General features: G+C 62.4%; 53 protein-coding genes (1 of these 53 cut by a window edge). 18 read left to right on the forward strand and 35 right to left on the reverse strand.

What is annotated here, in order from left to right:
* The 15 genes from QZ190_RS17305 to rfbB form a co-directional block, all read right to left on the reverse strand.
* Positions 1 to 213 (reverse strand): hypothetical protein (locus QZ190_RS17305; RefSeq protein WP_291918932.1); only part of this gene is annotated, 213 nt, incomplete at its 3' end.
* Positions 210 to 764 (reverse strand): type II secretion system protein GspM, encoded by a 555-nt coding sequence (gspM, locus tag QZ190_RS17310; RefSeq protein ID WP_291918934.1) that lies wholly within the window; start codon positions 762 to 764, stop codon positions 210 to 212. The genes QZ190_RS17305 and gspM, both read right to left, overlap by 4 nt.
* Positions 761 to 2,053, reverse strand: coding sequence for a PilN domain-containing protein (locus QZ190_RS17315; protein ID WP_291918936.1), 1,293 nt, complete (start codon positions 2,051 to 2,053; stop codon positions 761 to 763). Before QZ190_RS17315 ends, gspM begins: the two co-directional genes overlap by 4 nt.
* A 5-nt stretch (positions 2,054 to 2,058) precedes the next feature.
* The gene (locus QZ190_RS17320; protein WP_291918938.1) at positions 2,059 to 2,922 is read right to left on the reverse strand and encodes a general secretion pathway protein GspK; all 864 of its coding nucleotides are present in this window, start codon (positions 2,920 to 2,922) and stop codon (positions 2,059 to 2,061) included.
* Positions 2,919 to 3,620, reverse strand: coding sequence for a prepilin-type N-terminal cleavage/methylation domain-containing protein (locus QZ190_RS17325; protein ID WP_291918940.1), 702 nt, complete (start codon positions 3,618 to 3,620; stop codon positions 2,919 to 2,921). Before QZ190_RS17325 ends, QZ190_RS17320 begins: the two co-directional genes overlap by 4 nt.
* Positions 3,617 to 4,054: a type II secretion system protein gene (locus QZ190_RS17330; protein WP_291918941.1), complete on the reverse strand. Its 438-nt coding sequence runs from the start codon at positions 4,052 to 4,054 to the stop codon at positions 3,617 to 3,619. The genes QZ190_RS17325 and QZ190_RS17330 overlap by 4 nt, the downstream gene beginning before the upstream one ends.
* Entirely contained in the window at positions 4,051 to 4,515 is a 465-nt protein-coding gene (locus QZ190_RS17335) for a GspH/FimT family pseudopilin (protein WP_291918943.1), read from the reverse strand. Before QZ190_RS17335 ends, QZ190_RS17330 begins: the two co-directional genes overlap by 4 nt.
* A gap of 19 nt (positions 4,516 to 4,534) precedes the next feature.
* A complete protein-coding gene (gspG, locus tag QZ190_RS17340; RefSeq protein WP_291918945.1) occupies positions 4,535 to 4,975 on the reverse strand; it encodes a type II secretion system major pseudopilin GspG in 441 nt (146 codons plus the stop codon).
* Positions 4,976 to 5,003: 28 nt separating this feature from the next.
* Complete coding sequence (locus tag QZ190_RS17345) at positions 5,004 to 6,263, reverse strand: type II secretion system F family protein (protein ID WP_291918947.1); 1,260 nt, start codon at positions 6,261 to 6,263, stop codon at positions 5,004 to 5,006.
* Positions 6,256 to 7,974, reverse strand: coding sequence for a type II secretion system ATPase GspE (gspE, locus tag QZ190_RS17350; RefSeq protein ID WP_291918949.1), 1,719 nt, complete (start codon positions 7,972 to 7,974; stop codon positions 6,256 to 6,258). The genes QZ190_RS17345 and gspE overlap by 8 nt, the downstream gene beginning before the upstream one ends.
* A 226-nt stretch (positions 7,975 to 8,200) precedes the next feature.
* The gene (locus QZ190_RS17355) at positions 8,201 to 10,000 is read right to left on the reverse strand and encodes a serine hydrolase (protein WP_291918951.1); all 1,800 of its coding nucleotides are present in this window, start codon (positions 9,998 to 10,000) and stop codon (positions 8,201 to 8,203) included.
* A gap of 95 nt (positions 10,001 to 10,095) precedes the next feature.
* The gene (gene slmA, locus QZ190_RS17360) at positions 10,096 to 10,728 is read right to left on the reverse strand and encodes a nucleoid occlusion factor SlmA (protein ID WP_291918952.1); all 633 of its coding nucleotides are present in this window, start codon (positions 10,726 to 10,728) and stop codon (positions 10,096 to 10,098) included.
* 44 nt (positions 10,729 to 10,772) lie between these two features.
* Positions 10,773 to 11,672: an acetylglutamate kinase gene (argB, locus tag QZ190_RS17365; protein WP_291918954.1), complete on the reverse strand. Its 900-nt coding sequence runs from the start codon at positions 11,670 to 11,672 to the stop codon at positions 10,773 to 10,775.
* A gap of 91 nt (positions 11,673 to 11,763) precedes the next feature.
* On the reverse strand, positions 11,764 to 12,654 hold the full coding sequence (gene rfbD, locus QZ190_RS17370) for a dTDP-4-dehydrorhamnose reductase (protein WP_291918956.1): 891 nt from the start codon (positions 12,652 to 12,654) through the stop codon (positions 11,764 to 11,766).
* Positions 12,651 to 13,721 carry a dTDP-glucose 4,6-dehydratase gene (rfbB, locus tag QZ190_RS17375; protein WP_291918958.1) on the reverse strand — a complete coding sequence of 357 codons (1,071 nt, stop codon included), beginning with the start codon at positions 13,719 to 13,721 and terminating at the stop codon, positions 12,651 to 12,653. Before rfbB ends, rfbD begins: the two co-directional genes overlap by 4 nt.
* Before the next feature lie 148 nt (positions 13,722 to 13,869).
* Between rfbB and QZ190_RS17380 the strand changes: the two genes are divergently transcribed.
* Together QZ190_RS17380 and QZ190_RS17385 are read left to right on the forward strand one after the other, a co-directional pair.
* Positions 13,870 to 14,430, forward strand: coding sequence for a phasin family protein (locus tag QZ190_RS17380; protein WP_291918959.1), 561 nt, complete (start codon positions 13,870 to 13,872; stop codon positions 14,428 to 14,430).
* A gap of 21 nt (positions 14,431 to 14,451) precedes the next feature.
* A complete protein-coding gene (locus tag QZ190_RS17385; protein WP_291918961.1) occupies positions 14,452 to 15,120 on the forward strand; it encodes a TetR/AcrR family transcriptional regulator in 669 nt (222 codons plus the stop codon).
* Positions 15,121 to 15,135: 15 nt separating this feature from the next.
* On the opposite strand, the gene QZ190_RS17390 is transcribed toward QZ190_RS17385, so the two are convergent.
* The 9 genes from QZ190_RS17390 to QZ190_RS17430 form a co-directional block, all read right to left on the reverse strand.
* Positions 15,136 to 15,900 (reverse strand): type III pantothenate kinase, encoded by a 765-nt coding sequence (locus QZ190_RS17390; RefSeq protein WP_291918963.1) that lies wholly within the window; start codon positions 15,898 to 15,900, stop codon positions 15,136 to 15,138.
* Between the two features lie 53 nt (positions 15,901 to 15,953).
* Positions 15,954 to 16,409, reverse strand: coding sequence for a polymer-forming cytoskeletal protein (locus QZ190_RS17395; RefSeq protein ID WP_291918964.1), 456 nt, complete (start codon positions 16,407 to 16,409; stop codon positions 15,954 to 15,956).
* A 30-nt stretch (positions 16,410 to 16,439) separates the two neighbouring features.
* A complete protein-coding gene (locus tag QZ190_RS17400) occupies positions 16,440 to 17,381 on the reverse strand; it encodes a M23 family metallopeptidase (protein ID WP_291918966.1) in 942 nt (313 codons plus the stop codon).
* Between the two features lie 288 nt (positions 17,382 to 17,669).
* Positions 17,670 to 19,088: an amidase gene (locus tag QZ190_RS17405; protein ID WP_291918968.1), complete on the reverse strand. Its 1,419-nt coding sequence runs from the start codon at positions 19,086 to 19,088 to the stop codon at positions 17,670 to 17,672.
* Positions 19,089 to 19,135: 47 nt separating this feature from the next.
* Positions 19,136 to 20,635: a M81 family metallopeptidase gene (locus tag QZ190_RS17410; RefSeq protein WP_291918970.1), complete on the reverse strand. Its 1,500-nt coding sequence runs from the start codon at positions 20,633 to 20,635 to the stop codon at positions 19,136 to 19,138.
* A 60-nt stretch (positions 20,636 to 20,695) separates the two neighbouring features.
* On the reverse strand, positions 20,696 to 22,324 hold the full coding sequence (locus tag QZ190_RS17415; protein ID WP_291918971.1) for an ABC transporter ATP-binding protein: 1,629 nt from the start codon (positions 22,322 to 22,324) through the stop codon (positions 20,696 to 20,698).
* Entirely contained in the window at positions 22,324 to 23,199 is an 876-nt protein-coding gene (locus QZ190_RS17420) for an ABC transporter permease (RefSeq protein WP_291918973.1), read from the reverse strand. The genes QZ190_RS17415 and QZ190_RS17420 overlap by 1 nt, the downstream gene beginning before the upstream one ends.
* Positions 23,199 to 24,152 (reverse strand): ABC transporter permease, encoded by a 954-nt coding sequence (locus tag QZ190_RS17425; protein WP_291918975.1) that lies wholly within the window; start codon positions 24,150 to 24,152, stop codon positions 23,199 to 23,201. The genes QZ190_RS17420 and QZ190_RS17425 overlap by 1 nt, the downstream gene beginning before the upstream one ends.
* Before the next feature lie 14 nt (positions 24,153 to 24,166).
* Positions 24,167 to 25,756, reverse strand: a complete 1,590-nt coding sequence (locus QZ190_RS17430) for an ABC transporter substrate-binding protein (RefSeq protein ID WP_291918977.1) — start codon at positions 25,754 to 25,756, stop codon at positions 24,167 to 24,169.
* A gap of 159 nt (positions 25,757 to 25,915) precedes the next feature.
* Here QZ190_RS17430 and QZ190_RS17435 point away from each other — a divergent pair, with 159 nt between their 5' ends.
* Positions 25,916 to 27,346, forward strand: coding sequence for an amidase (locus QZ190_RS17435; protein WP_291918979.1), 1,431 nt, complete (start codon positions 25,916 to 25,918; stop codon positions 27,344 to 27,346).
* Positions 27,347 to 27,371: 25 nt separating this feature from the next.
* On the opposite strand, the gene QZ190_RS17440 is transcribed toward QZ190_RS17435, so the two are convergent.
* Positions 27,372 to 27,806, reverse strand: a complete 435-nt coding sequence (locus tag QZ190_RS17440) for a rhodanese-like domain-containing protein (protein ID WP_291918982.1) — start codon at positions 27,804 to 27,806, stop codon at positions 27,372 to 27,374.
* Positions 27,807 to 28,014: 208 nt separating this feature from the next.
* On the opposite strand from QZ190_RS17440, the gene icmF reads away from it, so the two are divergent.
* Entirely contained in the window at positions 28,015 to 31,305 is a 3,291-nt protein-coding gene (gene icmF / locus QZ190_RS17445) for a fused isobutyryl-CoA mutase/GTPase IcmF (RefSeq protein ID WP_291918983.1), read from the forward strand.
* A 3-nt stretch (positions 31,306 to 31,308) separates the two neighbouring features.
* Here the strand turns inward: icmF and QZ190_RS17450 are convergent, their stop codons facing one another.
* Entirely contained in the window at positions 31,309 to 32,241 is a 933-nt protein-coding gene (locus QZ190_RS17450; protein ID WP_291918985.1) for a 3-keto-5-aminohexanoate cleavage protein, read from the reverse strand.
* Between the two features lie 214 nt (positions 32,242 to 32,455).
* Between QZ190_RS17450 and QZ190_RS17455 the strand changes: the two genes are divergently transcribed.
* From QZ190_RS17455 to gshB, 3 genes are all read left to right on the forward strand, one after another.
* Positions 32,456 to 33,952, forward strand: coding sequence for an AMP nucleosidase (locus QZ190_RS17455; RefSeq protein ID WP_291918987.1), 1,497 nt, complete (start codon positions 32,456 to 32,458; stop codon positions 33,950 to 33,952).
* Between the two features lie 91 nt (positions 33,953 to 34,043).
* Complete coding sequence (locus QZ190_RS17460) at positions 34,044 to 36,332, forward strand: alkaline phosphatase PhoX (protein WP_291918989.1); 2,289 nt, start codon at positions 34,044 to 34,046, stop codon at positions 36,330 to 36,332.
* A 174-nt stretch (positions 36,333 to 36,506) separates the two neighbouring features.
* Positions 36,507 to 37,448, forward strand: a complete 942-nt coding sequence (gene gshB, locus QZ190_RS17465) for a glutathione synthase (RefSeq protein ID WP_291918990.1) — start codon at positions 36,507 to 36,509, stop codon at positions 37,446 to 37,448.
* Positions 37,449 to 37,475: 27 nt separating this feature from the next.
* Here gshB and QZ190_RS17470 read toward each other — a convergent pair whose 3' ends face one another.
* From QZ190_RS17470 to QZ190_RS17495, 6 genes are all read right to left on the reverse strand, one after another.
* Positions 37,476 to 38,237 carry a hypothetical protein gene (locus QZ190_RS17470; RefSeq protein ID WP_291918992.1) on the reverse strand — a complete coding sequence of 254 codons (762 nt, stop codon included), beginning with the start codon at positions 38,235 to 38,237 and terminating at the stop codon, positions 37,476 to 37,478.
* A gap of 18 nt (positions 38,238 to 38,255) precedes the next feature.
* The gene (locus tag QZ190_RS17475; RefSeq protein ID WP_291918994.1) at positions 38,256 to 39,020 is read right to left on the reverse strand and encodes a class II glutamine amidotransferase; all 765 of its coding nucleotides are present in this window, start codon (positions 39,018 to 39,020) and stop codon (positions 38,256 to 38,258) included.
* Positions 39,021 to 39,023: 3 nt separating this feature from the next.
* Positions 39,024 to 40,550 (reverse strand): MFS transporter, encoded by a 1,527-nt coding sequence (locus QZ190_RS17480; RefSeq protein ID WP_291918995.1) that lies wholly within the window; start codon positions 40,548 to 40,550, stop codon positions 39,024 to 39,026.
* Complete coding sequence (locus QZ190_RS17485) at positions 40,547 to 40,804, reverse strand: cysteine-rich CWC family protein (RefSeq protein ID WP_291918997.1); 258 nt, start codon at positions 40,802 to 40,804, stop codon at positions 40,547 to 40,549. Before QZ190_RS17485 ends, QZ190_RS17480 begins: the two co-directional genes overlap by 4 nt.
* A 12-nt stretch (positions 40,805 to 40,816) precedes the next feature.
* Positions 40,817 to 41,050 carry a hypothetical protein gene (locus QZ190_RS17490; protein WP_291918999.1) on the reverse strand — a complete coding sequence of 78 codons (234 nt, stop codon included), beginning with the start codon at positions 41,048 to 41,050 and terminating at the stop codon, positions 40,817 to 40,819.
* A 121-nt stretch (positions 41,051 to 41,171) separates the two neighbouring features.
* Positions 41,172 to 43,403 (reverse strand): malate synthase G, encoded by a 2,232-nt coding sequence (locus QZ190_RS17495; RefSeq protein WP_291919001.1) that lies wholly within the window; start codon positions 43,401 to 43,403, stop codon positions 41,172 to 41,174.
* Positions 43,404 to 43,613: 210 nt separating this feature from the next.
* On the opposite strand from QZ190_RS17495, the gene QZ190_RS17500 reads away from it, so the two are divergent.
* Both QZ190_RS17500 and QZ190_RS17505 read left to right on the forward strand, forming a co-directional pair.
* Positions 43,614 to 44,543 (forward strand): hydroxymethylglutaryl-CoA lyase, encoded by a 930-nt coding sequence (locus QZ190_RS17500; protein WP_291919003.1) that lies wholly within the window; start codon positions 43,614 to 43,616, stop codon positions 44,541 to 44,543.
* Positions 44,544 to 44,616: 73 nt separating this feature from the next.
* Positions 44,617 to 45,543, forward strand: coding sequence for a LysR family transcriptional regulator (locus QZ190_RS17505; protein WP_291919005.1), 927 nt, complete (start codon positions 44,617 to 44,619; stop codon positions 45,541 to 45,543).
* A gap of 171 nt (positions 45,544 to 45,714) precedes the next feature.
* Here QZ190_RS17505 and QZ190_RS17510 read toward each other — a convergent pair whose 3' ends face one another.
* A complete protein-coding gene (locus tag QZ190_RS17510; RefSeq protein ID WP_291919007.1) occupies positions 45,715 to 46,053 on the reverse strand; it encodes a PsiF family protein in 339 nt (112 codons plus the stop codon).
* Positions 46,054 to 46,241: 188 nt separating this feature from the next.
* Here QZ190_RS17510 and argS point away from each other — a divergent pair, with 188 nt between their 5' ends.
* From argS to QZ190_RS17550, 8 genes are all read left to right on the forward strand, one after another.
* Positions 46,242 to 47,939: an arginine--tRNA ligase gene (gene argS / locus QZ190_RS17515; protein WP_291919009.1), complete on the forward strand. Its 1,698-nt coding sequence runs from the start codon at positions 46,242 to 46,244 to the stop codon at positions 47,937 to 47,939.
* A gap of 11 nt (positions 47,940 to 47,950) precedes the next feature.
* Entirely contained in the window at positions 47,951 to 48,580 is a 630-nt protein-coding gene (locus tag QZ190_RS17520) for an SPOR domain-containing protein (protein WP_291919010.1), read from the forward strand.
* A 33-nt stretch (positions 48,581 to 48,613) separates the two neighbouring features.
* Positions 48,614 to 49,255 (forward strand): thiol:disulfide interchange protein DsbA/DsbL, encoded by a 642-nt coding sequence (locus QZ190_RS17525; RefSeq protein ID WP_291919012.1) that lies wholly within the window; start codon positions 48,614 to 48,616, stop codon positions 49,253 to 49,255.
* Between the two features lie 150 nt (positions 49,256 to 49,405).
* Entirely contained in the window at positions 49,406 to 50,035 is a 630-nt protein-coding gene (gene lptA, locus QZ190_RS17530) for a lipopolysaccharide transport periplasmic protein LptA (RefSeq protein ID WP_291919014.1), read from the forward strand.
* Positions 50,032 to 50,793 (forward strand): LPS export ABC transporter ATP-binding protein, encoded by a 762-nt coding sequence (gene lptB / locus QZ190_RS17535; RefSeq protein WP_291919017.1) that lies wholly within the window; start codon positions 50,032 to 50,034, stop codon positions 50,791 to 50,793. Before lptA ends, lptB begins: the two co-directional genes overlap by 4 nt.
* Positions 50,794 to 50,830: 37 nt before the next feature.
* Complete coding sequence (locus QZ190_RS17540; RefSeq protein ID WP_291919018.1) at positions 50,831 to 52,372, forward strand: RNA polymerase factor sigma-54; 1,542 nt, start codon at positions 50,831 to 50,833, stop codon at positions 52,370 to 52,372.
* A gap of 10 nt (positions 52,373 to 52,382) precedes the next feature.
* The gene (locus QZ190_RS17545; protein ID WP_291919019.1) at positions 52,383 to 53,702 is read left to right on the forward strand and encodes a THUMP domain-containing protein; all 1,320 of its coding nucleotides are present in this window, start codon (positions 52,383 to 52,385) and stop codon (positions 53,700 to 53,702) included.
* Positions 53,699 to 54,235 carry a putative toxin-antitoxin system toxin component, PIN family gene (locus QZ190_RS17550; RefSeq protein ID WP_367114250.1) on the forward strand — a complete coding sequence of 179 codons (537 nt, stop codon included), beginning with the start codon at positions 53,699 to 53,701 and terminating at the stop codon, positions 54,233 to 54,235. The genes QZ190_RS17545 and QZ190_RS17550 overlap by 4 nt, the downstream gene beginning before the upstream one ends.
* Before the next feature lie 14 nt (positions 54,236 to 54,249).
* Here QZ190_RS17550 and QZ190_RS17555 read toward each other — a convergent pair whose 3' ends face one another.
* Positions 54,250 to 55,518, reverse strand: coding sequence for a type II toxin-antitoxin system HipA family toxin (locus QZ190_RS17555; RefSeq protein ID WP_291919021.1), 1,269 nt, complete (start codon positions 55,516 to 55,518; stop codon positions 54,250 to 54,252).
* On the reverse strand, positions 55,508 to 55,765 hold the full coding sequence (locus tag QZ190_RS17560) for a helix-turn-helix transcriptional regulator (RefSeq protein WP_291919023.1): 258 nt from the start codon (positions 55,763 to 55,765) through the stop codon (positions 55,508 to 55,510). Before QZ190_RS17560 ends, QZ190_RS17555 begins: the two co-directional genes overlap by 11 nt.
* A gap of 188 nt (positions 55,766 to 55,953) precedes the next feature.
* On the opposite strand from QZ190_RS17560, the gene QZ190_RS17565 reads away from it, so the two are divergent.
* On the forward strand, positions 55,954 to 56,170 hold the start of the coding sequence (locus tag QZ190_RS17565) for an NAD-dependent deacylase (RefSeq protein WP_291919025.1). It continues 593 nt past the right edge of the window; the window shows 217 of its 810 coding nt (coding positions 1–217); its start codon is at positions 55,954 to 55,956; its stop codon lies beyond the right edge, outside the window.

Genomic DNA, 56,170 nt, shown 5'->3' on the forward strand with positions numbered 1-56,170 from the left:
GGCCAGAATGCCGGGGTAGGCGTTGGGGTTGCCCGCGTTGGGGTCGGCTTTGAGGGCCAAGGCAGGCAAGGCGATCTCGGGCGACACGGCCGTTGGGGCTTGCCAGATCAGTTCGGCTCGGGGTTGGGCATTCTCGTCGAGCCACAGGCTCGCGAGTCCACCTGCCAACGCGAGGTTAACCAAGGCCAGCAGGTGCAAAGGTCCGACGTTCATGAGCGCGCCCGCACGACAAAGAAGTTGAATTGCGCGCCCAAGCGTTGGTTGCTGGCGGGCCTGACCGCGCCGATGGTCTGCAGGGTCCAGTTTTCTAGGCCGATGACCGGGCTTTGTGTGGCCAGCAGGGTCAGGGCGTTGTGGATGCCCGCCAAATCGCCTTCCACCCGCAGGTTGATGGGGATGCGGTCAAAGTGCGGGCCTTCCTTGACAGGCAAGACCTGGATGCTGCCGATGTCGAGCTTGCTGTCGGCAAAAATGCTGCGTATGCGTTGCTGGGCTTCGCTGCCCGTTTGGGCCGCATCTTGCGCAGCCGGGAAAGCCAGGCGCGCCGTGATCTGGTTGGCTTCGTTGGCGAACTGACCGATGTCTTCACGTCGGGCGACCAGCCCCAACAGGCGGGCGTAACGGGGTTCGGCTTGTTCGATGCGTTTTTGCGCCAGCTCATGCTTGTCTGCGGCATACAGACCCAGCCACACCAGGGGGGCCAGCAACAAGGCCAGCGTGAGCATTTGCAGCCCAAAGATTCGGTTAAAGCGGGGTGGGCTCATGGCTTCTTGCTCGGGGCTACGGGTACGGCCAGCGGGTTGGCGGGCAACGCTTGGGGCTTTGCGGGTGTCGCAGCTGGCGAGGGTTTGGCGGCGCTGGATGCAGGCGCTGCTGCAGCGGAGGCCGCAGCTGGTGATGAAGCAGCTGCTTTTGCGGCGCTGGCCGCTGCGGGCGCAGGCACCGAGGCTGCTGGTGCGGGTGCCGAAGCAGCAAGGCTGGCCGGATCAGCCGCAGCAAGCGGTCGGGCAGCAGCCCACAAATCGGGGTCGATGCTGAATTCGATGGTGAAAGATTCGCGGGTGGCCCCCGGGGGCTTGGTCGCTGGGGCCGGGGCACGCACGTCTTTGAGGCCAGGGGTGGTGCTCAGCTGCTTCATGAGCGAGGAGGTGTTGACGGTTTGCCCAGACAGACTGACTTTGTTGCCCTGCACTTGAACGCTGAGCAAGGAGGTGTCGTCTGCCAAGGCTTCGGTGATCAACTGCAGCACGGGCATGGGCGGTGTGCTGGAAGCCAGCATGTCGCTCAGCTGGCCCAGTTTTTCTGTGGCCAGTGTGAACGCCTCCCTTTCGGAGAGGACAGGAATGGCTTTTTGCTGCAGTGCGGACAGCGCGGCCTCGGCCTGTTTGGAGCGCAAATACAGCTGCAAACTGGGTGTGGCGGCCATGGTGGCTACCAGTGCCAAGGCGACCAGGAGCAAGGTGGCGCTGGCCCAGCGCCAGGCCGTGCTGCGGCTTTGGCGGCGGCCTTCGGCGAACCCTGGCACCAAGACATGGTGACCGTTCTGCGTTTGGGGGACCCAGACTTCAAAGTTGTCGAGTGACGCCGCCGGATCGGTGGCCGCCAAATGCGCCGCGATGAGTGGCCGCGAGCTCAGGGCGGCGTGCACTTGGAGGCTGACGCCGCCATCGATGGCCTGGCTTTCGTAGGTCCACACGAGGTCTTCTGGCGCAAAGGGGCTATAGGCCTGCAGTTGCAGCGCCAGGGCCGACTCCAGTTCGGCTTGCGCCAGCATGGGCAAAACCAGGCTGCGGCGCAGCAAAATGTCTTCGGGCAGCACGATGGCCTGAAACCGGGTTTTTGGCTGGCCAGAAGGGGCCGTTTGGGCAGGGGTGTCGGGGCCACGGCTGATGGCTTGCTGGCCGTCGGGCAGCCACAAGCGCACCTGGGGCTGAGGCCACAGCCATGCGAGCACAGGCCAATCCAGCATGCCTCGCCAAGCGGTCACGAAATCGCGGCCCAGGGGGGCCAGGTCCAGGCCAAACAATCGGGCGTCTTTTTGAAGGCTGGGCATGGGGATCAGTTCTGGGCAGAAGCGTTGTTGGACAAGGACTGGTGTTTGCCCAACACGCGCCAGGGCAGGCCGGTGCGGCTGTCTTCTTGGCCCATGACGTCCCAGCTGCGAATCAGTCGGCCCCCACTGGCCATAGGCATGGTGACCGTCAGCCTGATGCTGCTGGAGAGGCTGGTTTCGATGAAGGCGGGGTTCAAAGCCGTGGTGTCCATCCCGGTCAGGGGTACGTTGCGGTTGGCATACAGAGCGGCCGCTCTGACTGCATCGCCCCCAGTGAGCACCTGGAGCACGGACACAGGTGCCGCCAAGGGGTTGACGCGTCCGCTGCCGTCTTTGAGGTCGGCGGTGACAAGGTCGCGAATAATAGCATAGAGGTCATAGGTCATTCCCGGCACACGCAGCAGGTCTTCCGGGGCATCAAACTTGGCTTGAAACGCTTTGGCATTGGTTGTTTGCCGGGTTTGCACCGTGGCTTGCGCCAGCGCCTGGGCGGTGTCGTTGGGCAGCTGTCCGGCCACGGCAAACAGTTGGGCCAAGAGCGCGGGCTGCGCGTTGTTGATGTCGATCAGGCCGTTCAAGGTGCTGACCTGCGCTGTATAAGTTTGCCCTGCAAAATCAAAGTTGGCACTTTGGTTGGCTTGGGCAACAGGATTGGGTTGGAAATACAGGCTTTGCAGGGCCAACAACACCACGGCGTCGGCCTGGGTTTGGGCCTGGAGGACTTGGCGCTGTTGACCGCTGCTGGTGGTTTCGGTGCGCACCGACTTGACCACGCCGGTGATGATGAGCCCCATGGCAGCGACCAGCCACAGCACGGCAATGAGGGCCAAACCACGGGAGGACTGGGGGTGGCTGCGGTTCGGCTTCATCGTCTGCCTCCGCCGACCACCACCAAATTAATGTTGCTGTCGCTTTGCGCCGAGGGCTGTATGGGCAAAACCCACTCAGGCCAGGCACCTTGGGCGTCGCTGATGAGCAGGCGCACACGCTCGGGCAAGGCGTCGGTGACGGGCCAGCCGTCTTGCCAGCCTTGCGGCCAGGGTTTGCGGGTGTCGTTCATGTCCGGGGGCAGGCCTTGGGCCTGGATGGCGAAGGTCTGGACTTGTTTGACCAGCACGCGCGATTCGGTGGCCGACCAGTCGGGCAGCACAAAGTCGGGGTTCCAGGGGGCGTAGCGCAAGATGAGTTGCGGGCCTTGGGGGCCTTCTTCCATGCTGAGCCTGAAGAAGTGCCTGCCGCCCACATCGGGCCGGGCGGGCAAGATGCCGACCCAGGTCAGGCTGTCGGGCGTGGCCTGAAAGGGCACGGTTTGCTGGCCCGGGGTGTTGGGCAGGTCGATGGTTTGCCCCGATACCCGCCCGAGGGTGGTTTGTAAAAAGTGGCGCACCACCCGGATCTCGCCCATGCGGTCGATTCGTTTGTCGACGCGGTCTTCGGTTTGGGCCATGCCGCGCAGGGCCACGCCCAGGCCGACCATGATGATGGACAGCAGGCTCATGACGACGAGCAACTCCAGCAAGGTAAAGCCCTGCTGCCGGGCTGCTGGCGGGATGTTGGGCCGGGTCATCGGACCGTGCTCCCCGGGGGTGGTTTTTGCTCGGGCAGCAGGGTCACGGCTTGCAGGCGGCCGGTGCGTGCGCCCATCGGCCAGCTGATCTCGATCTGAATTTCGTGCAGGGGAATGGCTTTGGGGCCATTGAGGCCTGTGGGGTAAGGGCTGCTGCGCACTTGCCAGTTGTAGCCGCCGCTTTCGCCGGATTCGTTCCAGCCGTCGGCACGAACAACCTGGCGGCTGGCCAGCAGGGATTCGGCCAGCCAGGTGGCTTGCTGGTGCTGCGAGACGTCGGAGACGCTGCGCAGGCTGCCCCCGGCCACGCGGTACAGCAGGCCCAAGGACATGGCCATGATGCTGAAGGCCACCAGCAGTTCGAGCAGCGAAAAGCCGCCTTGCCGCCGGGCGGCCGCCCTGCCCTGCCCTGGTTTGCACGAGGGGCCGGTCATGGTGTACGGGCTTCCTGGATGATTTGGCCGAGCAGCCAGTCCACCCGGATGCGGGTGCCCTGCCCTGTGGGCCGCACCACGTCGACCACGCCGCCCGTAGAGCCACCGTCGGGCAAGAAGACGATGCGGGCCTGGGTGTCGGCGCTTTGCCCTGTGCGTGAGCCGACGGTGGTGGTCAGGGCCACAGAGGCCGGGATTTTTTGGGTGGCCGCGCCTTCGGGGCCGAATTGTTTGGCCGCCAGGTCGATGGTGAAGGCCATGGGCTGGCCTTGCTGGATGGCTTTGAGTCGGGTTTGGCGCAAGCCGGTGACCAGGCCGCGCACGGTGTCGCGGTATTGGCTGGCCGCTTGCAGGCGGTCAAAGGCGGGCGGGGCTACGCCCACCAGCAAGGCACCGATGGCCATGACCACCAGCAGCTCGATCAGCGTGAAGCCACGGCTGCGAGCGGCGCGGGTGTGCATGGTCAATGGGCTGAGGGCATCAAGGTTGGTTGCGGATGTCGGCGTTTTCGCCCTCGCCGCCCGGCGCACCGTCAGCGCCCAAAGAGATGATTTCAGCGCCGCCATTGGCGGCTGGGCTGGCGTATTTGTAGGGCTTGCCCCAAGGGTCGTTGGGCACGTTGCCCTTGATGTAGGGGCCGTTCCAACCGGTGGCGTTGGCGGGCTTGGCCGCCAGGCCAGCCAGGCCTTCTTCGGTGGTGGGGAAGCGGCCGACATCGAGCTTGAAGAGTTCGAGGGATTTTTCGAGGTCGTTGATTTGCACGCCAGCGGTTTTGGATTTGGCACCCCCCAACTGCCCCAGCACGCGTGGACCGACCAGGCCGGCCAACAGGGTCAGGATGGCCAGAACCACCAGGAGCTCGATGAGGGTGAAGCCTTTTTGGCGCTGGCGCTTGGGGCGGGAAACTGTGGTTTTGTGCATGGCAATCTGCTCTTGAAGAGGCAAAAAATTATACGGCGAGGTCATTCACAGAAAGAATGCCCAGCAAGATGGAGACGATGATGGCGGCGATGAGGACGCCCAAAACCAGAATCAGCAGGGGCTCGAGCATGGTCAGGCCGCGCTTGATGCCGTTTTCAACATCGCTGTTGAAGATGCGGGCGATCTCCAACAACATGGGGCCGGTGCGGCCGGTTTCTTCGCCGACCCGCACCAGGTTGATGGCCAGTGGCTCAAAAATGCCACTGCCTTGCAAAGCGTCCACCATTTTGCCACCGGCTTTGACTTTGCCGGACACTGGGTCCAGGGCTTTACGTAAATTGACATTGCCCACGGTTTGGGTGGCGATGTGCAAGGCGGTCAACAAAGGCACGCCGTTGCCCAGCAAGGTGCCAAAGGAGCGGGTGAACAGGGTCAGGTTGTATTTGAGGACGAGTTTGCCCAGCAAGGGGGTTTGCAAGGCTTTGGCCTGGGTCCACTGCTGGCCGCCGGGCGATCGCATCCAGCGGCGCACCAGCCAGAACAGCGCGAGCAAGACCACCGCCATGACAGGCGCGTAGTCGGTGAAGGCTTTGCCCACGACCATGACGAAGCGTGTGGGCGCGGGCAAGGCGTCGCCCATGTCGTTGAACAGGGTCTCGAATTGCGGCACCACAAAGCCCAGCATGGCGACCAGCGAGATGACGGCCACGCCAAGCAAGATGCAGGGGTAGATGATGGCCGAGATGACGCTTTCGCGCAGGGCTTTGAGGCGTTCGAGGTGTTCGACCAGGCGCTCGAGCACGGCGCTGATCTGGCCACTGGCTTCGCCCGAGCGGATCATGTTGATGTAGAAGTCGCTGAACTGCTGCGGGTGCTTGGCCAGGGCTTTGCTCAAGGTGGATCCGCCCTTGACGTCTTCGAGCAGGGTTTGGGTCAGCTTCATCATGCTGGGCTTGGCATTCATGCCAATGAGCACGCGCAGGGCGTTGTCCAGCGCCAGCCCGGCTTTGAGCATGATGGACAGTTCGCTAGACATGACCAGGATGTCGGCCTGGGTGATTTTTTGGTTGGACAGCAGGCGCGACAGGCGCGAGGGTTCGCCGCCGTGCAAGGATTTGAACTTGCCAGCAGGGTCAGCCGCCGCCGCGGCCCCGGCCTCGTTGATGCTCAGCAGGGTCAGGCCCTGGCTGCGCAGCTGCTGCATGGCACGGGCCTGGCTGGGGGCGCTCAGGCGGCCTTCGAGGATGCTGGCGTCGGCGCGGGCCGCTTTCCAGACGTAATCAGGCATCGGACTGGTCCTCGGTCACGCGCAGCAGTTCGTCGAGGGTGGTGACACCGTCGGCCACTTTGCGCAGGCCGTCTTCGTACAGGGTGTGCATGCCCGCCGCCGTGGCTTTGGTGTGCAGCGAGGCCGAGTCCAGACCGTCGAGGATGCCTCGGCGCATGACGTCGTCCATGACCAGCAGTTCGTGGATGCCGGTGCGGCCCGAGTAGCCGGTTTGGCGGCAGTGGGGGCAGCCCACGGCGCGCCAGAGTTTGGGGGTCTTCAGGCCCAGCCGGTCCATGCCGGCGTCTTTGACCACTTTGGGGTCGGGCACGTAGTCTTGTTTGCAGTGTTGGCACAGGCGGCGCACCAGGCGCTGCGACAGCACGCCATTGACCGAAGAGGTGATGAGGTAGGGCTCGACGCCCATGTCTTGCAGCCGGATGATGGCGCCAGCGGCGGTGTTGGTGTGCAAAGTAGACAGCACCAGGTGGCCCGTGAGGGCGGACTGCACGGCGATTTGCGCGGTTTCGGTGTCACGCATTTCGCCGATCATGATGATGTCGGGGTCTTGCCGCAGGATGGAGCGCAGGGCGCGGGCAAAGCTCAGGCCGATTTGCTGGTGCACCTGGATTTGGTTGATGCCTTCGAGCTGGTATTCGACCGGCTCTTCGACGGTGATGATTTTGTGGGCGTCCGAGTCGATTTTGGACAGGGCCGCGTACAGCGTGGTGGTTTTGCCCGAGCCGGTGGGGCCGGTGACCAGCACGATGCCGTGCGGCCTGGCCAGCAGCTGGTTGAAGCGCTCCAGGGTGTCGGCTTCGAAGCCCATGGATTCGAGGCTGTAGCGCACGCTGGTGCGGTCGAGCACGCGCATGACCACGCTTTCGCCGTGCACCGTGGGCACGGTGGACACACGCAGGTCGAGTTCGCGGCCTTTGACGCGGGTTTTGATGCGGCCGTCTTGGGGCAGGCGGCGCTCGGCGATGTCCAGGTGCGCCATGAGCTTGACCCGCGAGTTGACAGCAGGGCTGAGCTGGGGCGAGACGATGTCTTCGGTGCGGATGACGCCGTCGACCCGGTAGCGCACATGCAGGCCGTCGTCAAAGGGTTCGAGGTGGATGTCGGAGGCGCGCATGTCGATGACGCGGCCGATGATGACGTTGACCAGACGGATGACGGGTGCTTCGCTGGCCAGGTCGCGCAGGTGTTCGACGAAGTCGCCCACATCGGTGTCGAACACGTCGTCTTCGCCGCGCTCGGGCTCGTCCTGGCTGGTCAGGGCTTTTTCGATGTCGGACGGGTTGGCCACGCAGGGGCGGATGGTTTGCCCAGTGGCCAGGCGCAAGGCCTTGAGGACAAAGGCGTCGTCGGCCACGGCCATGGCCAGGCTGAGGCCCGACTCGTCAAGCTTGAGGGGGTAGATCAGGTGCGTGCGCAGGAAGTCGGGCTGCAAGCCTTCGACTTCGGGCATGACGTCAGGGAATTCGTCGGCGGCCACAAAGGGCAGCTGCAACAGTTCGGCCAGGGCCTGGGTGACGTCGGCCTCGGACACGAGGCCGAGGTTGACCAGAACTTGCTCAAGCACGCTGGCGGTTTCGTCGCGGGCGTTGAGCGCACGGTCGAGGTCGCGGGCCGAGATTTTGCCCTGGCTGACCAGCAAGTCGCCCAGACGTGACCTGGGCACAGCGGCGGTCAGGTCCGTGGAAGCGGGGGCGGTGGACAGTGCGGTCATGGGGACATCGTCGAAAGCTGAATAGCGATGGATGTTACCCCAGTCCCCCTAGTCCCCACAGTCAACACCTGCTCACTGCAAGTGATACGTCTCGATGGCGCTGAAATACCCGCGCTGCTCTTGTTTTGGGTCAACCCGGGCGAAGACCCGGGGTTCATGGTGCAACGTTGCACTTTGCCACCGCGCCCTGCCAGCTCTGGGACTCGGCCTCATGGGCTGAGGGGGATCAGTTTCTGGGCTTGCTGCCCAGGCGCATCCAGTCCCGCGCAATTGGATAGACCAAGTCCATCTGGCGGTCGGCCGAGTTGCTGAACATCATGAAAATCCTGGAGTTGCCCGTTTCTGTACTCCAGCCAATGCGTTGACCGCCGTAGCCTGCAGCCCAAAAGCTCTGGGGCACCATGGCGTTTTCAGTGAAGGTGAAGTAACCGTAACCGGACATGTGGTTGACCAGGCTGGGGGCTCTGATTTGGGTGCTGCCCATGTCCCGAATGAAACGGCCAAAGCAGCTGTCTTTCTGGCGCTCTTTGTCAATGTAAATGGCCAGCCTGATCCAATCGATCAGCGCCAAGCGCATGCCGTCGTTGGCTCCTCGAAAATAACCACTGCGATCGGTTGCAAAAATGGCCGAATGCTCGGCATCGGCGGGGGCCAACAATTGCTCTTGCATCCAGCGGGTGGCAGGCATACCAACTGTTCTTTCCAGCATCATGGCCACGGTGTAGGGGTCGCGTGACTTGTAGCTGAAACGTTCACCGGGCTTGATTTTGGAAAACACGCCCCGCTGAGCCGTGGATTGGCTGGGTGTGGCCAGCAATCGCTCAAGGTTGCCAGCGCCTTCGAGGTGAAAGCGCGTTTCTTCTGCGGTGGTCCCCAAGTAGTCGCGTTCGCCAGGTTCGGTGGTGCCCGAGGCCATCATGAGCAAGTCGCGCAATGTGGCGGCTCCCAAATCGGTGCCAGACAGGGCGGGGATCGCCGCATCGGCACGTTGACCTAGGCTCAATCGACCTGAGCAGATGGCTTTGCCCGCAGCGAGTGCGGTCATGGTCTTGGCCATGCTGGCACTCATCAAGCGTGAGTCCAGGCGGATGCCCCCTGTAGCGGTGATGCTCACGATTTCCCCGGCGTCCAGCAAGACCAGTACCCGTGACTCGATCTGCTGCATCAGTGCTTCGGCGCGCTGGACGATTGGCGCTTCTGCGGGAGAGGCTGGGCGCACGGGTACAGGCTGAGCTTGCGGACGCGGGGTGGTGCGGTAGTGCCAGGGTTGGCCTGAACCCAATAGCCAATCTTCAGGCAAATAAAGCACACCCCCCTCTCCCAAGGGTGCGCCACCTGGCCCTGGCGTGGTAGCTGCCTGGTTTTTGGGTGGTATTTTGGGCGCGACCTCTCTGATCTGAAAATTTTTGTGGTTGAGGCTGGTGTTGCTGAGAGATGGCGTGCCTTGGTCAATTGCTGCGGTCGTGGTGATGCCTGTGGTGCGACTGAGGGAGGCGCTGCACCGCTCTCGCACCCTGGTTTTGCCATCTGCCGCGAACATTTGCCCCTGGAGTTCCAGTGTGCCGTTGGGGGCATGGCCACTCAGGCGTGTGACCCACCGGGTCTCGGTGTCGGATCGACGTCGCCCTTGAGATTGGATGTCCAGCTGACCCGATGGTGCCAGTTGATAGGAAAAAGTTTCCACGGTCTGCCCATCTGTACGATCGGTTGTGCCCGAAATGCCGGAGACCGTCAACGTCAGCGGGATGGTGAAGCTGGGGCTGCGATTTGCGGTGTTTTCAGAACAGGTCAATGCACCGGTCCAACGGCCGTCCAGCGCACTGGCCAAGGCCAATGGACTGGTAAGGCCTGCCAAAGCACAGGCGACGGCGGCCACGGCCTTGGCCAAGCTCAGCCCAGACTCGTCGAGTTTGAGGGGACTGATCAGGTAAGTGCGCAGGGAATCAGGCTGCAGGCCGTCAACTTCTGCCCCGGGTACTTCTGAGGTCAGGTCCTTAGGAGCAGGAGCGATGGACAGAGCGGTCATAGGGCGTTCAGATAGGCTGGAAGCCATGATGTTAACGGCTCGCACCTGAAGGTGCCACACCTGTCAGCCCCGGCACGATGCAGGTTGGATGGCGCTTACAACATCCGCGCCAACGCCGCCTGTAAGTGCTCGGACGGCAAGCGCTTGAAGCCCGTGCGGGCAAAGCGCTGCAGGCGGCCTTGCATGAAGGCCACGAGCACGGAAGCGGCTACTTGCGCATCGGCTGTGGAAGAAGTGGCCGATGTAGCCGAGTCGCTGGTTTTGAGGGACTGGCGCAGCTGCGCTTCGATCTTGTCAAAGAGCAAGTTGATGCGCTCTTGCAGGCGTTCGTGCTCTAGCACCAGAGCGTCGCCGATCATGACGCGGCTCATGCCGGGGTTTTTCTCGGCGAACTGAAACAACAGCGCCACGATGCGGCCGGCTTGCTGGGGGCCTGCGCTTTCGCGGTCGGTGACCTGGCGGATCAGGCCCATGGTGGACTGGTCGACAAAGTCAATCAGGCCCTCGAACATTTGCGCCTTGCTGGCAAAGTGGCGGTACAGGGCGGCTTCGCTCACGCCGATTTTGGCGGCCAGGCCGGCCGTGGTCACACGTTCGGCACCGGGCTGCTCCAGCATGGCAGCCAGGGTTTGCAAGATTTGCAAACGGCGCTCGCCCGGCTTGGGGCGCTTGCGCGTGGGGGCCGACTCTTCGTCGGCCATGGGCTCGTGTTGTTCTTGATCTGACATGTCATCCCCTTGTTGTTCGAGCCGCCCGTGTTGGCGGTGCTGCTTTAACGGCTGCGGATCATGGTGCCGAAGGCTTGCTCCGACAACACTTCCAGCAGCATGGCGTGGGGCACGCGGCCATCGATGATGTGCACCGCATTCACGCCGCTCTTGGCTGCGTCCAGGGCCCCCGCAATCTTGGGGATCATGCCGCCGCTGATGGTGCCGTCGGCGCACAGCTCGTCGATGCGGCTGGGGGTCAGCTCGGTCAGCAACTGGCCTTGCTTGTCGAGCACGCCCCGGATGTTGGTGAGCATGAGCAATTTTTCGGCCTGCAGCACAGTGGCCAGCTTGGCGGCCACCACGTCGGCGTTGATGTTGTAGCTTTCGTTGTTGACGCCAAAGCCAATCGGGCTGACCACCGGGATGAAGGCGTCGTCCTGCAAGCACTGGAGGATGGACGGGTCGATGCTTTCGATCTCACCGACCTGGCCCACGTCGTGTTCTTTGGTGGGGTCTTGGCTGTCCACCAGGCGCAGTTTTTTGGCGCGGATCAGGCCGCCGTCGCGGCCCGTGAGGCCCACGGCTTTGCCGCCTGCGCGGTTGATCATGCCCACGATGTCTTGCTGCACTTCTCCGCCCAGCACCCACTCGACCACTTCCATGGTCTCGGCATCGGTCACGCGCATGCCCTGGATGAATTCACCGGTTTTGCCCAAGCGCTTCAAGGCGGTTTCGATTTGCGGGCCGCCGCCGTGCACCACCACCGGGTTCATGCCGACCAGCTTGAGCAGCACCACGTCTTCGGCAAAGGCCTGCTGCAAGGCCGGGTCGGTCATGGCGTTGCCGCCGTACTTGATGACCAGCGTCTTGCCATGGAACTTGCGGATGTAGGGCATGGCCTGGGCCAGGATCTGGGCCTGGTCATGCGGCGCAACGGTGGGGGCAAGGGTGGTGTCGGTCATGTCAGAAAAACTTCAGCAAATGGGCCAATGAAAAGAGTCGGGTGCAGCCAGCGCACACGTTCGGACAATTGTGCCGCAAGCGCATGGCGCATCAGAGGATCTCGGCCAGCATGCGGTTGACACCCTGCTGCCATGGCGACAGCACCAGGCCAAAGGCGTTTTGCAACTTGTGCGTGGCCAGGCGCGAGTTGAGCGGGCGCTGCGCGGGCGTCGGAAAGGCCGAGGTAGGCACGGGGGCGATCTCGCTCACCTTCAAGGCCAAACCGGGCTGAAGCAGCCGGGCCTGCGCGATCACATGGCTGGCGTAGCCGTGCCAGGTGGTCTGACCACCGGCCACCAAGTGGTACAGCCCGCCCAGCGCGGGCTGCTGCAAACTGGCCCGGATGGCGTGCGCGGTCACATCGGCGATCTGGTCGGCTCCGGTGGGTGCGCCGAACTGGTCGTCAATGACGGTGAGGCGCTCGCGTTCGGCGGCCAGGCGCAGCATGGTCTTGGCAAAGTTGTCGCCCCGCGCGGCGTAGACCCAACTGGTGCGAAAGATCAGGTGCGCACAGCCGCTGGCCACAATGGCTTGCTCGCCTTCGCGCTTGGTCTGGCCGTACACGCTGAGCGGCCCGATGGCGTCTTCTTCTTGCCACGGGTTTTGGCCCTGGCCGTTGAACACGTAGTCCGTGGAGTAATGCACCAGCAAGGCCCCGATTTGTGCGGCCGCCTGCGCCAGCGCGGCGGGCGCGGTGGCATTCAGGCAACGGGCCAGCTCGGGCTCGCTTTCGGCTTTGTCCACTGCGGTGTGGGCCGCGGCGTTGACGACCACATCCGGCTGGTAGTCCCGCACCGTTTGCGCCAGGCGCTCGGGCTGGCTCAGGTCACCACAAAAGTCGCTGCTGTGGCGGTCCAGCGCCAACACCTCGCCCAAGGGGGCCAGGCTGCGTTGCAGCTCCCAGCCGACCTGGCCGTTTTTGCCCAGCAGCAGGATCTTCATGACTGGCGTCCTGCATAGTTCTGATTGACCCACTCGCGGTAAGCGCCGCTTTGCACATGCTGCACCCACTCGGGGTTGGCCAGGTACCACTCGACCGTTTTGCGGATGCCGGTGTCAAAGGTTTCGGCCGGCTTCCAGCCCAGCTCGGCTTCGAGCTTGCGGGCGTCAATCGCGTAGCGCCGGTCGTGGCCCGGGCGGTCGGTGACGTAGGTGATTTGACTGGCGTAAGAGCCGCCGTCGGCCTTGGGGCGCATCTCGTCGAGCAGCTGGCAGATGGTCTGCACGATCTCGATGTTGGGCTTTTCGTTCCAGCCGCCCACGTTGTAGACCTCGCCCAAGCGACCGGCTTCGAGCACGCGGCGAATCGCGCTGCAGTGGTCCTTGACGTAGAGCCAATCGCGGATTTGCATGCCGTCACCATACACCGGCAGGGGTTTGCCCGCCAGGGCGTTGACGATCATCAGCGGGATGAGTTTTTCGGGGAAATGGTAGGGGCCGTAGTTGTTGCTGCAGTTGGTGGTGAGCACCGGCAAGCCGTAGGTGTGGTGCCAGGCGCGCACCAGGTGGTCAGATGCCGCCTTGCTCGCGCTGTAGGGGCTGTTGGGCTCGTAGCGGTGGGTTTCGGTAAAGGCCGGATCGCCCTTGGACAAAGAGCCGTACACCTCGTCGGTGGAGACGTGCAGAAAGCGGAACGCCGCTTTGTCGGTCTCCGGCAATGCGCCCCAATAGCCACGCACTGCTTCAAGCATGTTGAAGGTGCCCACGATGTTGGTCTGGATGAACTCGCCCGGGCCGTGGATGGAGCGGTCCACATGGCTTTCGGCAGCAAAGTTGACCACCGCACGCGGTTGGTGCTCGGCCAACAGGCGGCTGACCAAGGCGGTGTCGCCGATGTCGCCTTGCACCAGCTGGTGGCGTGCATCGCCTTGCAAGCTGGCCAGGGTTTCCGGGTTGCCCGCGTAGGTCAGTTTGTCGAGGTTGATGATGGCCTCGTTGCTGGTGGCCAGCCAGTCGAGCACGAAGTTGGCGCCAATAAAACCTGCGCCGCCGGTCACCAGAAGGGTCATGTGAAATGAAAAAGTCCGGGCGCAACGGGCGCTGCACCACCTATGTTGGATTTTAGAAGCTTTGAAAGTTCTTTCGCCCCGCGCCTTCAATGCTTTCGATCTTCCGCACGCTCAGGTTAAAGTGGTGACCTCATTGAGGAAATGACCCATGGCCACACCCAAGCCCCCCAAAAGCCAAGCCACCCCTGCGCAGCCGACCGCTCAAGCCTTTGCGCCGCCCGCTCAACAGGTGTGGCTGGCGGGCCTAGGGGCCATGGCCAAAGCGCAGGAGCAAGGCAGCAAAGCCATGGAAGCACTGCTGAGCGATGGTCTGGCCTTTCAACGCAAAAGTCAGGCCGAAGCCCAGCAACGCCTGCAGGAAGCGACCGAACGCCTGGGCCACCTGGCCAGCGACTTTGGGCAAAACGCATCCGGGCGTGTGGACAAACTGGAGCACCTGTTTGAAGACCGTGTGGCCAAAGCCTTGCACCGGTTGGGCATGCCTTCCTTGCTGGACATCCAGATGCTGAGCGAGCGCGTGGCGCAACTGGAGTCTCAGTTGTTGGCCTTGCAATCCGGGCGCAGCGCCCCGGCTGACCCTGGCAGCCCGCCCAAAACAAGCCCGGCGATCAAAAAAGCCGCCCCGAAGTCGACCAAGCCGCGCACCCCATCGGCAGCACCTGCCAGAACTGCCGCACCTTCCACGCGTTCGCGCAAAAAATCGGCCTGACCCCAAGCGCGCCACCCGCACATGGCCAAAAAAGCCCCCCGCCGCACCGCCGAGCGCATAGCGCAGGTGACGCTGGAGCTGTTCAACCGCTTTGGTGAGCCCAATGTCTCGACCACGCTGATTTCGGCCGAGCTGGGCATCAGCCCGGGCAATCTGTACTACCACTTTCCCTCCAAGGACGCCTTGGTCAACCAGCTGTTTGACCAGTACGAAGCGGCCATGTTGTCTTTGCTCGATGCCGCGCCCGATGTGCGCGATGTGGAGGACACCTGGTTTTTCCTGCATTCACTGTTTGAGCAGGTGTGGAACCACCGCTTTTTGTACCGCGACCTGAACAACCTGCTGTCTGGCAACCGCCACCTGGAAACGCACTTTCATGCAGTGCTGGAGCGCAAAACCTTGGCCTTTCGGCAGATGCTGGAATCCTTAGGTGCAGTGGGCCTGATGCGCATGGATGCCGACAACATCGAGACCCTGTCGGCGAGTCTGTCGGTGATGGTGACTTATTGGCTCAGTTACGAATATGTGCGCAACCCACGCCAGGCCATGGAGCCCGCCAGCGCCGGACTGGCATTGACACGGGGGGCGCAGCATGTGTTGGCGCTGTTGACGCCTTACATGGCCGATGCGCAAGTGCAGCAGCACCTGCAGGCATTGACGGCGGCCTACAGCGCGCCAAGCGTGGCCTGAGCCGAGGCCTCTGGATCAGTCAAAGCGCTGCGCGGCCAGCGCCAGCAGACCATCAAAGATCAGGTTGTCCACCAGCTCAAAACGCACGGACATGCTGGGGGCCATTTTCCAGCCGGCACCGCCGGTCATGATGCACACGGGCTCTAGCCCGGTGTGCTCTCGCAGGTGTTGCACCATGCGTTCGCAGGCCCCGGCAATGGCATAGGTGCCGCCGCTGGTCAGGGCGTCGCTGGTGTTGGTGGGAAAGGGCCTGACATCGCCCGTGGGCACATGCAAACCGGCCGTGCCGGACTCCAGGGCACGCAGCATGATGCCGTGGCCGGGCAGGATCAGACCGCCCAGAAAGCGGCCCTGCTCGTCGATGGCCTCGACCGTCACGGCCGTGCCGACCATGACCACCACCAAAGGGCGCGACTGGCCCGTGGCCAGCATGCGGTGACGCGCTCCGATCATGGCCACCCAACGGTCAGACCCTAGCCGCGAAGGGTGGTCGTAGCCGTTGGTCAGCCCCGCCTCCTGCGCACTGGGCACCACCCATTGGGGGGTGAAGTCCCACAGCTCCATTTGCTCTTGCACACGGCGCTTGATGGCGTCACCGGCCACCACGCAGCCGAGCATCTGATCGGGCTTGGGCAGGCTGGACCAAGGGCCTTCAGACAGGCGATCGATGTTTTCGAGGAATTCGGCGCCGTGCGCCAGCAGTTGGCCCTGGGGGCTCGGTTGGTCGTACAGCGCCCATTTCAGGCGCGTGTTGCCCACATCGATGGCTAAAAATGTCATCTACCGATGATAATGAATTTCAGTCACCGAAACGGGGGCACTTGGCCTTTGACTCAACCGTTGACGCCAGCGTTTTGCGCCTTGCGGATGGCGTCTTGTGCATCCCGGTCTGACCGTGTGGGCGTGTCAGACCCGTCCACCTGCAAGAGCAAGCCCAAGAGCTTGGCCCCATGCTCCACTGCCATGGAGGCGTATTTGATGTCACCCTGGACCAGGGCGCTGGCCATCAACTCCACCCGCTCATATGCATGGATGTTGCCTGCCACTTTGCCCGCCACGATGATGCGGCCGGCCAGAACATCACCTTGAACCTCGCCGTTGGGCCCGATCACCACGGAAATCGCCAGGTCTCTGGGCGCTTCGATGTTGCCCACAACCTTGCCATCGATGCGCACACTTTCCTGCAAACGCAGGCATCCATGGATTTCAGCGTGGCGACCAATCAGGGTGTCAAACTTTTCCTGACTCATCACCAAAGGGGTGTGGGCGGTTTTCTTTTTGCCAAACATGCGCGTCTCCTTTTGTTGAATTCGTGGGGTTCAGGACTGGGCCCATGCGGCCAAGGCTTTGGCTGGGTGCATGGCACGTCCTTTGTAAATCACTTCGTAATGTAAATGAGGTCCAGTTGATCGCCCAGTGTTGCCCAAAGTTCCCACCGCATCATGGCGCTCAATCACATCCTGGGGCTTGACCTGAATGGTCTTGAGGTGGGCGTAGCGTGTGACGAATCCATCGGCGTGGGCCACCTCCACCATGTGACCGTAAGCGCCTGCAAATTCTGCACGCAGCACCACGCCGGCCGCCGTGGCCAACACGGGCGTTCCGATCGGCGCCACAAAATCGATGCCTTCATGCATGCTGGGCAAGTGGGTGAGGGGGTCGGCACGAACGCCAAAGGAGCTGCTCAGCAGAAAGTCCCCCGAAAGCGGCAGCACGGTTGGCAAGAGATCCAGCCGTCCCAAATCGCTTTGCCAGCGCACCTGCATGTCCGCCATGGCCTGGTCGTAGTGGCGCATTTGCGCCAGGGACTGATCGAGTTGGTGGTTCAGCTTCCTCGACGAAAAGCCCCAAGTGGTCAACAGGTTCATGGGGCCACCCCGGCCGGCCAAGGTCTCACGCCCTGAGGGCCCAGTAAAGGACAGCAGCTTTTCGATGCCCAAACGCCCCAGAACCTTGTCTTTGATGGCCTCAAGTTCGTGCAAGCGTTCGGACACACCACTCAACTGCTGGTTCAGAACGTCCAGTTTCTCGCGGTAAATGGCCTCCACTCTTTGTTGCTCGCTTTGGCTGGTCACCCCGCCCATGCGATGGGCCAGCTCGGGCACGTATTCGACGGCCACCCTCAAACCAATCAAGTGAAACAAAAAACCCAGGAGCACCAGAAAGCTGGACACGGCGGCCAAAGCGGTCAATACGGTGCGGGTGGTGATGGACAGAGTGACCACCTTGGCCGCCGGACCTGCTACCCAAATCAATTGCATACGCGCTCCAAGAGATCTCAACCCGATTTAGACAAGCTTTATTTATACCAAAAGTATTCATCAAGTCAATCCGCCACAGGGCGTTTTGACACAAGGACTCATGGCTTGTTTTCATGGGAAAAGTGCTTTGGGCAGCTCGGTGGGCATGGGGTGGCGTCGCACCCCATCGTTGGGCGCACGGTGTGCCCGCCACAGTGACGTGGCCGCATTCACACCAAAACGGGCACAGGCGAAAACGGGCGGCCAGAACGGGCGGCCTGAACGCCGCCGCGCGCCCGGCTCAGGGCTTCACAAAACGGGTCTGGCCACCGGCATGACCGACTCGTAAGCCCGGGCGGCACGCAGCACCAAGGCGTCGCCAAACATCGGCCCCACGATCTGCAGGCCCATGGGCAGGCCGCTGCGGGTCAGGCCGCAGGGCACGGTGATGGCGGGCTGTTGGGTGAGGTTGAAGGGGTAGCTGAAGGGTGTCCAGCCCAGCATCGAAACCGGGTTCATGGCCACTGTACCAGCGGCACGCGCCTCGAACGCGGGGATCGATACAGCGGGGGTGACCAGCAGGTCATAACGCTGCATGAACTGGCGCATGTGCGAGCCCAACACGCCACGGCGTTGGTTGAGCTGTTGAATTTGCAAGGCGCTGAGCTGCGCCCCCAGCTCGGCCTCGGTCTGGAAGTCGGGGTCGGCCACGGCCTGCTGTTCGGCACTCAAGCCTTTCCAGACGGTGTAGGCCCCCAAAAACCACAGGCCTGTGGTGATCTCGAGCGGGTCTTCAAATCCGGGATCGATCTGCTCCACATGAGCGCCCAGCGCTTGCAGTTGCTGCACAGCAGCTTCAACCGCAGCGGCGATTTCGGGGTGCACGTTGTTCGCATAGCCCAAGGTGGGCGAGTAGGCAATGCGCAGGCCTCGGATGCCGTCTTCCAGGCCCACGGTGTAGTCGCTGGCATCTGGAGGCAGCGATGTCCAGTCGCGGGCATCGGGCTGCTTGAGCACGTTGGTCATCAAGGCGGCGTCACGCACGCTCATGGTGTGTGGGCCGAGGTGCGCCACCGAGCCAAAGGGTGACAAGGGGTAAGCGGGCACCCGGCCAAAGCTAGGCTTCAAGCCCACATTGCCGCAAAAGGCCGCCGGGATGCGCACGCTGCCCGCGCCGTCGGTGCCCACGCCAATGGGCCCCAGGCCTGCGGCCACGGCAGCGGCCGTGCCGCCCGAAGAGCCGCCGGGCGTGTGGTTGAGGTTCCAGGGGTTGCGTGTGATGCCGGTGGCGGGTGAATTGGTCTCGCCCTTGCAGCCAAACTCGGGCGTGGTGGTTTTGCCCACCAAGACCGCCCCCGCTTCGCGCAGGCGGGCGGTGGCTGGGGCGTCCACATCCCAGGGCTGGTTCGGGTCAATGGTGCGGCTGCCGCGCAGGGTGGGCCAGCCTTGGGTCAGGATCAGGTCCTTGATGGACGTGGGCACGCCGTCCAAAGCGCCCACGGGCGTGCCTTGCTGGCGGTGCGCCTGCCAGCGCGCTTCGCTGGCACGGGCGCTGGCCAAAGCCGCTGGTTCGTCGACCAGGCAAAAGGCATTGATTTGCGGGTTGACCCGCTCGATGCGCGAGAGCACCGCCTGCGTCACCTCGACCGGCGAGGCCTGGCCGCTGCGGTACAGCGCCAGCAGTTCGTGGGCGGGAGCTTGGGTCAGGTCTTGGGGTGTCGCGCTCATGGGTGTGCCTCTTCAAAAAAGTTCAAAAGCCCGGCCGTGCAGCCACGTCAAGGACGGGTGCGGGTGTTGGGGCTGAGTTTTTTCCAGGGCAAGTCGCCCGGATCGGCGGCCATGGGGCCGGCCGCTTTGGCCACCAGCACACGGCTGGCGATGGGCGTGAAGTCGGCCCGGAAATGGTTGGAGCTTTTGACCACCAGCAGCTTCATTTGCTCGGGGTGGATGCCCACGGCGCGAAACAGTTCGCGGTCGAGCATTTGGCATTTGCCACTGGCCACGGCGATCAGCACGCCGTCGATTTCAAGGCATGCGCAAGGGCCGATGTGGACTTTCATGCCGGTCATCATCGGGCCTTTGAGCTCACAATAATCCGGCCCCAAGGCCCGCACCGTGAAGCGCCCCTGCAAAGGTGGATCGCTCGCCTCGCCCGTGAAGGTGGGTACCGCTTTGCCCAGTGCCAGTTGCAGGCTGGCCCCGACCCCTGCGGCATGGGCCATGCGGGCGGCTTCGGGGTCAAACAACAAGCCCAGCGCCACCTGGCCAGGCCAGCGTTGGCCCGCGCCTTGTTGCAACAAAGCGTGCAACATGCCCGTGGTGTTGCTGTCACCGCCAGCGCCCGGGTTGTCTTGTGTGTCGGCCATGACCACAGGGGCCGCAGACACTTCGGCCGTGGCCAGGGCCTGCGTCACGGCCTCACGGGCGGGCAACACATCGGGACGCCACTGACCGGGCTCGGCCACGCGCTCAAACAGGCGCTGCACCGCCATGTCAGCCTGCGGGCCATGGCCCCAAACCACGGGGCCGCACTCGGCAAAATCAGACGCCGGAAAGCCCATGCAAAAGCTGAGCATGCAACCGGTTTGCGACTCGAGCGCGATCATCTCGTCATACAGGTCTTTGGCCGGGGCCATCCAGGTGCTTTGGGCGTTGAGGGGAATCAAAAACGGCAGGCGTCGCGCTTGCATGGGGCGCTTGCCGCCTGCACGCAAATGTTCGCGCAGCAGCAAGGCGGCCCTCTCGCCGGTCTCGGCCATGTCGATGTGCGGGTAGGTGCGGTAGGCCACCAGGCCATCGGACATCTGCAGCATGCGCTCGGTCACGTTGGCGTGCAGGTCCAGGCTGGCGACGATGGGCAGCTTGGGGCCGACCACCGCACGGATGCGGGCGATCAGCTCGCCTTCGCTGTCGTCGGCGTTTTCGGCCACGGCTGCGCCGTGCAGATCGAGGTACACCCCGTCCAGGCCCTGCACCAGGGCCGCACGAACGTCTTCGACAATGGCCGCGCAGATGCGCTCAAACGCGTCTTGGGTCACGTACGACGAGGGCGTGGCCCCGGCCCAGGCCGAGGGCACCAGTTGCCAGCCTTCGCGCCGCGCCGCGTCGATGAAGCCGCCCGCCGGGATGTTCACGCCCGTCATCTGGTCGATCAGGGCCTGCCCGCGCACATAGGCCGGAAAGGCCTCGCCGCTTTGGAAGGCGGCCCAATCGGCCAGGCTGGGGGCAAAGGTGTTGGTCTCGTGCTGGTAACCAGCGATCAGGATGCGGGTCATAGGGGGCCGTGTTCAGGGTTCAAATCAAGCCGGCTGAAGCTGCGCTGTCGCGGTGCGACATCAAGGTGCAGCTTCCAGGGGCGGCAAAGCGGCAGGCGCGGCCTGCAGCAGGCGGCGCGTGTAGTCTTGTTGCGGGTTGGCGTAGAGCGCGGCGGTTGGGCCTTCTTCAACGATGTGGCCTTGGTGCATCACGATCACGCGGTCGCACAGCTGCGCGGCCACACGCAGGTCGTGCGTGATGAAGAGCAAACCCAGGCCCAGACGGCCCTGGATTTCGCGCAGCAAATTCAGAATCTGTGCCTGCACGCTCACATCCAGCGCACTCACCGCCTCGTCGGCCACCAACACCTGGGGCCGGCAAGCCAGCGCTCGCGCAATGGCCAGGCGTTGCCGTTGACCGCCGCTGAATTGACTGGGGTAACGCTGCAGCGCCTCGACCGGCAAACGCACCTGCGTCATCAGCTCGGCCGCCAAGGCTTCGGCCTCGGCGCGGGACTGGCCAAAGTTCATGGCCCCTTCGACCATGGACTGGCCCACCGTGCGACGCGGGTTGAGCGAGCGGTTGGGGTCCTGGAAGACCACCTGCACACGGTTGCGCAAAGGCCGCAAGCGGCCCTCGGGCAAAGTGGCCACCTCGTCGTCGCCCCACAAGATGCGGCCCTCGGTCGGGTCGATCAGGCGGATCAGGCAACGGGCAAAAGTGGACTTGCCCGAACCGGACTCACCCACAATGCCCACCGTCTCGCCCGCGTGTACCGCAACATGGGCGTTTTGCAGCGCAGCGGTGGCGCGGTTGCGGCCCAACCAGTCGCGGCTGGCGTAGGTTTTGCCCACGCCCTGGCCCGACAACAACGCCGCGCCACTGAACGCGGGCTTGGCCGCTGGCGGCGTCATGCCTGGCACGGCGGCGAGCAACTGGCGCGTGTACTCGGCCTTGGGGCGGCGCAAGACCTGCTCACAGGGTCCCCCCTCAACGGCTTGGCCCTGGTTCATGACCAGCACCTCGTCGGCGATTTCGGCCACCACGCCCATGTCGTGGGTGATGAACAGCACCGCGCTGCCTTGCTCGCGCTGCAGGTCGGCAATCAGCCGCAAAATTTCTTTTTGCGTGGTCACGTCGAGCGCCGTGGTCGGCTCGTCGCAAATGATCAGGGCTGGCTTGAGCACCACGGCCATGGCGATCACGATGCGTTGGCGCTGACCGCCGCTGAGTTGGTGCGGGTAGCTGCGCAGCATGCGCTCGGGGTCGGGCAGGCGCACCCGCTCGAAGATGCGCAAAATTTCGGCGCGGCGCTGGTCGCGGGGCCAGTCGGTGTGGGTCGAGAGCAACTCGTCGACCTGGTCGCCGCAGGTCATGACCGGGTTGAGGGCGGTCATGGGCTCTTGGAACACCATGCCCATGCTGCGCCCGCGCAAGGCCCGCAAACGCGCTACCGAGGCGCCGAGCAAGGACTCGCCTTGCAACAAAATTTCACCACCATTGGGACGCAGCTCTTTGGCCAGCAGGCCCATCACGGTGGTGGCCATGACCGACTTGCCCGAACCCGACTCGCCCACCACACACAAAGTCTGGCCGGGGAGGATGCTGAGCGACACTTGGTGCACCGCGTGCGCCCGGTCACCGCCGGCAGGCAGGGCCACCGAGAGATCGCGGATGGACAGGACCGGTTGAGGAGAAGCTGTGCTCATCACGCGCCCCTTTTCGCAAACTTGGGATCGAGCACGTCGCGCAAACCATCTCCCAGCAAATTCACGGCCAGCACCGTGGGCACCAAAAACAAGGCGGGGTACAGCACGTTGCCGGGGTACTGGCTGAACTGCACACGGCCCTCGGCCATGATGTTGCCCCAGGTGGGAATGTCAGGCGGCAGGCCCAGGCCCAGAAAACTCAAAATCGCTTCGGTCAGCACCGCAGACGCGGCCACAAAGGTGCCTTGCACGATCAGCGGAGCCAAGGCATTGGGCAGGATGTGCCGCCACAAAATCACAGGCGTGGGGGTGGCCAGCGCACGGGCGGCCTCCACAAAAGGCTCTTCACGCAAGCTCAGCACCAAAGAGCGCACCAAACGCGTCACACGCGGCACCTCGGGGATGGCGATGGCCACCACCACCGTCCACACTTGCGCGCCCAATGCCGCCACCAGCGCAATGGCCAACAAGATGGCGGGGATGGCCATCAGGCCATCCATGAAGCGCATGAGCACCGCATCAACTTGCCGGAAGTAACCGGCCAGCATGCCCAAAAACCCGCCCAGCGCCAGCGCCAGCGCGGCGGTGAAGCCCCCCACCAGCAAGGACACTTGCGCCCCGTACACCACACGGCTGTACAGGTCACGACCAAAGCTGTCGGTGCCCAGCCAGAAGGTGTGGGCCACGGTGCTGCCATCGACCAGGGTGAAATCCCCCTTGAGCCCGGCAGCTTTGTTGATGTAGTTGGAGTCCATGGCGGCCGGGTCCACCGTGCCCAGCCACGGTGCCAACAAAGACACCAGGACCATGAACCCGAGCACCACGGCACCAAACCGGATTGAGCCATTGGCCCACAAACGATGAGAGAGGGACATCAGTAACGGATCCTCGGATCAAGAAAGAGGTAGCTCAAATCGACCAGGAGGTTGATGAACACATAGGCGAAGGAGAACAGCAGGACCAGCCCCTGAATCACCGGGAAATCGCGGTTGAGCACCGCATCCACTGTGAGCATGCCCAGCCCGGGGATGGCGTACACCGTTTCGGTCACCACCACGCCGCCAATGAGCAAGGCCACACCGATGCCAATCACGGTCACGATGGGCACGGCCGCATTGGCCAGCGCATGGCGCAGCAGCACCGCTTGCTCGGTCACCCCTTTGGCTCGCGCCGTGCGGATGTAGTCTTCGGTCAAGGCCTCGGACACGCTGGCCCGGGTGACCCGCGCAATCAGCGCCACATAAATCAAGGCCAGCGTCATCCAGGGCAGGATCAGCTGTCGCATCCAGTCCCAAACCCCGACACTGCGCGGCCCGAACAAGGTTTTGTAGCCCTGCACCGGCAACCACTCCAAGCGAATGGCAAACAGGTAGATCAACAAGTAGCCGACCACAAACACCGGTACCGAAAACCCGGCCACCGAAAACCCGGAGAGGATTTTGTCGAGCCAGCCGCCCATGCGCCAGGCCGCGATGGTGCCCAGCGGGATCGCCACGGCAATGGCCAGCAGCAAGGTGCCGACCGCCAGAGACAAAGTGGGCTCGATGCGCTGCGCGATCAGCTCGGTGACAGGTTTACTCAGGTAATACGAATACCCCAGATCGCCCTGAAACACCCGCCCGATCCAGATGAAGTACTGGGACAGGATGGAACCATCCAGACCCAGCTGCTGGCGGATGCGGTCGATTTCTTCGTTGGTGGCGCTGTTGCCGGCAATCACCGCCGCCGGGTCACCGGGGGCCAGCCTCAGGATGAGGAAAACCACCAGCGACACGACGAGCAGGACCGGCAGCACCGCCAACAGGCGGCGCAAGACAAATTGAAGCATCGGTCAGAACCTGATCAGTTTTTCTTCAGGCCCCACATCACCGGGATGCCCGGTGTCTGAATCAAGCCACTGACGTTGCTGCGCACCACGGTGGGTGATCGGTACTGACCCAAAGGTGCGTGGGTCGCGGTTTCGATGGCCACAGCCTGAATCTGGCTGGCGATCTTCTTTTTCTCTTCGATGGTGGCCGCGCGTGCAAAGCTCGCTTTCAGGGTCTCGATGCGCGGCTCGTTTTGCCAGCCGAACCAGCCGGTGTCGCCCTTGGCGTTGAGCATGGCCATGGCCAGCGGGTTGGTGATGTCACCGGCCGTCCAGGCGGTCAGGAAGGCGTTCCAGCCACCGGCTGCAGGCGCGTCTTTCTTGGCGCGTCGGGCCACCAGCGAGGCCCAATCCATTTGCTGAAAGTCCACCTTGAAGCCTGCGGCCTCCAGCTGCTGCTTGGCCACCAGCGGAATCTTGGCGATCGAAGCCAGATCGGTGGGACGCATCAGCAGCACGGGCGTGTTGTCGTAACCCGCCTCTTTCAGCATTTCGCGTGCTTTGGCCGGGTTGGCGATGCCAGTGAAATAACCGGTATTTTCATCGGCGTAGAGCGTGCCGCATGGGAAGATGCTGCGGCACACTTTCTGCAACTCGGGGATGCCGATCTGTGTGTTGAGCACGGCCTGCTGACCCATCGCCACCATGGCTGCTTGCCGGATCTTGGGGTTGTCAAAAGGCTTGTGCAGATGGTTGAAGCGCATGATGAACGTCAGGCCCGCGGGCGAGAAATCCTCGACCTTCACGCCTTCGGTTTTCTTCAGGGTTTCGTACTGCTCAAAGCTGGGCTGCTCGACCATGTCCACTTCACCGGCTTTGAGCGCATTGAACTGGGTTTGCGGATCGCGGATGATGACCCACTCGACGCGCTCAAAGTTGACCGGGCGGCCACCGGCCATGCCGTTGGGCGCTTCGGCGCGGGGCTTGTATTTGGCATTGCGCGTGTACACCGCCAAAGCGCCGGGCTTGAACTCATCGGCTTTGAAAATGAAGGGGCCTGAGCCAATGTGCTCCTTGATCTGTTCAGAGCCTGGCGTGGCCGCAATGCGTGCGGGCATGATGAAAGGCACGTTGGAGGAGGCCTTGCCCAAAGCGTCGAGCACAATGCCGCTGGGCTCCTTGAGAATCAAGCGGAAGGTGCTGGCATCGGGCGTTTCGTAGCGGTCAATGAAGGTGTTCAAAATGCCGCCCATGGCGTCGCGGCTGGCCCAGCGCTTGAGCGAGGCCACCACGTCTTCACTGGTGACCGGTTTGCCATCATGGAACTCCAGGCCGCTGCGCAGCTTGAAGGTCCAGGTCTTGCGGTCGGGCGAGTTGGTGTAGGTGTCCACCATCTGGGGCTTGATGTTGCCCTGCGCGTCTTCCGAGAACAGCGTGTCGTAAATCATGTACGCGTGGTTGCGCGTCACATAAGCCGTGGTCCAGATCGGGTCGAGCACCGCCAGGTTGGCGTGCGGCACAAAGCGGAACACTTTGTTGTCTTGCGCTTGGGCTTGGGCCACCACGGGGGCCAGCATGCTCAGACCCAACAAGCCGGTGGCGGCAAACAGAACACGTCTCTTCATGATCAGATCTCCAAAAATAGGAACAGTTGAAAATTCATGATGACAGCTTTCAAAGCGAACAAGCGTCACCTTTGCGCAAAACGGAGTCGGGGTTTTCACCAGTGGCTGCGCACCCTTTGACCGCTTTCATAATACAAATAAACCCGAGAGCAACACCACATGGTCAACCCTGATATTTCAGCCCTGGATTTGTCCCGCGCCATTCACCTCAAGCAGGTGTCGTGCCAGGAAGTCATGCAGTCCACACTCGATCGCATTGCGCAACTCAATCCGCAGTCCAACGCCATCGTCAGCCTGCAAGAACCCGAACTTTTGATGGCACAAGCGCGCGAACGCGATGCGCAGCTGGCCCGGGGCGAGTCAATGGGCTGGATGCACGGCATGCCCCAAGCCATCAAAGACCTGTCCAATGTGGCTGGTCTGCGCACCACTTTGGGCAGCCCCTTGATGAAAGACTTCGTGGCCAGCGAAGACGGCCTGATGGCCCGTCGCATGAAAGCCGCAGGTGCCATCGTGATTGGCAAAACCAACTCGCCCGAGTTTGGCCTGGGCTCGCACACTTTCAACGAGGTGTTTGGCCCCACCCGCAACGCCTGGGACCCGGGCAAATCAGCGGGTGGCAGCAGCGGCGGCGCGGCCGTGGCACTGGCGCAACGCCTGCTGCCCGTGGCCGATGGTTCGGACTTCATGGGCAGCTTGCGCAACCCGGCCGGCTGGAACCATGTGTTTGGCATGCGCCCCTCTCAAGGCCGTGTGCCCATGTCACCCGCACAAGACGTGTTCATTGCCCAGCTCGGCACCGAAGGCCCGATGGGCCGCCATGTGCGCGATGTGGCCATGCTGCTGTCGGTGCAAGCGGGCGCGGACCCGGCCTGCCCACTCAGCCTGACCGACGATCCAGCGGTGTTCGCGGGCGCGCTGGACAGCGACCCCCAAGGCCAGCGCATCGGCTGGCTGGGCGATTTGCAGGGCTACCTGCCCATGGAGGGCGGCATTTTGGAGGTCTGCCAATCGGCCTTGAACAGCTTTTCGGGCATGGGTTGCACCGTCGACGAAGCGCGTTTGGGCATGCCGCCCGAGCAAATCTGGCAAGCCTGGCTGGTGTGGCGGCAGGCCTTGGTGGGGCCACGCATTGCACCGTTCCTGGTCAACCCGGCCAACCGCGCCCACATCAAGCCCGAGGCACTGTGGGAGCACGACCAGTCGCTGAACTTGACCGGCTCGCAATTGATGGCCGCCAGCGCCAGCCGCACGCGCTTTTACCTGAGCATGTTGGCTTTGTTTGAACAATTTGATGTGCTGGCCATTCCGGTGTCACAAGTCTGGCCCTTTGACATTGGCCTGCGCTGGCCGCAAAGCGTGTCGGGCCGTGCCATGGACACCTACCACCGCTGGATGGAAGTGGTGATTTACGCCACCTTTGCGGGCTTGCCCTCCATCAGCGTGCCTGCAGGCTTTGGCGAGAACGGCCTGCCGATGGGCCTGGCCTTGATTGGCAAACCCCAAGGAGACTTGGCCCTGCTGAAACTGGCGCACGCCTACGAGATGGCGAATCTGGACATGATCAACCGCCGCCCGCCTGGCGTGTGAGGCACCGCAGCGCCAGACCGCGCGCTCAGTTTTGCTGCCAAGGCAAGCCGCGAAACCGCCAGCCGCCCTTTTGGCCCCGGTGCGCCTGCGCGTCCGGGTCGCCCTCAAAGCCTTCGAGGATGTTGTAGGCCTGCAGGCCCAGTTCGGTGGCGCGCTGGGCGGCGGAGATGGAGCGCACGCCGCTGCGGCACAGCAGCACCAGCTTTTTGCCGCCCGCGCCCAAGGCCTGCACGCCCGCGTCAAAACCCGGGTTCATCGCCATGCCGGGCCACTGCTTCCAGGCCAGGGCGTGGGCACCGGGCACAAAGCCCACCCAGGCGCGTTCGGCGTCGGTGCGCACGTCCACCAGTTCGGCCTCGCCCGATTGCACCCAGGCCCAGGCCTGCTCTGGCGAAATGTCGCCTGCGTAACCGGCTGCGGGTTGAACGTTTTGCGCAAGAGGGGTCGATGGAGAGGTCATGGTGGCCATTTCGTCTGTGCACGGGCCTCGATGCGAGTCCCAGATTGATGTGAAATCATAGCTTTTTGCCAAGTCGCCAAAGTGAGGACCCCTGTGTCAGTGACAGGACAGGCTGCAACAGCTAAGATGCGGGTTTTGGTTGACGTTTACGTCAACGTCAAAGCCAGCAACCATTCAACCCTGCAGTCCGCCCGCTAACGGAGACCCCATGACCGACCTGTCCGCCGAATTCAAAGCCCTGGCCGAATACCGCCCGACCAACAAGGTGCGCTTTGTCACCGCCGCTTCGCTGTTTGACGGCCACGACGCCGCCATCAACATCATGCGCCGCATCCTGCAAAGCATGGGCGCCGAAGTGATCCACCTGGGCCACAACCGCTCGGTGGACGAGGTGGTGACCGCCGCCCTGCAAGAAGACGCCCAAGGCATCGCGATCAGCTCTTACCAGGGCGGGCACAACGAATACTTCAGCTACATGGTCGATTTGCTCAAGGCCCGGGGCGGCGAACACATCAAGGTGTTTGGCGGCGGTGGTGGCGTGATCGTGCCGGCTGAAATCCGCGCCCTGGCCGACAAAGGCGTGCGCATTTTCAGCCCCGAAGACGGCCAAAAAATGGGCCTGGCCGGGATGATCGGCGAGATGGTCATGCGCTGCGACCAGGACGTGAGCCCGCTGGCCCCGAAAACCGTGGACGCGATTCAGGGCCACGGCGAGATGAACTGGCGCGCCTTGGCGCAACTGATCACCGCTTTAGAGAACGACAAGGCCGATGCCAGCGTGGTCCAAGCTGTGCGCGAACAAGCCGCACAAAAGAAAGTGCCCGTCTTGGGCATCACTGGCACCGGCGGTGCGGGCAAGTCCTCACTCACCGACGAGCTGATCCGCCGACTGCGCCTGGACCAGGGCGACGCGCTGCGCGTGGCCGTGATCTCCATCGACCCATCCCGCCGCAAGAGCGGTGGTGCGCTGCTGGGCGACCGCATCCGCATGAACGCGATCAGCCCCTGGTCACAAGGCCCGCGCGTGTTCATGCGCTCGCTGGCCACGCGTGACTTTGGCAGTGAAATTTCAGCCGCCCTGCCCGACGTAGTCGCGGCCTGCAAGGTGGCGGGCTTTGACGTGATCGTGGTGGAAACGTCTGGCATTGGCCAGGGCGACGCGGCCATCGTGCCGCATGTGAACGTGCCCATGTACGTGATGACGCCCGAGTTTGGCGCGGCCAGCCAGCTCGAAAAAATCGACATGCTGGACTTTGCCGAGTTTGTCGCCATCAACAAGTTCGACCGCAAAGGCGCGTCTGACGCCCTGCGCGACGTGGCCAAGCAGGTGCAGCGCAACAAAGAAGCCTGGACCGTGCCGACCGAGCAGATGCCGGTGTTTGGCACCATGGCCGCCCGCTTCAACGACGACGGCGTGACCGCGCTGTACCAGGCGCTCAAAGCACGCCTGGCAGAGCTGGGCATGCCCATCACCGAAGGCCGTTTGCCGGTGGTCAGCGTGCGCTACAGCACCCACCAAAACCCGGTGGTGCCGTCTTCCCGCACCCGCTACTTGGCCGAGATCAGCGACACCGTGCGCGGGTACAAAAAACGCGCCATCGACCAGTCGCGCCTGGCCCGTGAGATCCAGCAACTGCGTGCTGCAGCCCGCATGCTCGAAGTGGGCAAATCCGGTCGTGCCAAGGCGGCCGAAGCGGCGATTGATCTGGCCGTGCAACGCGAACAAACCCAAGACCCTCACGCCCGCAAGCTGCTGGCCCAGTGGCCCGACATGCAAAAAGCCTACGCGGGCGACGAGTACGTGGTGAAAATCCGCGACAAAGAGATTCGCACGGCGCTCACCACCAAGTCGCTGTCTGGCACCACCATCCGCAAAGTGGCGCTGCCCAAGTACGAAGACGACGGCGAAGTGCTCAAGTGGTTGATGCTGGACAACGTTCCCGGCAGCTACCCTTACACCGCTGGCACCTTTGCCTTCAAGCGCGAGGGCGAAGACCCGACCCGCATGTTTGCCGGTGAAGGCGACCCGTTCCGCACCAACCGCCGCTTCAAGTTGGTGAGCGAAGGTTTGCCCGCCAAACGCCTGTCCACCGCCTTCGACTCGGTCACGCTGTACGGCAACGACCCGGACCTGCGCCCCGACATCTACGGCAAGATCGGCAATTCGGGTGTGAACGTGGCCACGCTCGACGACATGAAGGTGCTGTACTCGGGCTTTGACCTGTGCAACCCGACCACCTCGGTGTCGATGACCATCAATGGCCCCGCCCCTTCGATTTTGGCCATGTTCATGAACACGGCCATCGACCAGAACCTCGACAAGTTCAAGGCCGACAACGGCAGAGAGCCGACCGACACCGAAGCCGCCAAGATCCGCGAATGGGTGCTGGCCAATGTGCGTGGCACGGTGCAGGCCGACATCCTGAAAGAAGACCAGGGCCAGAACACCTGCATCTTCTCGACCGAGTTCTCGCTCAAAGTCATGGGCGACATCGCGCAGTATTTTGTGCACCACGACGTGCGCAACTTCTACTCGGTGTCCATCAGCGGTTACCACATCGCCGAAGCCGGGGCCAACCCGATTTCGCAGCTGGCTTTCACGCTCTCCAACGGTTTCACCTTTGTGGAAGCGTACCTGGCGCGTGGCATGCACATCGACGACTTTGCGCCCAACCTGTCGTTCTTCTTCAGCAACGGCATGGACCCGGAATACACGGTGCTCGGCCGCGTGGCCCGTCGCATCTGGGCCGTGGCGATGAAAGAGAAATACGGCGCGAACGAGCGCAGCCAAAAGCTCAAGTACCACATCCAGACCTCAGGCCGCTCGCTGCACGCACAAGAGATCCAGTTCAACGACATCCGCACAACGCTGCAGGCGCTGATCGCGATCTACGACAACTGCAACAGCCTGCACACCAACGCCTTTGACGAGGCCATCACCACGCCCACCGAAGACTCGGTGCGCCGCGCCATGGCAATCCAGCTCATCATCAACCGCGAGTGGGGCCTGGCCAAGAACGAGAACCCGAACCAAGGTGCCTTCATCATCGACGAGCTCACCGAGCTGGTCGAAGAGATGGTGCTGGCCGAGTTCGAGAAAATCGCCGAGCGTGGCGGTGTGTTGGGCGCGATGGAAACCGGCTACCAGCGCGGCAAGATTCAAGACGAGTCCATGCACTACGAGATGCTCAAGCACACGGGCGAGCTGCCCATCATCGGCGTCAACACCTTCCGCAACCCCAAAGGCGACGAGGTCATGGAAACGCTGGAGCTGGCCCGCTCGACCGAGGAAGAAAAACAGTCGCAGCTCCAGCGACTGAACGACTTCCACGCCTTGCACGCCGCCGAATCGCCCGCCATGCTCAAGCGTTTGCAGCAAGCCGTGATCGACAACGGGAATGTGTTCGAAGTGCTGATGGACGCGGTGCGTGTCTGCTCACTCGGCCAGATCACCAACGCGCTGTTCGAGGTGGGGGGTCAGTACCGGCGCAACATGTGAACCTCAGAAGTTCACCCGATCCCCGCCCTTGAGCGCCAGCATGCTGCGGGCCTCGTCGGGCGTGGCGATCTCCAGGTTGAGGGCTTCGAGCACGGTGCGGATGCGCTGGACCTGCTGAGCACTGGACTCGGCCAATTTTCCAGGGCCGATCCACAGCGAGTCCTCCAGGCCCACGCGCACGTTCGAGCCCATGGCAGCGCCAATGCTGGCCAGCGCAATCTGGCCTTTGCCTGCGCCCAAAATCGACCACTGGTAATCGTTGCCAAACAAACGATCAGCGGTGCGGCGCATGTGCATCAGGTCTTCGGGGTGCGGGCCGATGCCACCCAAAATGCCAAACACCGACTGCACAAACAAAGGCCCCGTGACCAGCCCCCGGTCGCGGAAGTGCGCCAGGTTGTACAGGTGGCTGATGTCGTAACACTCGAACTCAAAGCGGGTGCCGTTTTCAGTGCCCAAGCGCAAAATGGTTTCGATGTCCTTGTAGGTGTTTTTGAACACCAGGTCGCGGCTTTTTTCCAGGTGCTCACGCTCCCACTCGTGCTCAAAATTTTTGAAGCGGTCGAGCATGGGGAACAAGCCGAAATTCATCGATCCCATGTTCAGCGATGCCACCTCGGGCTTGAAGGTCAGGGCCGGCTGCATGCGCTCATGCACCGTCATGTGCGGGCTGCCGCCTGTGGTCAGGTTGATCACGGCGTTGGTGCTGGCTTTGATCTTTTGCAAAAACGGCACAAAAAAGGCCGGGTCTTGTGTGGGGCGGCCGTCTGCCGGGTCGCGGGCGTGCAAATGCAAAATGGCTGCACCCGCTTCGGCTGCGGCAATCGCCGCATCGGCGATCTCGTCGGCGGTCACCGGCAAATGCGGCGACATGCTGGGCGTGTGGATGGCCCCCGTAGGGGCGCAGGTGATGATGACTTTGCGGGCTTTGCTCATGAACCGTCTCCTGAAAATGGTTGGCCAGCACGGGCTGACCAAGGATGCGCGTCAGCATGCCCGAGCCACCGGCCTCTTGGGGTCACCAAGGCAACACGGGGCCGTCCAGGACCGTTATGAAGGGCCTTGGAGCCCTGCCACACCCCCGTCATGCACCTGCCCCAGAATGCACAGACTGAGCCACTAAACTCAACGCACCCTTTCAGGACACCCCATGCAGCACTTGCCGCCCTTCATCGCCCCTTCTGAGCACCACGATGCCGACAGCGCCTTGGCGCAAATTCAGCACATCTACCTGCACAGCGTGAACCACCTGCGCCAGGCCATGCGCGAGTTTGTGGCAGGCGCGGACATGACGGACACCCGGGTGCGGGCGTTTTACCCCTTTGTGCGGGTGCAGGTCAGCAGCGCCAGCCGCAAAAGCGCGGGGCTGGACAGCCGCCTGAGCTACGGCTTTGTGGCCGAGCCGGGCCGCTTTGAAACCACCCTCACCCGGCCCGACCTGTTCGCTTTTTACATCCGCCAGCAACTGGCGCTGCTGCTGCAAAACCACGGCGTGAGCCTGCAGGTGGGCACCAGCAACCAGCCGATTCCCATCCACTTTTCTTGGGCCGAAGACGAGCACATGGAAGGCAACCTGAGCCCCGAGCGCCAGGCCCTGATGCGCGAGGTGTTTGACCTGCCCGACCTGGCCGCCATGGACGACGGCATTGCCAACGGCACGCACGAGCCTGCAGCCGCCGAGGCGCGGCCGCTGTCGCTGTTCACCGCGCCCCGCATCGATTACTCGCTGCAGCGCCTGCGCCACTACACAGGCACCTCGCCGCGCTGGTTTCAGAACTACGTGCTGTTCACCAATTACCAGTTCTACATCGACGAGTTCATCGCGCTGGGCCGCGCCGAGATGCAAAACCCGGACAGTGAATACGTCGCCTTTGTCGAGCCCGGCAACATGGTCACGCGCCGTGTGGGCCTGGCACCTGAGGACGTGGACGCGATGGGTCAAACACCGCCGCGCCTGCCGCAAATGCCTGGCTACCACCTGGTGCGCAAGGGACACAGCGGCATCACCATGGTCAACATTGGTGTGGGCCCGGCCAACGCCAAAACCATCACCGACCACATCGCTGTGCTGCGCCCGCACGCCTGGCTGATGCTGGGCCACTGCGCGGGCCTGCGCACCACGCAGCTGCTGGGCGACTACGTGCTGGCCCACGCCTATGTGCGCGAAGACCATGTGCTGGACGAAGAACTGCCGCTGTGGGTGCCGATCCCGGCGCTGGCCGAGGTGCAGGTGGCGCTGGAGCGGGCCGTGTCCGAGGTCACGGGCTGTCATGGTGCAGACCTCAAACGCCTGATGCGCACCGGCACCGTGGCCAGCACCGACAACCGCAATTGGGAGCTGCTGCCCGACAACAAACCGCAAAGGCGTTTTAGCCAAAGCCGCGCCGTGGCTCTCGACATGGAAAGCGCGACCATTGCTGCCAACGGTTTCCGCTTTCGGGTGCCCTACGGCACCTTGCTGTGCGTGAGCGACAAGCCCCTGCACGGCGAGATCAAGCTGCCCGGCATGGCCAACCACTTTTACCGCGAGCGGGTGAACCAGCACCTGCAAATCGGCATCCGCGCCGTGACGCTGCTGCGCGACGCAGGCCCTGAGCAACTGCACAGCCGCAAGCTGCGCAGCTTTGCCGAAGTGGCATTTCAATAAATCCCTATTTATCGAGTCAATCAACCGTAATGAAAGTTTCACAAAGCACCAGCACACTGAGTTTTTCAACTGTGCTTTTGGAGCTTTCACCATGTCACATGACTTTGATCCGATCAACAACCATTCCAACAACGAACACTTTCAAGACGTACTGACGCGTGCTCTGGAAAACCCGTCACGCCGATCCATTTTGCGTGGTGGCTTGGGTTTGGCATCCATGTTCGCCTTGCCCATGTTGCCGGGATGCGGTGGCGCCAGCGCAGCGGCTGGTTTACCCACACTGCCTACAAGCAGCACACTGGCTTTCACGGCGGTCAACAAAAGCATTCTTGATCAAATCGTCTTGCCGAGCGGCTACACCGCCAAAATTTTGCACGCCACAGGCGACACCTTGAGCCCATTGGCGCCAGCCTATTCAAATGCCGGCACAGAAACAGGTGACAGCTGGGAAAATCGAGTAGGCGATCACCACGATGGCATGCAGCTTTTCTACATCGATGCCAACAACAAGGCCACTTACACCGCCACCAACAAGGCGGTGATCGCGATCAACCATGAAAGCTCGGCTGACGCTCACTTTTTGAACCCCACGGGCCAGACATCGGGGGGGGTGACCGGCAAGAAGTTTGACCAATTTGGCTCTTGGGATGCCCTGACTCGCCCTGGCGACCAAGTCCTCAAAGAAATCAATCTGCACGGCGTGTCGATCGTAGAAGTCACCTTGGACATCAACGGCAAACCCACGGGTTACAACGCCACATCCAGCATGAACCGTCACATCACCCCCCAGACCTTGATGAATGTCACCGGCCCAGCCGCGCATTTGGCTGACTTGAAAGCCATGATGGTGACCAAATTTGACACCACTGGCGCGACTGTGCGTGGCACCTTGAACAACTGCGGCCATGGTGCGACCCCATGGGGCACTTACTTGGCTTGTGAAGAAAACTGGGCGTTTTATTTCAACATTGCGACTGGCGCAGCCGCCCCGACGGACGCAAAGACATTGGCGTCGCGTACCCGTTATGGCGTGGCCAAAACCGCTATCGCTGCGGGTGCAACCGCTGCGTCAGGTCAAGGTTGGTTCACCCCTACCGACCTGGCAGATGACAATCACCGTTTCAGCCGCTGGAACGTTGCAGCGGGAGGCGCCACCGCTGCCGATGACTTTCGCAATGAGCCCAACACTTTTGGCTATAACGTCGAGATTGACCCCGCCAACCCCAGCGCTGTACCCGCCAAGCGCATGGCCATGGGGCGCTTTGCACACGAAGCTTGCGTGTGCAGCATTCCGGTGGTTGGCAAGCCCTTGTCGTTCTACATGGGTTGTGACAGCCGCAATGAGTACATCTACAAATTTGTCACCACGGCCAACTGGGATGCGGCAGACATCGGTGGCGGTATCGTTGCTGGCAACAAATACTTGAACGAAGGCAAGCTCTATGCAGCCAAGTTCAACAGCGACGGTTCCGGGCAGTGGGTTGAACTGAGCATGAGCAACAGCAGCATCAGTGGTTACAGCTCTTTTGCTTTTGCCAACCAAGCTGAAATTTATGTGCACACCCGACTGGCTGCTGACGCAGCCGGGGCCACAAAAATGGACCGCCCGGAATGGGGCGCGGTCAATCATGCCAATGGTGAAATTTACTTTGCACTGACCAACAACTCATCGGCCAACCGAACCCCAGCGAAAGTCGATGCAGCCAACCCTCGCGCTTACAACGACCCGGATGGCAACAAAGGCAGTGGCAACCCGAACGGCCATATCATCCGCTTCAAAGAAGCTGGTAACTTGTCAACGGCCGCAACCTTCACATGGGATATCTTCCTGTTTGGTGCGGAAGAAGATTCCTCGTCCGATGTGAATATTTCCCAATTGACCGCCAAGAACAGCATGTCTTCCCCTGATGGCCTGTGGTTCAGCAAAAGCACGGGCATTTGCTGGATCCAAACCGATGATGGCGCTTTCACCGACGAAACCAACTGCATGTTGCTGGCCGCCGTGCCTGGCACAGTGGGTGACGGCGGAGAGTTTGTGGTGAACAACTCGTTAACTGCCAACGGCGTGACGACCACAGGCAAACAGAAAACTTTTGTAGGCGGCATTTTGGGTGAATCGCGTTTGCGCCGCTTCTTGGTGGCTCCCAAGGGGGCTGAAGTCACAGGTTTGACGGAAACCGCAGATGGCAAAACTTTGTTTGTGAACATCCAGCACCCCGGTGAAATGACCACAAAAATAGGCACCAGTCCTGCCTTTAGCTTCCAAAGCCAGTGGCCAGGCAACGGTGGTGGCTTACCTTCTGCCTATGGCCCTTCAGGCCGCCCTCGCTCTGCCACGTTGATGATCACGAAAGACGATGGCGGGAAAATTGGCTTGTGACCCACGGTCACGGATAGCCGCAGAAGAGATGGACTGAGCACGTCCTGAAAGCCAAGCGAAAACGCTTGGCTTTTTTGATGGCGGCTGCGCTCACATCTACAGCGCTTATCTGCTTTGCAGATGCGCGTACCGCAAGTGACCCGCACATTCACAGCTGCCCTCTAAAATGATCCCATGCATATCCTCTTCATTGCCGACCCCCTCGAGTCCTTCAAGATTTACAAGGACACCACGTTTTCGATGATGCGCGAAGCGCAAAAGCGCGGCCACCAGGTCGTGGCCTGCCAGATGACCGATGTGCGCTGGCAGCAAGGCGAAGCCGTGTCGGCCCAGGTGCGCGACATCACACTCACTGGCCAGCCAGACGCCTGGTTCACCCAGACCGCCACGCGCCGCGCCAACCTCAAGGACTTTGGCGCGGTCATCATGCGCACCGACCCGCCTTTCGACAGCGAATACTTTTACGCCACCCACCTGCTGAGCCAGGCCGAGCGCGAAGGCGCCAAGGTCTTCAACAGCCCGGCCGCCTTGCGCAACCACCCCGAAAAGCTGGCCATACTGGAGTTTCCGCAGTTCATCGCGCCGACCTTGGTCACGCGCAGCGAGGCCGACATCCGCGCCTTCCATGCCGAGCACGGCACCATCATCTTGAAACCCCTGGACGGCATGGGCGGCACAGGCATCTTCAAGGTGGGCGCAGACGGCCTGAATTTGGGCGTGATCATCGAGACCCTGAACCGCGGCGGCGCACAAACCGTGATGGTGCAAAAGTTTTTGCCCGGCATCGCGCAAGGCGACAAGCGCGTGCTCTTGATCGGCGGCAAACCGGTGCCCTTTTGCCTGGCCCGCATTCCCCAAGGCGGCGAAGTTCGCGGCAACCTGGCCGCAGGCGGCAAGGGCGTGGCCCAACCGATTTCAGCGCGTGACCGCGAAATCGCTGAAACGCTGGGACCGATCCTATTTGCACGCGGCCTGATGCTGGTGGGCCTGGACATCATTGGTGAGAGCCTCACCGAGATCAACGTGACCAGCCCCACCTGCTTTCAGGAAATCACCGACCAGATGGGTTGTGATGTGGCGGCGCTGTTTTGGGACGCGGTGGAAGCGGCGCTTTAAGGGGCAGGGTCTGGCCATCACACAACATCACTTCAAGCCTGTGAGGACGGCCTCTTGGATGCAACGCAAGGGTGGTGCGTCAGTCAGCACCAAATTCATGCGCATGGCTTGGTCGTTTACCGTCATCTTAGATATAACGGTGCTGCCTCGGGTGCCATCTTCGCACTGAAAGGTGCCGACTCCAGACACCTGCGCCCCTGCTTGACTGGCTTTAAAGGTGATGTCGCAACTTCCCGTCTGCAACAAATAAGTATGGGCTGCCGTTTGTTTGGTAATGCGCATCGTGCCGTAGTCAATTTGGTTTTTGTTGTACCCGGGGTAATCGCAACCAACATAGGTGCTCTTGTTCACAAAACTCCAAGTACCCGTGATGTCCGTTGTGTCATACGTGAAGCGCTCCAATGCCATCGTACCCTCCTTACCGTCAAAGCTGTAATTGAATTGGGCATGGGTATCAGAGCTAAAAGTGATGCTGGCCTCACCCACAAGGGTTTGCTTGACTTGCGAGGCTGAATATCCCGGCCCCGGTGCAGGGCCTGTACCTCTGTATAAACCTGCTTTCAAAACGGAACCATTCAAAGGCCCTGCCATGGTGAGGTAGCTCGCTTTGCCATCCTCACCATAGTTGTACCAAGCAACCACCACTGTATTGCCCTGGTGACCAACATTGAAACCCATGCCACTTTGCTGGGGGTCCCACCACCAATCCTGGTAATTGCCAGCGTACGACAGAGCGCTCAAAAGTGCCAGTAAAGTACCCGTCAAAATTTCACATAACTTTTTTTTCATGCTTCTCTCACTTTGTCATCAAAAACTAAGCTGGCCTTCTTCAAAAGTGTAAACGCGACCTGGTTCAAAAGTTGTCCAGGCCTCGTCGGTGGTCAAGGGCGCGGTCACCACCACCGCCACCCGGTCGGTCTCGCGGGTGTGCTCGGCAAAGTTCACGCTCAAGTCCTCGTCACTCAAAGTCGCACGGTTGAAGGGGTGCTTGCGCAGCACATAGTGCAGGTTCGTACTGGCGTGCGCCCACAAGGCCTGTCCGTTAGACAGCAAGAAGTTGAAGGTGCCAAAGCGGGCGATCTGCGGCACCAGCTCGCGCAGCGTGAGCGACAGCTCTTGCACACTGGGCACGCTGGCGTGTGACTTGGCCAGCTCCTGCATCAGCCAGCAAAACGCCCGCTCGCTGTCAGTCTGGCCCACGGGCTTGAAGCTGCCGTGCAGGCGCGGCGCGTAGTCCACCAAGTTGCCGTTGTGCGCAAACACCCAGTAGCGGCCCCACAGCTCGCGCACAAAGGGGTGGCAGTTTTCCAGGCTCACTTCGCCCTGCGTGGCTTTGCGGATGTGGGCGATGACGTTCTGGCTTTTGATCGGGTAGCGGCGAATCAGGTCGGCAATGGGCGAGGTGCTGGCACTTTGGTGGTCCACAAAGTGGCGCACGCCCTGCCCTTCAAAAAAGGCGATGCCCCAGCCGTCACCGTGGTGGTCGGTGATGCCGCCGCGCTGGGCAAAGCCGCTGAAGCTGAAGGTCACATCGGTGGGGGTGTTGCAGTTCATGCCGAGCAGTTGGCACATGGTTCAGTCTTTCTTGGAAGGCGTTGGCGCCTCACCCATTTTCCAGGCGGCCAACAAGGCCAAGGCCGTCATGGTGGCCAGAAACACAAAGGTCTCGTTGAAGGCACGTAAATCGGCGCTGCCCGGGCTGCTTGAAGCCAAGGCGTACACCGCCAAACGCCACTCCAGCACGATGGCGCAAATGCTCACGCCCGCCGCACCACCCAGCATGCGCACAAAACCAATCACACTCGACGCCTGCGGGATCAGGTCTTTGGGCAATCCCCGCATCGCGCCCAGGTTGAGTGAAGGCAAGATGAAGCCCAGGCCAATGCGCCCAAGGATCACCAAAATCCACAGCAGCGCTAAGCCCGCCGCGGGGTGGACCAAGGGCATGAGCGCAAACGACAGCGCCAGCAAGGCCAAGCCCCAGCTCACCCAATGGGCGGGCGGCATGCGGTGCGACAAACGGCCCACCGCCGCGATGGTCACGGCCAGCAAAATGCCCGCGGGCAACAAGGCGGCGCCAATGTAGGACGGTGACAGCCTCAAACCCATTTGCATGTAGACAGGCAGCAAATAGGTCGAGCCAAACAGCGCGATGCCGTAGGTGAACGACACCAGCGCCCCCATGGCGAAATGGCGGTGGCCAAACACCTGCAGGTTCATGAGCGGGCCGCGTCGCACCGGAAGAACAGCTTGGCCTTTTCGGCCCGAAGAGGCGCGGCGCAAACGCCCGCCCGGCTGCAACAAATGCCGCTGCCAAGCCACAAACACCGCCATGCCCACGCCCGCCAGCACCAATAGGGCCACGGCCACCGTGTGATCGTCGCCGCGCAGCTGCACCAGACCGTTGAGCAGCATCAAGGTCGAGGCGCTGGCCAGCGCCAGCCCGATCCAGTCCAGGCCCGGGCTGCCCGCATCGGCCTGCACACCGCCCGGGGCCGACGTGGGCACATAGCGGCGCGACAGCCACAGCGCCACCATGGCCAGCGGCACCACCATGAAAAAGATCGAGCGCCAGCCGAACACATCGACCAACACCCCGCCAATGCTGGGGCCAATGGCGGGGGCCAACACCACACCCATGCCAAACAGCCCGCTGGCGCGGCCCTGTTCGTGCGAGGCGAAGGCCCGCAAGATGATGATGGCCGGGATGGGTTGCACCACACCCGCCGCCAGGCCCTCGGCCACGCGTGCGGCCATGACCAGTGGAAAATCATTGGCCAAGCCGCCCACCACACCGCCGCCCAGCAGCAGCCACATGCACACCTCGTACACGCGGCGGTAGCCGTAACGCGACAGCAGCCAGGGCGTGGTCAGCATGGACACCGTCATCGCCACCATGAAGCCCGAGGTGACCCACTGCACCCGGCTTTGGCCCAGGGTGAAGTGCTGGCTCATGTCGGGAATGGCCACGTTCAAGATGGTGGACGACATCACCGCCGCCATGGAGCCCAGCATCACCGACAGCAGCAGCAACCAACGGTGCCGCTCGCCATAACGCGCTTGCAGCGCTTGCAGGCTGTGGGGGCCTTGGGCCAGGCTCATGCAACGTCGCTTTCGCTTTCGCCTTGGCTTTTGCCTTGAGACGGCTGTTCGGATGCCGCCACGCAAGCCGCGCAAATGCAGGCCTTGTTGCGCGCCGCTTCGGGCACTTGTTTCAGCAAGTCGGCGCTGAACTGAACCAGCGTGCACCAGCACGGCCCGGGCGCAGCAGCCCCGGTGTTGGGCGTGGCCATGGCGCAGGCGTTGGGCTGCCCGCACAAGGGGCAGCGGCAGGGGTCAAGGGCGGGCTGCGTCATGGCGGTGAAATCTCAGTTTTTGCCCTGGCGGCGGCGCTGCGCGTCACGCCACAGTCGAATGGCCAGCACCACCATGGGGACGGTGTGCAAGAAGAAATCAAAGATGTCGATGGGTTTGCTCAGGCTGCCTTGCAGGAGCATGCGCCACTTCTCCACCAGATGCGGCTCGGGCACAAACGGGGCCCCCGCCAAATAAACGGCAATGCCCACCAGCCACAACATCGGAATCCGGTCTATCCAGCGCATTGCGCCCTCCATAAAACCCTATTTTCAGGCATGCTCGGTGCCGCAACGCATGACCCACAGCAAAACGGCTCCCGAAGGAGCCGTTTTTTCAAGCGTCAGACCCTGTCCGGTCTGAATTCGTTCAGGCCGCCTTGACCTTCAAACGCCAGGCGTGCAGCAAGGGCTCGGTGTAGCCGCTGGGCTGCGCTTTGCCTTTGAACACCAGGTCACACGCCGCTTTGTAAGCCGCCGACTTGGCGAAGTTACCGGCCATAGGCTGGTAAGCCGCGTCGCCCGCGTTTTGCGCATCCACCACAGCGGCCATGCGCTCCATGGTTTGCTTGACTTGCTTTTCGGTCACCACGCCGTGCTGCATCCAGTTGGCCATGTGCTGGCTGCTGATGCGCAGCGTCGCGCGGTCTTCCATCAGGCCCACGCCGTTGATGTCGGGCACCTTGGAGCAGCCCACGCCCTGATCAACCCAGCGCACCACATAACCCAAAATGCCTTGGGCGTTGTTGTCGAGTTCTTTTTGCTTGTCTTCAGCCGACCAGTTGGCCGCGTCTTTGGCCACCACGGGGAACTGCAGCAAAGCGTTGAGGGTGTCTTCGCGCAATTGTTTCGGGTCTTGCTTGGCCACGGCCTTTTCCATCTGCTTTTGCAGGGCGGGCACGTCCACTTGGTGGTAGTGCATGGCGTGCAGCGTGGCGGCGGTGGGGCTGGGCACCCAAGCGGTGTTGGCACCGGCCATGGGGTGGCCGATTTTGGCTTTCAACATGTCGGCCATCAGGTCGGGCATGGCCCACATGCCTTTGCCGATCTGGGCGCGACCGCGCAGGCCGCAGGCCAGGCCCACGTTGACGTTGTTCTTCTCGTAAGCACCCAGCCAAGTGCTGTTCTTGATGTCGCCCTTGCGCATGACGGGGCCGGCCAGCATGCAGGTGTGCATCTCGTCGCCCGTGCGGTCCAGGAAGCCCGTGTTGATGAAGGCCACGCGGCTCTTGGCGGCAGCGATACAGGCTTTCAAGTTGGCGCTGGTGCGGCGCTCTTCGTCCATGATGCCCAGCTTGACGGTGGACGGCTTCATGCCGATGACTTTTTCAACGCGGCCAAACAACTCGTCGGCAAACGCCACTTCGGCGGGGCCGTGCATCTTGGGCTTGACGATGTAAACGCTGCCGGTGCGGCTGTTGCGCAGGGGGTGCGATGACTTTTTCTGCAAGTCCACCAAGGCGCAGGTCACGGTGACCATCGCGTCCAGGATGCCTTCAGGGATCTCTTTCATGGTGCCGTCGGCGGCTTTGTAGAGGATGGCGGGGTTGGTCATCAGATGACCGACGTTGCGCACAAACATGAGCGAGCGGCCGTGCAATTTCACGGTGCCTTTGCCAGCAGGTTTGGTGTACTCGCGGTCACCGTTCATGGTGCGGGTGAAAGTCTTGCCGCCCTTTTGCACTTCTTCGCTCAGAGTGCCTTGCAAAATGCCCAGCCAGTTGGCATAGGCCAACACTTTGTCGTCGGCGTCCACTGCGGCGACCGAGTCTTCCAAGTCGAGGATGGTGGACAACGCGCTTTCAGCGATCAGGTCGGACACGCCAGCGGGGTCGGTCTTGCCGATGGGCGTGGACTTGTTGATTTGCAGGTCCAGGTGGATGCCGTTGTGCACGAACAGCACGGATGCGGGGGCCTTGGCGTCACCGGTGTAGCCCACGAACTGTTTGGCGTCGGCCAGTGTGGAGTTTTTGCCGTTGGCCAGGGTCACGACCAGCTTGCCCGCTTTCACGGCGTAGCCCTTGCTGCCGACATGCGAGCCGGTCTTCAGGGGTGCCGTGCGGTCGAGCACGTTGCGGCAGTAGTCGATGACTTTGGCGCCGCGCTTAGGGTTGTAGCCCGTGCCTTTTTCACAGCCGTCAGCTTCGCTGATCGCATCGGTGCCGTACAGCGCGTCATACAAAGAACCCCAACGGGCGTTGGCCGCGTTCAGGGCGTAACGGGCGTTCAGGATCGGCACCACCAACTGAGGGCCTGCCAACTTGGCCAGCTCTGCGTCTACGTTGGCAGTGGTTGCTTGGGCGTTGCGTGGCTCTGGCACTAGGTAACCGATTTGGCTGAGGTATTTGCGGTAGGCCTTCATGGCCTTGCCTTCTGCTACGGGGCCGGGGTTGGCGGTGTGCCACTGGTCCATGGCGGTCTGGATGCGGTCGCGCTCGGCCAGCAAGGCGATGTTTTTCGGGGCCAAGTCGGCCACGATGTCGTTGAAGCCTTTCCAGAACTTGTCTGGGTCCACGCCGGTGGCGGGCAACATCTGGTCGTTGATGAAACTCAGCAGCGGGTTGGCCACTTGCAGGTTGTGGATCGCGGTGCGTGCAGTCATGAAAACCTCTGGGGTCAAGTCAAAAAAATGGGGGGTGGCTTCTGTTGAAAGCAGGCAAGCTGCCATGAAGCCCATGGGATCAAACACTCTATTCTAAATTTAGACGCCGATAAACCCGCCAGATCTTCATAGACCCATGACTTTTATGCACAAATGCAGGGCGATTTGCTCAAGCCCCAACACCGCTGCGCACTGCGGTTTAATTCAGGCATGACACGTCTCCCCAGCCCAGAAATCCTGATCAGCGAAGTTGGCCCGCGCGATGGCCTGCAGTCGGTCAAGACCACCATGCCCACCGCCGACAAGCTGCGCTGGATCGACGCGCTGGCAGCGGCGGGCTTGCGCGAGATTGAAGTCGCCTCGTTTGTCCCCGCCCAACTCTTGCCGCAAATGGCCGATGCCGCGCAGGTGGTGCAGCACGCCCTGCGACACAGCGGGGTGCGGGTGATGGCGCTGGTGCCCAACTTGCGCGGTGCCCAAGCGGCGCTGCAGGCCGGGGCGCAAAAGCTCACCTTGCCCGTATCGGCCAGCCACGCGCACTCCATGGCCAACGTGCGCAAAACGCCGGAAGCCATGGTCGAAGAGGTACGGGCCGTCTTGCGTCTGCGCGACGAGATCGCGCCCGGCGTGCCGGTGGAGGTGGGCATGTCCACCGCCTTTGGCTGCACTTTGCAAGGCCCTGTGCCCGAGGGCGATGTGCTGCTGCTGGCGGCCCAACTGGCGCAGGCGGGGGTCGACGAAATTGGCCTGTCGGACACGACCGGCATGGGCAACCCGGCGCAGGTCGCGCGCTTGTTCAAGGCGCTGTTCAGCGAAGTGGGCGCCTTGACGGGCGCCGCCCACATGCACAACACCCGAGGCCTGGGCCTGGCCAATTGCCTGGCCGCCTACGAGGCAGGGGTGCGCACCTTCGACAGCTCGCTCGGCGGTTTGGGCGGCTGCCCTTATGCGCCGGGTGCTTCGGGCAATGTGGTCACCGAAGACCTGGTCTTCATGTTCGAAGCCATGGGCGTGTCCACCGGGGTCGACATGAACCGGCTCATGGCCGCCCGCGAGCCGCTGCAAGCAGGCCTGCCTGGCGAGCCGCTGTATGGCATGACGCCCGAAGCGGGATTGCCCAAAGGCTGGCCTGGCCGTTGAACACCACTGCGCGCGCACCAATCTCACGCCAAGACGGCGGCATTGCAACCTTGAACCCGCATAATCGGGTCGCATGGACAAGCTCAAAGCCTTCGAAACCTTTGTCTCGGTTGCCACCAAGGGCAGCCTGACCGCTGCGGCCCGGGCTGAGGGCGTGGCCCCGGCCATCATCGGTCGCAGGCTCGATGCGCTGGAGGAAAACCTGGGCGTGAAGCTGCTGGTGCGCACCACACGGCGCATCACCCTGACCCACGAAGGCAGTGCTTTTCTGGAAGATTGTCAGCGCTTGCTCACGGATGTGGCCAATGCCGAAGCCAGCGTGTCGGCAGGCGGCGTCAAGGCCAGCGGGCATTTGCGCATCACCGCCCCGGCCGGGTTTGGCAGGCGCCATGTCGCCCCACTGGTGCCGCGCTTTCGAGAGCTGCACCCCGATGTATCGATTTCGCTGAACCTCAGCGACCGGGTGGTGGACCTGGCCGCCGAAGGCTTTGACTGCGCGGTGCGTGTGGGCGACCTGCCTGACAGCTCGCTGGTGAGCGTGCGCATGGCCGACAACCGCCGTCTGTGCGTGGCCACTCCGGCGTATTTGGCGCGACGCGGCACACCTTTGCAGCCGTCCGACTTGCTGCAGCACGACTGCCTGACTTTGTCGAGCGACGCCTCGCAAACCCGGGGTTGGGCTTTTCGCAACCCGGCAGATGGCGGCCAGGACGTGGTGCACTTGCGCCCGGGCGGGCCACTCGACTGCTCGGACGGGCAGGTGCTACACGACTGGTGCTTGGCCGGTTACGGCATCGCCTGGCGCAGCACTTGGGAAGTGGAGGGCGAAATCCGCTCAGGCCAGTTGGTGGCCGTGCTGGAAGACTTTGCCGCGCCACCCAACGGCATTTTTGTGGTCTTTCCGCAGCGCAAGCATTTGCCGCTGCGGGTGCGGCTGTGGATCGACCACCTGAAACACCATTACGCGCAGCCCGGTTACTGGCAAGCGGCCGAGGGATAAGGCCGCACAGCCGCCTCTGTGATGGGCAGGGGCCATGCCATTTGCCCAAGGGAGGGCACCTGAAAAAATTCGCCTTTGGCCCATCCACTCGAACTTGAATCGGTTTCTCCAAAAGAAATGCGCCCGCTGTAGCGGGCGCATCACACTTGGCGAAAAACTGGCGACTTGCTTTTACTTCTTCAAGCACTCTGACATGAAGGCCTTGCGCTCATCGCCTTTTTTGCCAGCAGCTTCGGCATTGCAGGTCTTCATTTTGTTTTGCTGCTTTTCTTGCTTGTTGGCACTCAGGCAGTCCTTCATGAAGGCTTTGCGCTCGTCGCCTTTTTTGCCTTCGGCCTCTTTGTTGCAAGTGGCCATCTTGTTTTGCTGAGGTGTTTTCTCGGCTGCAGGGGCAGATGCGGCAGGCGCAGCGGCGGCGGCAGCAGCTGCTGGCTTGACGGGGTCGGCTGCGAAAGCCATGCCAGAAACCAAGGCAAAACCCAAAGCCGCGATAGAAAGGGTGTGACGCATGTGTGAACTCCGAAAAAATGATCCAAGAACAAATGACACCGCACAGGTTTGTGCAGTCCACCCCTTAACGCGCCAACGGGACCGAGGGGCGACAGCAGTTGTGACCAACTGTAATTGCTGCACATAAAACCACCCATGGCACCTGCCCGGCGGCGCAGACTGGCCCCGCCCCCGTAAAATCGCGCCCTATGCTTTCTGCCAAACAACATTTGCTCACGGCCCTGGCCGCTGAACTGGAAAAACTCCAAACCGGCGCGGGTGCGCGTGCGGCCTTCGAATCGCCCAAAGTGGCCGCCCATGGCGACCTGGCCTGCACCGCCGCGATGCAGCTGGCCAAAGCCCTCAAGCAAAACCCCCGGCAGTTGTCCGAATCCCTGCGCATCGCCTTGCTGGCCACCCCGGCTTTCGAGCGCTGGGTCGACGCCATCGAGATCGCCGGACCCGGCTTCATCAACATCCGACTGAAAGACGCGGCCAAGCAAGCCGTGGTGCACGAAGTGCTGCAAGCGGCCGAATGCTTTGGCGAGCAGCCTGCCCAGCCCCACAAAGTACTGGTCGAGTTCGTCTCGGCCAACCCCACTGGCCCCTTGCATGTGGGCCACGGTCGCCAAGCGGCTTTGGGCGACGCCATTTGCAACCTGCTCGCCACCCAAGGCCAGCAGGTCTACCGTGAGTTTTATTACAACGATGCGGGCGTGCAAATCGGTACGCTGGCCAACTCCACCCAGCTACGGGCCAAGGGCTATAAGCCGGGTGACGCCGAGTGGCCCAGTGGCGAAAATGCCCCGGCTTACAACGGCGACTACATCCAGGACATTGCCAACGACTTTCTGGCCAAAAAGACCGTCAAGTCCGATGACCGCGAATTCACCGGCAGCGGCGATGTGAATGACCTGGACGGCATGCGCCTGTTTGCCGTGGCTTACCTGCGCCGCGAGCAAGACCTGGACCTCAAAGCCTTTGACGTGCGCTTTGACAACTACTACCTGGAGTCAAGCCTCTACACCAGCGGCAAGGTGGATGCCGCCGTGCAAAAGCTGCGCGATGCGGGCAAGACCTACGAACAAGACGGCGCCCTGTGGCTCAAATCCACCGACTACGGCGACGACAAAGACCGCGTCATGCGCAAGGGCGACGGCACCTACACCTACTTTGTGCCCGACGTGGCCTACCACATCGCCAAGTGGGAACGCGGCTTCACCCGGGTGGTCAACATTCAGGGCACCGACCACCACGGCACCATTGCCCGCGTGCGTGCAGGTTTGCAAGCGGCCAACGTCGGCATCCCCGAGGGCTACCCCGACTACGTGCTGCACACCATGGTGCGTGTGATGCGCGGCGGCGAGGAGGTCAAGATCTCCAAGCGGGCAGGCAGCTACGTGACCTTGCGCGACCTGATCGAGTGGACCAGCAAAGACGCGGTGCGTTTCTTTTTGCTCTCGCGCAAACCCGACACCGAATACATCTTTGACATCGACCTGGCGCTGGCCCAGAACAACGACAACCCGGTGTATTACGTGCAATACGCCCACGCCCGCATTTGCTCGGTGCTGGCCGCTTGGAAAGAAAAAGACGGTGGCGATGTGGCCTCGCTGGCACAAGCCAACCTGTCGCCCCTGCAAAGCCCGCAGGCCCATGCGCTCATGCTGGCCCTGGCCAAGTACCCCGAGATGCTGACGTCTGCCGCCAACGACTTCGCGCCGCACGACGTGACGTTTTACCTGCGCGATCTGGCCTCGCTGTACCACAGCTACTACGATGCCGAGCGCATTTTGGTGGACGACGAAGCGGTCAAAAAAGCGCGTCTGGCGCTGGTGGCAGCCACCGCGCAGGTGCTGCGCAACGGCCTCAAAGTGCTGGGCGTTTCGGCCCCGCAAAAAATGTGAATGGACACGGCATGACTTTGAACAAACAGGGCGGTGGTACTTTTCTAGGCTTCATCATCGGCTTGGTGTTGGGCCTGGGCGTGGCTTTGGCCGTGGCCATTTACGTGACCAAGGTGCCCACGCCGTTTTCCAACAAAAACCAGCCCCGCACCAGTGCGCAAGACGTGCAGGAAACCGAAAAGAACAAGGACTGGAACCCCAACAGCGTGCTGCAGCCCAAGGCCCCGGCCGAGCCTCCTGTTGCGCCAGATACCAGCGCGGCAGTGACAGCACCCCAGACCGCAGACAAAGCCATCACCCCGCCCCGCCCTGCTGTGACGGCTGACCCTTTGGGCGATCTGGCCAAAGCCAAGTCGGGGTTGAACACGCCCGCTACACCCTCAGCCCCCGCCGACGCCAGTGACCCTTTTGACTATGTGGTGCAGGCCGGCGCCTACCGCACCAGCGCCGATGCCGACGCCCAAAAAGCCAAGCTCGCACTATTGGGCCTGGACGCCAAGGTTTCTGAGCGAGATCAAGCCGGGCGCGTGGTTTACCGCGTACGCTTGGGGCCTTTCAGTGATAAGAACGCCGCCGAACGCGTCCGGGCCCAGCTCGAAAGCAACGGCATCGACAACACCCTGGTTCGCCTGCAACGCTGAACCACCCAAGCAGCACCCCCTACAGGAGTTCTCATGAAACGACGCCTTTTCTCCACCGCCATGCTGACTGCGACCGCCTTGATGGGCACTGCATCTGCTTGGGCGCAACAAGCCTTCCGCTCAGGCAAGGACTACATCACCCTGGAACGCCCCGTGGCCGCCGAAGCGGGCAACGGCAAGATCGAGGTGCTGGAGTTCTTCTGGTACAGCTGCCCCCACTGCAATCAGTTTGAACCCGCGTTCGAGCAGTGGGCCAAAAATGCCGCCAAAGACGTGGTGGTGCGCCGCGTGCCTGTGGCTTTCCGGGACGACTTCGTGCCCCAGCAGCGCCTGTACTACACCCTCGAAGCCATGAACCTGGTCGAGAAGATGCACATCCGCGTGTTCACCGCCATCCATGGCGAAAAACAGATGCTCAACACCGATGCCGCCGTGCTGGCCTGGGCCGAAAAGCAAGGCATTGACAAAGCCAAGTTCGAGCAGACCTACAAGTCCTTTGGTGTGGCCACCAAGGCCAAGCGTGCCGTGCAGCTGCAAAACGACTTCAAGATCGAAGGCGTGCCTTCGCTGGGCGTGGCGGGCCGTTACTACATCGACGGCACCCTGGCTGGCAGCATGCCGCGTGCCCTGCAAGTGGCCGACGCGCTGATCACCCAGACCCGCCAGGGCCGCTGAGTCCCCTGGGCATTCCAACGGAATGCACGCCCCGAAGCCCGCCGCTGACCCGTGCGGGCTTTTTTGCGCCCACCCTTTGATTTTTTGCCCTGCTGCGGGCGCGATGCGGGGCGCTTGCACCTACAATGGAACAGATTCACAGCAAGATTCATGCCCCTCACAACACCCTCTTCACTTCGCTTGGCCCTTTGGTGCCTGTTGGCCGTTTGCGCGAGCTTGCTGGCTCTGCCCAGTCGGGCCGAAAAAGCCGACCGCGACCAGCCCATGCAGATCGAAGCCGACAGCATGCGCCACGACGAAGCGCGTCAGCTGACCCAGTTCACCGGCAAGGTGCAAGCCATCAAGGGCACGCTGGTCTTGCGCGCCGCCCGCATGGAGGTGCAGCAAGACGCCAAAGGCCGTCAAGTGGCCCGACTCTGGGCGGCCCCATCCGAGCGGGTGTTTTTCCGGCAAAAGCGTGAAGGCGTGAACGAATTCACCGAAGGCGAGGCCGAACAGGTCACGTACGACAACCAAGCCGACATCATCACCCTGAGCCAACGCGCCGAGGTGCGCATCTTGCGTGGCAACCAGGTGGCTGACCAACTCAACGGCCACACGATCGTGTTCAACAACACCAGCGAAGTCATGACCGTGGACGGCCAGGCAGCCAACGGTCCGGGCCAACGCGTGCGCGCCATCCTGACACCCCGCAATGCGGCGTCAGCGCCAGCAGCCAATTCAGCCAGCGCGCCCGCCTTGCGTACCAGCCCTGGCCTCATGCCCACCCAAAAACCATGAGCACTGCCGCTGCCGCCGACAGCCGCCTGCAAGCGCGCCACCTCAAAAAAGCCTACGGCAGCCGCAAGGTGGTGCATGACGTATCGGTGCAGGTGGGCAAGGGCGAAGTGGTGGGTTTGCTTGGCCCCAACGGCGCGGGCAAAACCACCTCTTTTTACATGATCGTGGGCCTGGTGCGGGCCGATGGCGGGCAGATCCTGATCGACGGCCAAGATGTGACTCGCATGCCCATTCACAAGCGCTCACGCATGGGTTTGTCCTACTTGCCCCAAGAGGCTTCGATTTTCCGCAAGCTCTCGGTGGCCGACAACGTGCGGGCCATTCTGGAGTTGCAAACCGATGCGCAAGGCCGCTCTTTGTCCAGTGCCGAAGTGGAAAAGCGACTGACTGAATTGCTGGGCGATTTGCGGGTCGACCATTTGCGCGATTCGCCCTCGGTGGCGCTGTCAGGCGGTGAACGCCGCCGCGTGGAGATCGCACGCGCCCTGGCCACCGACCCGCGCTTCATTTTGCTGGACGAGCCTTTTGCCGGCATCGACCCGATTGCCGTGATCGAAATCCAGCGCATCATCGCTTTCCTCAAGCAGCGCGGCATTGGCGTGCTCATCACCGACCACAACGTGCGCGAGACACTGGGCATTTGCGACCACGCCTACATCATCAGCGAAGGCCGCGTACTGGCCGAAGGCACGCCCGACGAGATCGTGGCCAACGCCGATGTGCGCCGGGTGTACCTGGGCGAACACTTCAGGATGTGATGGAAGCGAACCCTGTTCTCGATTTGAAAGCACAGCCATGAAGCCCGGCCTGTCGCTTCGCATGTCCCAGCACCTGGCGCTCACGCCCCAGTTGCAACAATCGATCCGCCTGCTGCAACTGTCCACGCTGGAGCTGTCGCAAGAGGTCGACCAGATGCTGGACGAGAACCCTTTTCTGGAGCGTGCCGAAGAAGAAGCGCCCGCCGAAGCCTTTGGCTTGGACCAAGCCGACACCCATGTCAGTTTGGGCGACAGGGTCAGCGAAAGCGCCAGCACCGCCAGCAGCAGTGACGACAACGCCAGCGAAACCCGCGACGAAGCCGTGACCGACGTGGCCGAAAGCTGGGATGGCGATGGCAGCGTGGACATGCGCGCCGACGACAGCGAATGGGGTGGCGACGCCCCAGCCCGGCAAAACACCGGAGAAGAAACGGCCGATGCCGTAGACCTGGCCCGCAGCAGCGGCTCGCTGACCGACTTCTTGCACCGCCAGGCCTTGTCGCTGCGCCTGTCCGAGATCGACCGGGCCGCACTGCGCTTTCTGATCGAATCGCTCAACGACGATGGCTACCTGACCGACACCTTGCCAGAGCTGGCCGCTGGGCTTGCAGGCACCGACGACTTCGAGCAACTCGACGAGCTGGTACACCGCTTCACCGTGGCGCTGGGCTTGCTGCAATCGCTCGAACCCGTGGGGGTGGGCGCACACGATCTGGCCGAGTGCCTGCGCATACAAATCAAGGCACACCTGAAAGACGCGCCCGATGACGAGGTGGCCCAGGCTGCGCTGGCCATGTGTGCCCAGCCACTGGAGATGCTGGCCAAGCGCGATTTCAAGCGCCTGGCCGTGTCTTGCGGCTTGAGCGAAGCCGTGGTCAAAGCCGCCATCCCCTTCATCGCCCGGCTCGAACCCAAGCCCGGCCGTCCCTTTGTGCAGGCCGAGCAAAACATCATCATTCCCGACGTGCTGGTGGTGAACACCAGCAAGACGGCCACGCCCAAATTCCGCATCCAGCTCAACCCCGACGTGATGCCCAAGCTGCGTGTGCACGACATCTATGCCAACGCCCTGCGCGGCGGCAAGGGCGACAACCATGCGGGCCTGCAGCAACGCCTGCAAGAAGCGCGCTGGTTCATCAAGAACATCCAGCAGCGCTTTGACACCATCTTGCGCGTGTCCACCGCCATCGTGGAGCGGCAGAAAAACTTCCTCACGCATGGCGAGCTGGCCATGCGCCCGCTGGTGTTGCGCGAGATCGCCGACGAGCTGGGCATGCACGAGTCCACCATCAGCCGCGTGACCACGGCCAAATACATGTCCACGCCGCAAGGCACCTTTGAGCTGAAGTATTTCTTTGGCTCAGGGCTGGGCACCGACAGCGGCAGCGCCGCATCGAGCACCGCCGTGCGGGCGCTCATCAAGCAGTTTGTGGCCGCTGAAAAACCCGCCAAGCCCCTGTCGGACAACCAGATTTCCGAGATGCTGAAAGAGCAAGGCATCGACTGCGCCCGCCGCACGGTGGCCAAGTACCGCGAAGCCCTGAAGATCGCGCCCGCCAACCTGCGCAAAACCCTTTGAGAGTATTTGAGTGAATTCATTGAACCTGTTCATGCCTTGCGCCGCGGGCGTTGAGGGCTTCTTGGCCGACGAGGTGCACGCCATCACGGGCCTGACGGGCCACGACCTGATGACCGGCCGTGGCGGCGTGATGGCCCGCGCCTCCTGGCGCGACGCCATGCGCATCAACCTGCACAGCCGCCTGACGCAGCGCGTGCTGGTGCAGCTGTCGGTGACCGACTACCGCAACGAAAACGACCTGTACAACGCCGCCAGCGAAGTGGCCTGGGAAATCTGGTTCACGCCCAAGCAAACTTTCAAGATCGACATCACCGCGCAGCACAGCCCGCTGACCAGCTTGAACTTTGCCGCCCTCAAGATCAAGGACGCCGTGGCCGACCGCTTTCGTGCCAAGCGTGGCGAGCGCCCCAGCGTCGACACCGCCTGGCCCGACGTGCGCATCTACGCCCACCTCACGCCCGAAACGGCCACGCTCTACATCGACACCTCGGGCGAGCCCCTGTTCAAACGCGGCTGGCGCACCGACAAGGGCGACGCCCCGTTGAAAGAAACACTGGCCGCCGCCATGATCGCGGCCAGCGGCTGGGACGGCACCACACCGCTGTACGACCCCTGCTGCGGCAGCGGCACCATCCCGATCGAAGCGGCGCAAATCGCCTGCGGTATTGCGCCCGGTTTGCAGCGCCGCTTTGGCTTTGAAAAATTGCTGCCCTTCCAGAACCACGTCTGGCAAGGCCTGATCGAAGAAGCCCGTGACCTGGAACACGAGCCCACCGCGCCCGTCTTTGGCAGCGATGTGGCCTTCCGAATGGTCGACTTTGCCGAGCGCAATGCCGAGCGTGCAGGCGTCTCGGGCGTGATCGAGTTCCGGGGTGGCGACGCCCTGCAACGCATGCCCCCCAGCGAGACACCAGGCGTGATGCTGCTCAACCCGCCCTATGGCGAGCGCATTGCCGCAGCGGGTGTGGCCGGGCGTGGGCGTGACAACTTCCAGCCGGGTGCCCTGGCCAGTTCCCGAGCTGCCACCCCAAGCCACCACCGCGAGACTGCCCAGACCGATGACGGCGGCGACTTCTTCGCCCAACTGGCCAGCCACTGGAAGAAAAACTACAGCGGCTGGAGCGCCTGGATGCTCACGCCCGACCTGAAGCTGCCCAGCAAAATGCGCCTTAAAGAATCGCGCCGCGTGCCCATGTGGAACGGCCCCATCGAATGCCGCCTGTTCCGCTTTGACATGGTCAAAGGCAGCTTGAAGCGCGTGCCTGGCGACGGCACCAACACCCCAGCGGGCACGCCCGGCACCGACACATCAGGAACATCTGCACCATGAGCCTGGAGGTGGGCTTGGGCTCGGAAGTAGCTGCACAGTTGGGTACTCAGGTAGGCCTTGAGGGTGGCCGAGAAGTCGGCACGCCCCAGCGCCATGCTGCGGTCGCAGTCGGGATTCAAGCACCAACCCGCCGCGTGCTGGACACCAACATCGTGCTCGACCTGTGGGTGTTTGACGAGCCCAAGGCCGAAGCCCTGCGCACCAGCTTAGAGAGCGGCAGCACGCACTGGCTGGCCACCGCCGCCATGCGCGAAGAGCTGGCCCGCGTGCTGGCCTACCCGCAAATCGCCAAACGCCTGACGCACCGCCAAGTGCCAGCCAGCGTGGTGCTGGACCACTTTGACCGCTGGGCCCAACTGCAGCCCGACGCGCCCAAAGCCCCCTACGCCTGCAAAGACGCCGACGACCAAAAATTCATCGACCTGGCCGTGGCTCACACCGCCACCCTGCACAGCAAAGACGCCCAAGTGCTCTGCATGAAAAAACGCCTGGAGCGCTGCGGCGTGGCGCTGAACCCGGCCACAACGTTTTGAATCACCTGACCTGATTACCTCGCCGCATCCTCTTCCAAACGCCGTACCGTCAGTGCGCAACGCGCCTCGATCAAGTCCGTGATGTGCGCCACCACGGCTTGCTGGGCAAAGCCTTTTGCAGGGTCGGCCTGAAGTAGACGGGCTTGCGTGGGCAGCCGTTTGGCCAAGGCGATCACTCGTTTTTGGGCCAGCGATGGGCTCAAGCCCGTTGACCGAAAAAAAGCACCCCAGTGATGGGGCTGCAGCTCGCTGAATTTGTATTTGCTGCCAATTTTCATCGCCATTTTGGGTGTCAAGCGCGGATACACCGCCGTGGACACCGTGTCATAGAGCGGCGCCAACACAGGCACTGCGCCAGTCGCATACAACAAGGAAAAGTTTTTGCCGTGCGCGTCATGGTTGCCAATCAGGGCGTTGAACACCACATAGTCCAGCAAGTGCAAGACCTGCGGCGCACTGGGCCGTGTCACGCTGCGCAACAAGGCAAAACACTGGGCCAGATTGGGCCCACCCTCGTTTTGGTATTTCATCTCGGGCACCACACCCAGCGCCTGGCAAAAATCTTCTTGGTGCAAACGCTGCAGTCCTTCAGGGTCATGGATGCGGTCGTAACGCTGAACCAGCAAAAACGATCGCCCATCCAACACATGCATGCTGGCCGCAGCTGCAGGCAACTGCATGGCTTGGGCCAGCGCCAGGCAAAACCCCTCATTGGCCACACTGTCAGGCACCGCCTCAATGGCAGGTTTCAGGATATGCGTGCTGGGCGCACCGTTGCGCGGCAACCCCATGCGTTGGCCATCCCAAACCACGGGCAGTTTGTCTTGTGCGCCTGCCAAAGAAAGCCGCAGACCTTCTTGTCCGGCCAACATGGGGCGGCTGGGCAACTCGTCCAAAATCGTGGCCAGCTCGGCCTGACTCAGCCACTGCACATCGGCTGCCGCGACGTTGCCGCCCATGGATTGACCGGGATTGCGCAAAGAAACAGCCCCCGCACACTCACCCCCGATGTGATCCAACAAAGCAAAGTCGTTTTGGCGCGAAACCTGGTGCTGCCTGGCGATCAGCTGGCGCATCCGCCCTTCCGGCAGCAGCCCTGCAAAAAATGGACGGCTGGCCTGGTCATCAAAAACCTCCGCCTGCAAAGGCAATGACTGAGACAAGGGCAGACTTCGCGCATGGGCCAACCAATCGGCGGCATAGGCAAACTGCAGCCGACCATTGAACAAGCTCAACTGCCCCACACGGTCAGCAAACAGGTACACATCCAGTTCATGCGCCATTGCCGGGCTCCTTGTGCCGTGCAGGATCGGCGGGCAATCCTGCCAGTTGAATGACCCCGCCTAAGGCATCGATCACGCGCATCACCGTCTCCAGCCGTACCGTTGGCTTGCCCGACTCCAGGTCCACCATGAAGCGCAAGCCCACCCCGGCGGCCATGGCCAACTCGGCCTGCGTCAGACCCAGCCGCTTGCGTGCGGCACGCAGCTGGTCGGCCAGTTGTTGCGGTGTGCGGATGTCATGGCGCATAAAGGTTCCCGATCGGGAAATTATCACACCAACAAGGTTTCAAGACAACAAAAATGTCCGATCGGGAACTTTGCGCCCTGTTTCCGCCCACAAAATGGCCCCTTTGCCGCCCACACGCAGCCGACCCGACACCATCTGTCGCCCGGCTGCCCATACTGACGTCTCCATTTCATTCAGGAGCCCACAGCATGAACATCCCCACCGCCAACACGCCCGAAGTCCTGATCGAAACCCTGCTGCAAGCGCGGCGCATCGTGGTGTTCACGGGCGCGGGCATGTCGGCCGAAAGCGGCATCGCCACCTTCCGCAGCGCAGATGCCGACACAACCCAGGGCCTGTGGGCCCAATTCAACCCCCAAGAACTGGCCTCACCCGACGGCTGGCGCAGCAACAAACAACGCGTTT

Origin of the sequence: Limnohabitans sp. (assembly GCF_017848645.1) — a bacterium.
GTDB lineage: Bacteria > Pseudomonadota > Gammaproteobacteria > Burkholderiales > Burkholderiaceae_C > Limnohabitans_A.

Excerpts from the sequence above, each read along its gene's own strand:
- QZ190_RS17390 (WP_291918963.1), bottom strand. The coding sequence starts at position 15,900 with ATGACATTTTTAGCCATCGATGTGGGCAACACGCGCCTGAAATGGGCG.
- gshB (WP_291918990.1), top strand. The coding sequence starts at position 36,507 with ATGCATATCCTCTTCATTGCCGACCCCCTCGAGTCCTTCAAGATTTAC.
- slmA (WP_291918952.1), bottom strand. The coding sequence starts at position 10,728 with ATGTCAGATCAAGAACAACACGAGCCCATGGCCGACGAAGAGTCGGCC.
- icmF (WP_291918983.1), top strand. The coding sequence starts at position 28,015 with ATGACCGACCTGTCCGCCGAATTCAAAGCCCTGGCCGAATACCGCCCG.
- gspG (WP_291918945.1), bottom strand. The coding sequence starts at position 4,975 with ATGCACAAAACCACAGTTTCCCGCCCCAAGCGCCAGCGCCAAAAAGGC.
- gspE (WP_291918949.1), bottom strand. The coding sequence starts at position 7,974 with ATGACCGCACTGTCCACCGCCCCCGCTTCCACGGACCTGACCGCCGCT.
- QZ190_RS17460 (WP_291918989.1), top strand. The coding sequence starts at position 34,044 with ATGTCACATGACTTTGATCCGATCAACAACCATTCCAACAACGAACAC.
- QZ190_RS17355 (WP_291918951.1), bottom strand. The coding sequence starts at position 10,000 with ATGACCGCTCTGTCCATCGCTCCTGCTCCTAAGGACCTGACCTCAGAA.
- QZ190_RS17505 (WP_291919005.1), top strand. The coding sequence starts at position 44,617 with ATGGACAAGCTCAAAGCCTTCGAAACCTTTGTCTCGGTTGCCACCAAG.
- rfbB (WP_291918958.1), bottom strand. The coding sequence starts at position 13,721 with ATGACCCTTCTGGTGACCGGCGGCGCAGGTTTTATTGGCGCCAACTTC.
- QZ190_RS17345 (WP_291918947.1), bottom strand. The coding sequence starts at position 6,263 with ATGCCTGATTACGTCTGGAAAGCGGCCCGCGCCGACGCCAGCATCCTC.
- QZ190_RS17490 (WP_291918999.1), bottom strand. The coding sequence starts at position 41,050 with ATGCGCTGGATAGACCGGATTCCGATGTTGTGGCTGGTGGGCATTGCC.
- QZ190_RS17435 (WP_291918979.1), top strand. The coding sequence starts at position 25,916 with ATGGTCAACCCTGATATTTCAGCCCTGGATTTGTCCCGCGCCATTCAC.
- QZ190_RS17400 (WP_291918966.1), bottom strand. The coding sequence starts at position 17,381 with ATGCAATTGATTTGGGTAGCAGGTCCGGCGGCCAAGGTGGTCACTCTG.
- QZ190_RS17555 (WP_291919021.1), bottom strand. The coding sequence starts at position 55,518 with ATGGCGCATGAACTGGATGTGTACCTGTTTGCTGACCGTGTGGGGCAG.
- QZ190_RS17470 (WP_291918992.1), bottom strand. The coding sequence starts at position 38,237 with ATGAAAAAAAAGTTATGTGAAATTTTGACGGGTACTTTACTGGCACTT.
- QZ190_RS17320 (WP_291918938.1), bottom strand. The coding sequence starts at position 2,922 with ATGAAGCCGAACCGCAGCCACCCCCAGTCCTCCCGTGGTTTGGCCCTC.
- QZ190_RS17440 (WP_291918982.1), bottom strand. The coding sequence starts at position 27,806 with ATGACCTCTCCATCGACCCCTCTTGCGCAAAACGTTCAACCCGCAGCC.
- QZ190_RS17520 (WP_291919010.1), top strand. The coding sequence starts at position 47,951 with ATGACTTTGAACAAACAGGGCGGTGGTACTTTTCTAGGCTTCATCATC.
- lptA (WP_291919014.1), top strand. The coding sequence starts at position 49,406 with ATGCCCCTCACAACACCCTCTTCACTTCGCTTGGCCCTTTGGTGCCTG.
- QZ190_RS17325 (WP_291918940.1), bottom strand. The coding sequence starts at position 3,620 with ATGACCCGGCCCAACATCCCGCCAGCAGCCCGGCAGCAGGGCTTTACC.
- QZ190_RS17510 (WP_291919007.1), bottom strand. The coding sequence starts at position 46,053 with ATGCGTCACACCCTTTCTATCGCGGCTTTGGGTTTTGCCTTGGTTTCT.
- QZ190_RS17330 (WP_291918941.1), bottom strand. The coding sequence starts at position 4,054 with ATGACCGGCCCCTCGTGCAAACCAGGGCAGGGCAGGGCGGCCGCCCGG.
- QZ190_RS17315 (WP_291918936.1), bottom strand. The coding sequence starts at position 2,053 with ATGCCCAGCCTTCAAAAAGACGCCCGATTGTTTGGCCTGGACCTGGCC.
- QZ190_RS17405 (WP_291918968.1), bottom strand. The coding sequence starts at position 19,088 with ATGAGCGCGACACCCCAAGACCTGACCCAAGCTCCCGCCCACGAACTG.
- QZ190_RS17550 (WP_367114250.1), top strand. The coding sequence starts at position 53,699 with ATGAGCCTGGAGGTGGGCTTGGGCTCGGAAGTAGCTGCACAGTTGGGT.
- QZ190_RS17560 (WP_291919023.1), bottom strand. The coding sequence starts at position 55,765 with ATGCGCCATGACATCCGCACACCGCAACAACTGGCCGACCAGCTGCGT.
- argB (WP_291918954.1), bottom strand. The coding sequence starts at position 11,672 with ATGACCGACACCACCCTTGCCCCCACCGTTGCGCCGCATGACCAGGCC.
- QZ190_RS17500 (WP_291919003.1), top strand. The coding sequence starts at position 43,614 with ATGACACGTCTCCCCAGCCCAGAAATCCTGATCAGCGAAGTTGGCCCG.
- rfbD (WP_291918956.1), bottom strand. The coding sequence starts at position 12,654 with ATGAAGATCCTGCTGCTGGGCAAAAACGGCCAGGTCGGCTGGGAGCTG.
- QZ190_RS17480 (WP_291918995.1), bottom strand. The coding sequence starts at position 40,550 with ATGAGCCTGGCCCAAGGCCCCCACAGCCTGCAAGCGCTGCAAGCGCGT.
- lptB (WP_291919017.1), top strand. The coding sequence starts at position 50,032 with ATGAGCACTGCCGCTGCCGCCGACAGCCGCCTGCAAGCGCGCCACCTC.
- QZ190_RS17455 (WP_291918987.1), top strand. The coding sequence starts at position 32,456 with ATGCAGCACTTGCCGCCCTTCATCGCCCCTTCTGAGCACCACGATGCC.
- QZ190_RS17420 (WP_291918973.1), bottom strand. The coding sequence starts at position 23,199 with ATGTCCCTCTCTCATCGTTTGTGGGCCAATGGCTCAATCCGGTTTGGT.
- QZ190_RS17475 (WP_291918994.1), bottom strand. The coding sequence starts at position 39,020 with ATGTGCCAACTGCTCGGCATGAACTGCAACACCCCCACCGATGTGACC.
- QZ190_RS17425 (WP_291918975.1), bottom strand. The coding sequence starts at position 24,152 with ATGCTTCAATTTGTCTTGCGCCGCCTGTTGGCGGTGCTGCCGGTCCTG.
- QZ190_RS17410 (WP_291918970.1), bottom strand. The coding sequence starts at position 20,635 with ATGACCCGCATCCTGATCGCTGGTTACCAGCACGAGACCAACACCTTT.
- QZ190_RS17495 (WP_291919001.1), bottom strand. The coding sequence starts at position 43,403 with ATGACTGCACGCACCGCGATCCACAACCTGCAAGTGGCCAACCCGCTG.
- QZ190_RS17395 (WP_291918964.1), bottom strand. The coding sequence starts at position 16,409 with ATGTTTGGCAAAAAGAAAACCGCCCACACCCCTTTGGTGATGAGTCAG.
- QZ190_RS17380 (WP_291918959.1), top strand. The coding sequence starts at position 13,870 with ATGGCCACACCCAAGCCCCCCAAAAGCCAAGCCACCCCTGCGCAGCCG.
- QZ190_RS17415 (WP_291918971.1), bottom strand. The coding sequence starts at position 22,324 with ATGAGCACAGCTTCTCCTCAACCGGTCCTGTCCATCCGCGATCTCTCG.
- QZ190_RS17540 (WP_291919018.1), top strand. The coding sequence starts at position 50,831 with ATGAAGCCCGGCCTGTCGCTTCGCATGTCCCAGCACCTGGCGCTCACG.
- QZ190_RS17450 (WP_291918985.1), bottom strand. The coding sequence starts at position 32,241 with ATGAGCAAAGCCCGCAAAGTCATCATCACCTGCGCCCCTACGGGGGCC.
- QZ190_RS17525 (WP_291919012.1), top strand. The coding sequence starts at position 48,614 with ATGAAACGACGCCTTTTCTCCACCGCCATGCTGACTGCGACCGCCTTG.
- QZ190_RS17335 (WP_291918943.1), bottom strand. The coding sequence starts at position 4,515 with ATGCACACCCGCGCCGCTCGCAGCCGTGGCTTCACGCTGATCGAGCTG.
- QZ190_RS17485 (WP_291918997.1), bottom strand. The coding sequence starts at position 40,804 with ATGACGCAGCCCGCCCTTGACCCCTGCCGCTGCCCCTTGTGCGGGCAG.
- argS (WP_291919009.1), top strand. The coding sequence starts at position 46,242 with ATGCTTTCTGCCAAACAACATTTGCTCACGGCCCTGGCCGCTGAACTG.
- gspM (WP_291918934.1), bottom strand. The coding sequence starts at position 764 with ATGAGCCCACCCCGCTTTAACCGAATCTTTGGGCTGCAAATGCTCACG.
- QZ190_RS17385 (WP_291918961.1), top strand. The coding sequence starts at position 14,452 with ATGGCCAAAAAAGCCCCCCGCCGCACCGCCGAGCGCATAGCGCAGGTG.
- QZ190_RS17430 (WP_291918977.1), bottom strand. The coding sequence starts at position 25,756 with ATGAAGAGACGTGTTCTGTTTGCCGCCACCGGCTTGTTGGGTCTGAGC.